The organism is Acinetobacter geminorum, assembly GCF_013009345.1.
Classification (GTDB): Bacteria; Pseudomonadota; Gammaproteobacteria; order Pseudomonadales; family Moraxellaceae; genus Acinetobacter; species Acinetobacter geminorum.
Genome location: NZ_JABELE010000011.1, coordinates 54,187 through 111,857 on the forward strand (window position 1 = coordinate 54,187; position 57,671 = coordinate 111,857).

45 protein-coding genes and 9 pseudogenes (1 of these 54 running past the window's edge) are annotated in these 57,671 nt (G+C 39.2%); 34 read left to right on the forward strand and 20 right to left on the reverse strand.

The window, feature by feature from the left end; translation table 11 throughout:
* The first annotated feature begins 2 nt into the window (after window positions 1-2).
* Window positions 3-501, forward strand: a pseudogene (locus HJG58_RS11740) (GNAT family N-acetyltransferase).
* 256 nt (window positions 502-757) lie between these two features.
* On the opposite strand, the gene HJG58_RS11745 reads toward HJG58_RS11740, so the two are convergent.
* The 3 genes from HJG58_RS11745 to HJG58_RS11755 all read right to left on the reverse strand — a co-directional run bounded on the left by HJG58_RS11745 (window position 758) and on the right by HJG58_RS11755 (window position 2,956).
* Window positions 758-1,099: a hypothetical protein gene (locus HJG58_RS11745; RefSeq protein ID WP_170249008.1), complete on the reverse strand. Its 342-nt coding sequence runs from the start codon at window positions 1,097-1,099 to the stop codon at window positions 758-760.
* A 220-nt stretch (window positions 1,100-1,319) separates the two neighbouring features.
* Window positions 1,320-1,604: a hypothetical protein gene (locus HJG58_RS11750; protein WP_170249010.1), complete on the reverse strand. Its 285-nt coding sequence runs from the start codon at window positions 1,602-1,604 to the stop codon at window positions 1,320-1,322.
* 659 nt (window positions 1,605-2,263) lie between these two features.
* The gene (locus tag HJG58_RS11755; protein WP_170249011.1) at window positions 2,264-2,956 is read right to left on the reverse strand and encodes a tetratricopeptide repeat protein; all 693 of its coding nucleotides are present in this window, start codon (window positions 2,954-2,956) and stop codon (window positions 2,264-2,266) included.
* A gap of 261 nt (window positions 2,957-3,217) precedes the next feature.
* Between HJG58_RS11755 and HJG58_RS11760 the strand changes: the two genes are divergently transcribed.
* The 4 genes from HJG58_RS11760 to HJG58_RS11775 all read left to right on the forward strand — a co-directional run bounded on the left by HJG58_RS11760 (window position 3,218) and on the right by HJG58_RS11775 (window position 8,942).
* Window positions 3,218-6,016 (forward strand): type VI secretion system Vgr family protein, encoded by a 2,799-nt coding sequence (locus HJG58_RS11760; RefSeq protein WP_170249013.1) that lies wholly within the window; start codon window positions 3,218-3,220, stop codon window positions 6,014-6,016.
* Window positions 6,013-7,416: a hypothetical protein gene (locus HJG58_RS11765; protein ID WP_170249016.1), complete on the forward strand. Its 1,404-nt coding sequence runs from the start codon at window positions 6,013-6,015 to the stop codon at window positions 7,414-7,416. Before HJG58_RS11760 ends, HJG58_RS11765 begins: the two co-directional genes overlap by 4 nt.
* A complete protein-coding gene (locus HJG58_RS11770; protein ID WP_170249018.1) occupies window positions 7,413-7,844 on the forward strand; it encodes a hypothetical protein in 432 nt (143 codons plus the stop codon). Before HJG58_RS11765 ends, HJG58_RS11770 begins: the two co-directional genes overlap by 4 nt.
* 210 nt (window positions 7,845-8,054) lie before the next feature.
* Entirely contained in the window at window positions 8,055-8,942 is an 888-nt protein-coding gene (locus tag HJG58_RS11775; protein WP_170249020.1) for a hypothetical protein, read from the forward strand.
* Between the two features lie 48 nt (window positions 8,943-8,990).
* Here HJG58_RS11775 and HJG58_RS11780 read toward each other — a convergent pair.
* Window positions 8,991-9,331, reverse strand: a pseudogene (locus HJG58_RS11780) (SDR family NAD(P)-dependent oxidoreductase); the annotation flags it as partial.
* A gap of 36 nt (window positions 9,332-9,367) precedes the next feature.
* On the opposite strand from HJG58_RS11780, the gene HJG58_RS11785 reads away from it, so the two are divergent.
* Window positions 9,368-9,811 carry a hypothetical protein gene (locus HJG58_RS11785; RefSeq protein ID WP_069035894.1) on the forward strand — a complete coding sequence of 148 codons (444 nt, stop codon included), beginning with the start codon at window positions 9,368-9,370 and terminating at the stop codon, window positions 9,809-9,811.
* A gap of 137 nt (window positions 9,812-9,948) precedes the next feature.
* On the opposite strand, the gene HJG58_RS11790 is transcribed toward HJG58_RS11785, so the two are convergent.
* Window positions 9,949-10,650 carry an SDR family NAD(P)-dependent oxidoreductase gene (locus HJG58_RS11790; protein WP_170249021.1) on the reverse strand — a complete coding sequence of 234 codons (702 nt, stop codon included), beginning with the start codon at window positions 10,648-10,650 and terminating at the stop codon, window positions 9,949-9,951.
* A gap of 608 nt (window positions 10,651-11,258) precedes the next feature.
* Between HJG58_RS11790 and HJG58_RS11795 the strand changes: the two genes are divergently transcribed.
* The 5 genes and pseudogenes from HJG58_RS11795 (at window position 11,259) to HJG58_RS11815 (ending at window position 13,669) form a co-directional block, all read left to right on the forward strand.
* On the forward strand, window positions 11,259-11,762 hold the full coding sequence (locus tag HJG58_RS11795) for a DUF2867 domain-containing protein (RefSeq protein ID WP_170249023.1): 504 nt from the start codon (window positions 11,259-11,261) through the stop codon (window positions 11,760-11,762).
* A gap of 42 nt (window positions 11,763-11,804) precedes the next feature.
* A pseudogene (locus HJG58_RS11800) lies at window positions 11,805-11,981 on the forward strand (DUF1003 domain-containing protein); the annotation flags it as partial.
* A gap of 111 nt (window positions 11,982-12,092) precedes the next feature.
* Window positions 12,093-12,758: an RluA family pseudouridine synthase gene (locus tag HJG58_RS11805; protein WP_086376389.1), complete on the forward strand. Its 666-nt coding sequence runs from the start codon at window positions 12,093-12,095 to the stop codon at window positions 12,756-12,758.
* A 127-nt stretch (window positions 12,759-12,885) separates the two neighbouring features.
* The gene (locus tag HJG58_RS11810; RefSeq protein ID WP_069035888.1) at window positions 12,886-13,263 is read left to right on the forward strand and encodes a ribonuclease E inhibitor RraB; all 378 of its coding nucleotides are present in this window, start codon (window positions 12,886-12,888) and stop codon (window positions 13,261-13,263) included.
* Between the two features lie 28 nt (window positions 13,264-13,291).
* Window positions 13,292-13,669 (forward strand): annotated as a pseudogene (locus tag HJG58_RS11815) (nuclear transport factor 2 family protein).
* A gap of 42 nt (window positions 13,670-13,711) precedes the next feature.
* Here HJG58_RS11815 and HJG58_RS11820 read toward each other — a convergent pair.
* A complete protein-coding gene (locus HJG58_RS11820) occupies window positions 13,712-15,802 on the reverse strand; it encodes a TonB-dependent receptor (protein WP_171545278.1) in 2,091 nt (696 codons plus the stop codon).
* Window positions 15,803-15,876: 74 nt separating this feature from the next.
* On the opposite strand from HJG58_RS11820, the gene HJG58_RS11825 reads away from it, so the two are divergent.
* Window positions 15,877-17,022 (forward strand): acetyltransferase domain-containing protein, encoded by a 1,146-nt coding sequence (locus HJG58_RS11825; protein ID WP_170249025.1) that lies wholly within the window; start codon window positions 15,877-15,879, stop codon window positions 17,020-17,022.
* Between the two features lie 42 nt (window positions 17,023-17,064).
* On the opposite strand, the gene HJG58_RS11830 is transcribed toward HJG58_RS11825, so the two are convergent.
* Complete coding sequence (locus tag HJG58_RS11830; protein WP_001247568.1) at window positions 17,065-17,532, reverse strand: Lrp/AsnC ligand binding domain-containing protein; 468 nt, start codon at window positions 17,530-17,532, stop codon at window positions 17,065-17,067.
* Window positions 17,533-17,668: 136 nt separating this feature from the next.
* Here HJG58_RS11830 and HJG58_RS11835 point away from each other — a divergent pair, with 136 nt between their 5' ends.
* From HJG58_RS11835 to HJG58_RS11855, 5 genes are all read left to right on the forward strand, one after another.
* On the forward strand, window positions 17,669-18,934 hold the full coding sequence (locus tag HJG58_RS11835; RefSeq protein WP_171545279.1) for a D-amino acid dehydrogenase: 1,266 nt from the start codon (window positions 17,669-17,671) through the stop codon (window positions 18,932-18,934).
* 20 nt (window positions 18,935-18,954) lie between these two features.
* Window positions 18,955-20,058: an alanine racemase gene (gene alr / locus HJG58_RS11840; protein ID WP_170249029.1), complete on the forward strand. Its 1,104-nt coding sequence runs from the start codon at window positions 18,955-18,957 to the stop codon at window positions 20,056-20,058.
* A 10-nt stretch (window positions 20,059-20,068) separates the two neighbouring features.
* Entirely contained in the window at window positions 20,069-20,428 is a 360-nt protein-coding gene (locus HJG58_RS11845; protein ID WP_069035884.1) for a RidA family protein, read from the forward strand.
* 162 nt (window positions 20,429-20,590) lie between these two features.
* The gene (locus HJG58_RS11850) at window positions 20,591-22,030 is read left to right on the forward strand and encodes an amino acid permease (RefSeq protein WP_170249031.1); all 1,440 of its coding nucleotides are present in this window, start codon (window positions 20,591-20,593) and stop codon (window positions 22,028-22,030) included.
* Window positions 22,031-22,400: 370 nt separating this feature from the next.
* Window positions 22,401-23,831 carry an amino acid permease gene (locus HJG58_RS11855; RefSeq protein WP_170249033.1) on the forward strand — a complete coding sequence of 477 codons (1,431 nt, stop codon included), beginning with the start codon at window positions 22,401-22,403 and terminating at the stop codon, window positions 23,829-23,831.
* A gap of 63 nt (window positions 23,832-23,894) precedes the next feature.
* On the opposite strand, the gene HJG58_RS11860 is transcribed toward HJG58_RS11855, so the two are convergent.
* Entirely contained in the window at window positions 23,895-24,776 is an 882-nt protein-coding gene (locus tag HJG58_RS11860; protein WP_069035881.1) for a LysR family transcriptional regulator, read from the reverse strand.
* A 166-nt stretch (window positions 24,777-24,942) separates the two neighbouring features.
* Between HJG58_RS11860 and HJG58_RS11865 the strand changes: the two genes are divergently transcribed.
* From HJG58_RS11865 to HJG58_RS11895, 7 genes are all read left to right on the forward strand, one after another.
* Window positions 24,943-26,460, forward strand: coding sequence for a CoA-acylating methylmalonate-semialdehyde dehydrogenase (locus HJG58_RS11865; RefSeq protein ID WP_069035880.1), 1,518 nt, complete (start codon window positions 24,943-24,945; stop codon window positions 26,458-26,460).
* 11 nt (window positions 26,461-26,471) lie between these two features.
* On the forward strand, window positions 26,472-27,362 hold the full coding sequence (mmsB, locus tag HJG58_RS11870; RefSeq protein ID WP_069035879.1) for a 3-hydroxyisobutyrate dehydrogenase: 891 nt from the start codon (window positions 26,472-26,474) through the stop codon (window positions 27,360-27,362).
* 77 nt (window positions 27,363-27,439) lie between these two features.
* Window positions 27,440-29,089, forward strand: coding sequence for an AMP-binding protein (locus HJG58_RS11875; protein WP_170249035.1), 1,650 nt, complete (start codon window positions 27,440-27,442; stop codon window positions 29,087-29,089).
* An 11-nt stretch (window positions 29,090-29,100) separates the two neighbouring features.
* Window positions 29,101-30,228, forward strand: a complete 1,128-nt coding sequence (locus HJG58_RS11880) for an acyl-CoA dehydrogenase family protein (protein ID WP_170249038.1) — start codon at window positions 29,101-29,103, stop codon at window positions 30,226-30,228.
* A 21-nt stretch (window positions 30,229-30,249) separates the two neighbouring features.
* Entirely contained in the window at window positions 30,250-31,023 is a 774-nt protein-coding gene (locus tag HJG58_RS11885) for an enoyl-CoA hydratase (protein WP_170249040.1), read from the forward strand.
* 12 nt (window positions 31,024-31,035) lie between these two features.
* Window positions 31,036-32,061 (forward strand): enoyl-CoA hydratase/isomerase family protein, encoded by a 1,026-nt coding sequence (locus HJG58_RS11890; protein ID WP_170249042.1) that lies wholly within the window; start codon window positions 31,036-31,038, stop codon window positions 32,059-32,061.
* 120 nt (window positions 32,062-32,181) lie between these two features.
* Window positions 32,182-33,543 (forward strand): MFS transporter, encoded by a 1,362-nt coding sequence (locus tag HJG58_RS11895; protein WP_170249043.1) that lies wholly within the window; start codon window positions 32,182-32,184, stop codon window positions 33,541-33,543.
* A gap of 123 nt (window positions 33,544-33,666) precedes the next feature.
* Here HJG58_RS11895 and HJG58_RS11900 read toward each other — a convergent pair whose 3' ends face one another.
* The 4 genes from HJG58_RS11900 to HJG58_RS11915 all read right to left on the reverse strand — a co-directional run bounded on the left by HJG58_RS11900 (window position 33,667) and on the right by HJG58_RS11915 (window position 37,969).
* A complete protein-coding gene (locus HJG58_RS11900) occupies window positions 33,667-34,563 on the reverse strand; it encodes an EamA family transporter (protein ID WP_170249045.1) in 897 nt (298 codons plus the stop codon).
* Window positions 34,564-34,627: 64 nt separating this feature from the next.
* Window positions 34,628-36,067: an amino acid permease gene (locus HJG58_RS11905; RefSeq protein ID WP_170249047.1), complete on the reverse strand. Its 1,440-nt coding sequence runs from the start codon at window positions 36,065-36,067 to the stop codon at window positions 34,628-34,630.
* Window positions 36,068-36,125: 58 nt separating this feature from the next.
* Entirely contained in the window at window positions 36,126-37,562 is a 1,437-nt protein-coding gene (locus HJG58_RS11910) for an NAD(P)/FAD-dependent oxidoreductase (protein WP_069035874.1), read from the reverse strand.
* An 11-nt stretch (window positions 37,563-37,573) separates the two neighbouring features.
* Window positions 37,574-37,969: a nuclear transport factor 2 family protein gene (locus HJG58_RS11915; RefSeq protein ID WP_005804779.1), complete on the reverse strand. Its 396-nt coding sequence runs from the start codon at window positions 37,967-37,969 to the stop codon at window positions 37,574-37,576.
* 272 nt (window positions 37,970-38,241) lie between these two features.
* On the opposite strand from HJG58_RS11915, the gene pdxR reads away from it, so the two are divergent.
* Window positions 38,242-39,753, forward strand: coding sequence for a MocR-like pyridoxine biosynthesis transcription factor PdxR (gene pdxR, locus HJG58_RS11920; RefSeq protein WP_069035873.1), 1,512 nt, complete (start codon window positions 38,242-38,244; stop codon window positions 39,751-39,753).
* Window positions 39,754-39,876: 123 nt separating this feature from the next.
* On the opposite strand, the gene abaI is transcribed toward pdxR, so the two are convergent.
* Together abaI and HJG58_RS11930 are read right to left on the reverse strand one after the other, a co-directional pair.
* Window positions 39,877-40,443: an acyl-homoserine-lactone synthase AbaI gene (abaI, locus tag HJG58_RS11925; RefSeq protein WP_081313726.1), complete on the reverse strand. Its 567-nt coding sequence runs from the start codon at window positions 40,441-40,443 to the stop codon at window positions 39,877-39,879.
* A gap of 84 nt (window positions 40,444-40,527) precedes the next feature.
* Entirely contained in the window at window positions 40,528-40,923 is a 396-nt protein-coding gene (locus HJG58_RS11930; protein ID WP_069035871.1) for a DUF4902 domain-containing protein, read from the reverse strand.
* Between the two features lie 755 nt (window positions 40,924-41,678).
* Between HJG58_RS11930 and abaR the strand changes: the two genes are divergently transcribed.
* Entirely contained in the window at window positions 41,679-42,395 is a 717-nt protein-coding gene (gene abaR, locus HJG58_RS11935) for a LuxR family transcriptional regulator AbaR (protein WP_069036521.1), read from the forward strand.
* A gap of 363 nt (window positions 42,396-42,758) precedes the next feature.
* Here abaR and HJG58_RS11940 read toward each other — a convergent pair whose 3' ends face one another.
* From HJG58_RS11940 to HJG58_RS11960, 5 genes are all read right to left on the reverse strand, one after another.
* Complete coding sequence (locus HJG58_RS11940) at window positions 42,759-44,018, reverse strand: type II toxin-antitoxin system HipA family toxin (RefSeq protein ID WP_057089991.1); 1,260 nt, start codon at window positions 44,016-44,018, stop codon at window positions 42,759-42,761.
* A 4-nt stretch (window positions 44,019-44,022) separates the two neighbouring features.
* On the reverse strand, window positions 44,023-44,325 hold the full coding sequence (locus HJG58_RS11945; RefSeq protein WP_000364388.1) for a helix-turn-helix transcriptional regulator: 303 nt from the start codon (window positions 44,323-44,325) through the stop codon (window positions 44,023-44,025).
* Between the two features lie 599 nt (window positions 44,326-44,924).
* Complete coding sequence (locus HJG58_RS11950) at window positions 44,925-47,882, reverse strand: site-specific integrase (RefSeq protein ID WP_025468541.1); 2,958 nt, start codon at window positions 47,880-47,882, stop codon at window positions 44,925-44,927.
* A complete protein-coding gene (locus HJG58_RS11955; RefSeq protein WP_170249049.1) occupies window positions 47,879-50,059 on the reverse strand; it encodes a hypothetical protein in 2,181 nt (726 codons plus the stop codon). Before HJG58_RS11955 ends, HJG58_RS11950 begins: the two co-directional genes overlap by 4 nt.
* Window positions 50,056-50,688 carry a hypothetical protein gene (locus HJG58_RS11960; protein ID WP_227518639.1) on the reverse strand — a complete coding sequence of 211 codons (633 nt, stop codon included), beginning with the start codon at window positions 50,686-50,688 and terminating at the stop codon, window positions 50,056-50,058. The genes HJG58_RS11955 and HJG58_RS11960 overlap by 4 nt, the downstream gene beginning before the upstream one ends.
* A 146-nt stretch (window positions 50,689-50,834) precedes the next feature.
* On the opposite strand from HJG58_RS11960, the pseudogene HJG58_RS11965 reads away from it, so the two are divergent.
* The 8 genes and pseudogenes from HJG58_RS11965 (at window position 50,835) to HJG58_RS12000 (ending at window position 56,854) form a co-directional block, all read left to right on the forward strand.
* A pseudogene (locus HJG58_RS11965) lies at window positions 50,835-51,775 on the forward strand (IS5 family transposase).
* Window positions 51,776-51,943: 168 nt separating this feature from the next.
* Window positions 51,944-52,645, forward strand: coding sequence for an IS1 family transposase (locus HJG58_RS11970; protein ID WP_004282345.1), 702 nt, complete (start codon window positions 51,944-51,946; stop codon window positions 52,643-52,645).
* A gap of 30 nt (window positions 52,646-52,675) precedes the next feature.
* Window positions 52,676-53,041, forward strand: a pseudogene (locus HJG58_RS11975) (helix-turn-helix domain-containing protein); the annotation flags it as partial.
* Between the two features lie 84 nt (window positions 53,042-53,125).
* Window positions 53,126-54,147: pseudogene (gene istA, locus HJG58_RS11980) on the forward strand (IS21 family transposase).
* Window positions 54,147-54,539 (forward strand): annotated as a pseudogene (locus tag HJG58_RS11985) (ATP-binding protein); the annotation flags it as partial. The pseudogenes istA and HJG58_RS11985, both read left to right, overlap by 1 nt.
* 42 nt (window positions 54,540-54,581) lie before the next feature.
* A pseudogene (locus HJG58_RS11990) lies at window positions 54,582-55,511 on the forward strand (IS5-like element ISAba10 family transposase).
* A 39-nt stretch (window positions 55,512-55,550) separates the two neighbouring features.
* Window positions 55,551-56,459 carry a hypothetical protein gene (locus tag HJG58_RS11995; protein WP_017482445.1) on the forward strand — a complete coding sequence of 303 codons (909 nt, stop codon included), beginning with the start codon at window positions 55,551-55,553 and terminating at the stop codon, window positions 56,457-56,459.
* A 29-nt stretch (window positions 56,460-56,488) separates the two neighbouring features.
* Window positions 56,489-56,854: a hypothetical protein gene (locus tag HJG58_RS12000; RefSeq protein ID WP_017482446.1), complete on the forward strand. Its 366-nt coding sequence runs from the start codon at window positions 56,489-56,491 to the stop codon at window positions 56,852-56,854.
* Window positions 56,855-56,887: 33 nt separating this feature from the next.
* Here the strand turns inward: HJG58_RS12000 and HJG58_RS12005 are convergent, their stop codons facing one another.
* Window positions 56,888-57,671, reverse strand: the 3' portion of a protein-coding gene (locus HJG58_RS12005; protein WP_005249581.1) for a L,D-transpeptidase family protein. The gene runs 254 nt beyond the window's last position; the window shows 784 of its 1,038 coding nt (coding positions 255-1,038); the start codon falls outside the window, past its right edge; the stop codon is at window positions 56,888-56,890.

Below are 57,671 nucleotides of genomic sequence, written 5' to 3' on the forward strand. Positions count from 1 at the left end.
TGTTGGTAAAACCTCATTTAAGGTTTAAAGAGAGCTATAACAACTATATTAATGAATTAGCTGATGAAGAACGTTACCCCTTTGACAATGGAGTTTGACCATACAAATTTTGAATCATTTTTGAATAAACTGAGAGATTATGAAAAAGGGAAATCCCTAGAAGAAGGGCATGTTCCCAACATTACATATTGGTTAGTAGAAGGTAATGAAATTATTGGCGCGTCTAACTTGCGACTTAAACTCAATGAACAGATTGAATATTGCGGTGGGCATATTGGTTTAGGTATTCGTCCTTCTAAACGCGGACAGAATTTTGGCTCGAAATTGTTAGAGCTTACAATTCTGGAGGCATGGAAGTTAGGCCTAACGGAGTTACATATACATTGTTATAAATCTAATTTAGCTTCTGCAAAAACTATTCAAGCAAACAATGGTCGTCTTGATTCCGAAATTACTCTCAACCAAGTAGTTCAAAGGTATGTTGTGAATAAAACAGTATAAGAATTTTCTTTTAGATTATTTTTAAATGGCAATAAAAAAAGCCCGACATCCTGTCGAGCTTTTTCGTATTTGGTTGCTAGATATGACTCCTGTCGTATCTCACGCTCCTGGTGCTTGAACCTATTATTGTTGTTTTATGTTCCGGAACATCCTGTTCCTGTATGAGTTCATATTAGGAAAAAAGCAGGGTGTCGCCAATCCGCAAAATCCCTAAAAGTTTGTAGGCTAAAGCGTACAAAAATGGGTATGGTTATCCTTATATAAACGGATTTTCAGTTTCCCAAGGCTTGCTGCTAAAAATAATCTGGCCATTTTCAACACAGAGGATCCATGTATAGAAATACTCTTCTCCTAATCCTCGGCATTCAAAATTTGCATTTGGAAATAGAGCGGTAATTTTTTCTATGAGTTGTAAGCAATAAACTGGATCGACATTAAGGCCTGCCTGACCATTAGAAAAGGCATGTACTAAATCACCATAAACATCTTCGTGGATTGAATCCTCCGTTAATATTTCTAGGATATTCTGCTTTTCAGTAGATAAATCAATCGTGTCAAAATCTGTATAACGGACTTGTAGTTCTGTATAAAAACTCATTTTTATTAGCTCTATGATATTAGTGATGAGAAATACTACTTATTAAACATGACTTTATCGTTAAAAACGAGCTGAGTATAGAAATATCTAAACTATAAGAATTCAAATTTCTTAAAAATATTCTTCTTTAGGCCTCTGCGCCGCAACAGACCTTAATCTTTTGCGCTGATTTAAAGTAATAAACTATTGCGGCACAGAGATAAAGAGCTAAGCCAAACGCTTAGCCCATACTACTTTTGTCACACCGCTGCATGACGCTAAAGAAAGTAGGGGCAAAGTCCCGTGGGAGAACAGGACTTTGCAAACTGACATGTTCTAGGCGCTGCATCAGCTTAGGTGAGTAAGCTTGCTCAAGTCGCTGGTAAATACATTCGCAACTGGTTTTGGTGTGTCTACCTGACAGGCAAATTTTTTCAAACTCCTGCTGAGTGTGTAGGTTACAACCCGAAATACCCAAACTACCTAGAACGAAACTTAAAGCCAAAATAGGTTTATAAATTGTCATATTATTCTCATAATGATTTATATCTATGTGTAGAATAAAAATATAATTAGTTTGAAGTTTAAAATAATTTTTAGGTAATAATTAACCCTCCCATGTATATAGGAAAATAAAATAATTAAATTTTTAAAATAAAAGTAATTTATAAATTTAAAAAATAGACAATAGAAAACCTAAATTTCAAATAAATAAAATGATTAAGCAGGAGAGGGAATAAGTTTGAAAAATATCATGGTCAACTCCTTATAATTTATGGAGTCCTACTACCAGATTACCGCGAATTAATTTATGGTGGTAGAACGGAAAGGGGTTGACAGACTGGGATCCATAGAACCAGCACGCACGGGGCGTCCCCCAACCGTCCTACCGCAAAGAAGGGGGACGCAAGGGTCCAGCGAATTATAGCAGAACTATAATCCGTGGTGGATCAGCGGTCTGTCAAAACCGACTGGCAATGTAGGCCAGCAACGAGATAATAATCGGTGATTTTAATTACGTCAATTTAATATTTAAAATATTTTTGATTTAATAATAAAACTAAATTTGTTTTTAAAATAATAGAATTAATATTTAAATTTAATTAGAAAAAATAAATAATAAAATAATCTTATTAATAATAGGGTTTAGTATCTTATAAATAGAACTATTATAGGGGTGGCTGCCTATTCTAAACTTTTAAGCATTTCTTTAGCATCTACATCGCCTGCATCGGCAGCTTGCTGAAACCATTTCTTTGCCAGTTGTGGGTTTTTCGGCGTGCCTTCACCATTTAAATACATCTGGGCCAAGTTGTACTGAGCATCACTTTCATTGTGCTCAGCCGCTTTGGTGTACCATTTAAGTGCCTGCTCATTGCTTTGTGAGACGCCGTGACCTTTTTTATATAGATGAGCTAAATTATATTCTGCGGGTGGGTAGCCTTGCTTGGCAGCACGACTGAACCACTCAAACGCCTTTCCATAATCTTGCGCGGTTCCTTCACCTCTGTCATATAGCACCCCTAAGTTATATTGCGCTTTCGCATGGTCCTTGGCCGCAGCCTTAGTAAAATAATCAAAAGCGCGCTTGGCATCTTTTTCGACGCCCGTGCCTGTGTAATACATCATCCCTAAACTATATTTTGCCCCCATACTTCCATTTTGATCAGCCACAGTTAGCCATTTAAACGCTTGTTCATAGTTTTTAACAACGCCTTGTTCGCCACTTAAAAGCATCATCCCTAAATGATATTGAGCAACGGATTGCCCTTGTTCTGCACGATATTGAATATCGGCCACGCTCGGTTCAGCAAATGCTGAAGAATGAATAGAGAAAATCATCGTAAATATATAAAAAGCAGACTTTTTTATTTTCATATCCCATCCTGAATTTTATTAATTTGAGTAGTTGATTTCTTTAATATCTATTTGAATATAAAAGAAAAATATTAAATATATTTGGCTGATTTATAGTGCTTTAAAATGATCTGATTTTACGGTTTAAATACCTATTTAATAAGAAATTAACCTAAAACTGCATATTTAGACTAGTTACATTTTGAAAATGAGTATAGATAGACAGATTAGTCTTTTTTTAATTAAAATGCGGCCTAAATATAAGTTTGATTGATAATAAAAATGCAGATGAGTGTGTCGAGTATATTGGAGCGTTTAGGCCTTGTTTCACAAAATCGCGCTGTTCATATCCAATTCTCAAATCAGTCTTTAAATCAGCAAGTCTTCTTACAACGTATTGAGGGCGAGCATACGCTCAACCAAGGTAGCGTTGCTGAATTACTGTGTCTGTCGACAAACGCACATATTGCATTAAAACAATTTATTGGCTGTCAGGTTGCTGTCGATCAGGTGACAGATACAGGCCAATTCTTTAGAACCACGGGCATTATTACAGAAGCAAGCCAAGGTCAAAGTGACGGCTCACTCACCATTTATAACCTCACCTTAAAAGACCCAACTGCACTCTGGCATAAACGCCGTAATAGCCGCGTGTTTATGAACAAAAGCGTGCGGGACATTAGCGAAATTTTATTTAAAGAATGGCAAGGTAAAAGCCCGTTATTTGCCTCAAGCTTAACGCTCGACACGGCAGGCTTAACGAAAGACTACGATGTGCGTCCATTTGTGATGCAGTCAAACGAAAGCGATTATGACTTTTTAACCCGTTTGTGGCGTAGCGAAGGCATTAACTGGTTAGTCGATGAATCGCAACTTTTGGTCGCTGACCCGAATGCTTCCATTCAGCCACAAGTGTTACGTTTAATTGATGATAACCAAAACTATCAGGCGCTTGAACGCCGTAGCCTACGTTACCAACGCAGCAGTGCCACAGAACAGTTTGATACCATTACCCAAGTCAAGGCAGAGCGCCGCTTACAACCAACTTCGGTACATGTGCAACGTTGGCAAGCCGATGCTTTGCAACAAGAAGAAGGCAGTGGCAGTGTACAAGGCACGCAAAAGCACAGCGAACACTATGACAATGCGAGCTTGAATCTTGAAGATGCATGGCACGTTAGCCCCGCTTGGATGCAGGACTTAAACGGTGAAGACCAAGCCACAGCTTCAGGTAATAGCCAGATTGAACAGCTTAACCAGCACATGAATGCTTACCATCACCTGAGTTCGAAACAGTTTACCGTTTCAGGTAACGTCCGTGATGCACAGGTCGGTTACTGGTTTGAGCTGAATGACCACCCTGAACTTGAACGACACGACAGTGCTGATAAAGAATTCTTAATCTTAAGCAAGCACTACTATAACCAAAATAATTTACCGAAAGAATTACAACAGCAACTTGAGCGACTATTACCAAAAGACAAGCTCAAGGCAGCCGAACTCGACAACCAAAACCCTGAGCAGCGCCACTTTGCTGAGCTGAACGTGGTTCGTCGCAATATTAAAGCTGTCCCTGAATATAGCCCGTTAGAACACCGACCAGCAGCTTACCCACAGCGTGCTAAAGTGGTGGGATTAGAGGGCGAAAGCATTCATGTCGATCAATGGGGACGCATTAAAGTCCGTTTCTTGTTTACCAGAACAGATGATCATAGCCATGACGGTGGAGTAGGAAGTAACGACAATGACACTGACTCGGCTTGGGTCGATGTACTCACCCCTTGGGCGGGCGCAGGTTATGGCGCACGCTTCTTACCACGTGTGGGTGAGATCGTGGTCATCGACTTCTTTGACGGCAATATTGACCGCCCGTTTGTGGTGGGCCGTATTCATGAAGCCGAACGCCACCCAACTCAGTTTGACCAGAAAGGCCAGCTACCTGACACTAAAAAACTCAGCGGCATCCGCTCCGAAGAAGTCGATGGTAAAGGCTTTAACCAGCTACGCTTTGATGACACCACGGGACAAATCAGTGCCCAGCTACAAAGTAGCCATGCAGCCAGCCAATTAAACTTAGGTAACTTAAGCCATCCAAAAGACAAGGCAGAAAGTGATGGACGAGGTGAAGGTTTTGAACTTAGAACAGACCAGTGGGGAGCGGTGCGAGCTGGCAGTGGTTTACTCGTTAGTACCCACAAACAGGATCAAGCTCAAGGTGTACACTTAGACGCAGCTGAGGCTAAACAACAAATCGAAGGTGGTCTCAACAATGCCAAGGCACTCAGTGAAGTTGCTAAAAATCAGCAAACTGACCCGTTAGAAAATTTAGAAAACTTAAAATCTTTTATTGAAAAACTTGAGCAGCAAGACAACGCAAAAGCTAAAACGTTTAAAGAAGCGATTATGCTGCTGGCGAGCCCAAATAGCGTCGCGCTGAGCAGTAATGAAGATATTCACCTCAGCGCAGATGGGCAGCTCAACCAAACTGCTGGAGACAGCATTAATCTGTCTACACAAAAGAACTTGATTGCACATGCTCAAAATAAAATTAGCCTTTTTGCGGCTCAAGAAGGGGCAAGACTCTATGCAGGTAAAGGCAAAGTTGAGATACAGGCTCAAGGTGACGGAGCAGATTTAATTGCCCGTAAAGCTGTGCAGGTGATTTCGACTGAAGACAAAATTGAAGCGACTGCAGCCAAAGAAATTGTACTCACCGCAGGCGGCTCTCAAGTCAAAATTACCGGTTCAGGTATTTTTATGACCACAGGTGGTAAGTTTGAGGTGAAGGCTGGGCAGCATTTGTTTATGGGAGGCGGGAGTGTGAATAGTTCATTGCCGCAATTACCTGAAACTGATAATCCTTTTGTGCTTCAGTATTTAGTCAAGAATAAAGAAAATCAGGTAATGTCTGGAAAGCCTTATATCTTCTTGGATGAAGAGGGAAATGTTCATAGAGGAATAACAGATAAAGATGGATTTATGAAGCTAAAAACAACATCAGCTTCACAGAACATTACTACAAGAGTCATGATGAATGAAATTGAACAGGCAGATGAAGAAGAGGCTGGGACAGAGGAATGAGTGCATATTTCAGTCGTTTAAAGCTTAATGTTCAAGCTCCATTAAAGTTAAAAGATTTAACTTATAAATTTGTTGTAACGACCAATGGTAATAAGACAAAAATAGTTTTCGATGGTCGTTTTAATGAGCAGGGTTTAACAAGTTGGACTCAAATTAATAATTTAAACACCACTTTAATTTATGAAATTTATCTACGTGGAGAACTTTTGCAGAAAGTTTCTGTAAAAGCATACCCAGATAGGAAAACACATAGTATTTATACGATTAAAACAACGACTGAAATTACAAAGAAAGTTAAAGAAAATATTAAAGAAATCTATCTCAATGATGGAGAAGTGGCTTGGTATCTGATTAAAAAAACTGAAACGATGGCTGATTGGTCGAAACGTGTATATAAAAAACCGTTGTCAGCATCTGATTGGGATGTTCTTCGTGCAAATAATCCGCATATTAAAAATATGGCGCCTATTCGTATCTTAACTCCTGGGCAAGTTATTATTTTATCAAACTCTACAACAGCTAAAGAATTGCAAAAATATAAAAAGGAAGCACAAGAGGCCCAAAAGAAATTAGATGAAATGAAAAGGGACAAAAATTTTGATGAGCAATTTTTTGCTCAAAATTATGAGTTTCTTTATGATGCTATGGCGGACAACCGAACTCAACTAACAAATAAAAATATCTTTGAAAACAACGATCACCCTCTGGTTAAAAAATTTGATAAGGATGCTAATGATAGTGAAAGTGCTTGGGGAGCAATTGCTAAAGGTGGAATTGATGCAACTTTAGCATTCCATGAAGGTACAGTGACTAAAATGAATAAAATTCATGGTGAATTAGCACTAAAAATGGCTGAAGAAAGAGCAAAAGGTTTAGGTTTAGCTAATCCAAAGAACTTTAAAGCGTTTAGAAATAAATATAAAGATTTATACAGACAGCTAGATCAGGTGTATGCAAAAGGGGTTTTTAAATGGGATCAGTCTATTAAAACCAATAATATGCGACGTATTATTAATCAATCTTCATTAGCTAGGGGGACTACTTACAAAGGTGGAATGAAAGAATATGTCGAGAAAATGACTGAATTAGGAAAAATGAGTAAAGTAATAAAAGGTGGAGGATACTTATTTTTAGCCCTAGATATTTATAATGCTGGTGATGCTATTGCCAGTGCAAAACCTGAGGAAAAAACTAAAACAACTGTAGTCGAAACCTCTAAACTTGCTGGAGGGTTAGCTGGTGGTGCACTTGGGGCTTTTATTGTATTAACTGTTGCTAGTGGAGGTACATCTTTGATTGTTTTAGGTGTGGCTGCTGGAGTTTCGGCAGGAGTTGGTTGGGCAGGAGGTGAAGGTGCAGGGCTAATTACAGAATATATATATGATAGAGTGAATAAATGAGTAATTTTATTAATTTAATTATAGAAGATAATAAGTTTTTCTATGCTGCTGTTTCATTTTTATTTCTGTTTCTATTTTTCTTTTTTTATTTGTTGCAATATATTTATATATCTTATAATTTAAAAGGAATCTGTAAAATTATTTTTGGCGATGAAAGTCACTTTACGCTTCCATTAGAACCTTTTAATTGTTTTTTTATTAGTGTCTTGCCTATAGTTTTTTGGCGTGAAATATTAAATATAAAAAAAGAAATAAATTTTAAAAAACTTTATGGAAAAGAATTTTATTATCCAATGAGTAAGTCTCAACTCAATAAAATGTTAAATCAATATCCTAAATTTTTTCTTATTCAATACATAATATATTTATCAGTAATACTTTGGGCTATATTTATGATAATAGCATGTATTTTGATAAAATTTTTTTAAATTAAATATTTGGTATTTGAATACTTAAAGAAAAGGTCAGAAAAGCAGCTGAAAAATATCACCGTTTAATGCCTGATGAAAAAGGTCGGCTATTTTTACAACAAGAATTGAAAACTATTTCTTCATCGGGAAATAGTAAAGCCGATTTTAAAATACATTCAAGTAGTAATGAAGGGAAGGTGTGATGCTAGACAAGGCTGGAAACTTATTATGAAAAACTATTTATCTTTATTTATCTGCATTATTACATGCATCTTTTTAACTTCTTGTAAGCCCGCAAATAATACTACCCAAGGAAATAAGTTGATGAACCAAAATCAAGATGTAATAGCCCTTCATTTTGGTGAACAAGGCATGCAGGATTTTAGTAAGAATAGTACTACACCAGTTGATCATCAGCCTGCAGGGATGAATTTTTTATCATTAGATTGGACTCCACCAAAACTAGGTCGAGTACGTGTATTTAGTGAAAAGAGTAATTTAGAAATAGAAAATGTGATCAGTGTGCTAGGTACACTAGTAGCTCGACGAAGCAATGATGGTATTCAAATCATGGACATTAATGCTAGCTTGCATCCAAATGAATATACCACGAGCCAAGAAGCCTATACTGCTTATACTAAATTAGTACATCAGATTAATGACAAACAATGGAAGCAATATTTTTTACCTTTTAGTGCTCGAATTGATAAGCAAGATAATTTTAAGCATATGAATGAAACAATGGGTAAGGTTATCGATCCGACTTATGTATTAAGTTTTAAAGAATGGCAGGACATTTTATCGAAAACGAATAGACTCGTATTTAACTTATACAATGGTGATGCAGAATTAAGTATTAGCCTTCAACAAACTTATCAAGATGATAAAAAAGAACAGTATATGGTGAGGTATAGCTTTGAGAACTTTAAATATGCAGGGCGAAATGCTATATCTGATACAGATAAGATGAATTCAGAGCAGTTAAAGCAAGCATTTGAAACTGAAGTTGCCAATAATAAGAAAGCCCGTAAAACTGAAGAAAATAATATGAAAAAAGAGGGTTATCATATAGATGAGAGCTATATAGACCCAGACATTTGGCCTTATGTAAAATAAACTGTAAGAAGCGTAATTGATTACGCTTCTTCTCTCATAAAAAATAATTTAAGCAGCTTGAATGGCTTCTCCATAAAGAGAAACAGTTTCTTGTTTATGTTGATGTACGTACCAGAACTGCTCCGCAACCGTTTCTGGATGGATCGTATAAGTTTTATCTTTAGCTTCAGGTGTTTCATCTACAAAACCATTTACAATCCTTAGCTCACATAAACATTTGAGTCAGCAAGACTATGAGCAAGTAAGTTGGTGGCTTTGTATTGAGCGGCAGCCGTAGTTGCTAATGATGAATATTCTTTTGCAACTAAATCGATGCCCACTGCATCGAAAGCAAAAATTCCGTTTGTCGATAAAATACTGCCATGATTCTTTTCTAAATCACCAGAGCAAATATTGCAAGCCGAATTAAAAAAGGTTCAAGTAAAATGAAATTTTTATCATGTATATGGATATTTTTATTATTTGGTTGTACTTCTAAAAACATAGATTCTCAATCTACCGATATTAATTTTGGAAAATTTAAATATTTCCAATCTATGTATAGTGGAGAAAAAACATACCAAGGTTTTGTTACAAGCTCTTCTTCTTTAAAAGAAATTTCTGAAAAAAATGTATTTCCTATTTCTAAGCTAAATTGTTTGGAAAATCAGCTTATGGTAAGAGGTGGGGTAGACTTAGATTCAGAAGAAATTAATAATCAATTATATAAATATATGGCACATGTCGAAATATGTAAAAATGATGATTGTTCAGTCGATATTAAAAAAGCAAAAATTGATACTGAATGCAGAATTGAATTAAGAAAAAATTACTCAAATGATGCTTATCAATCAAATAAAGCAAAGTTGACGAATGCTAATTTTGAATAAAATCAATTTGTTGGTGCCAAATTTGATCTATAATTTATTAAGTTGAGAACTAGAAATAAATAAACCCGCCAAAGCGGGTTTATTTATTTATCAGAGAAGCGTAATTTATTACGCTTCTTCTGCCATAAGAAATAATTTTAAGCAGCTTGAATTGCTTCACCACAAAAGGAAACAGTTTCTTGTTTATGCTGGTGTAAATACCAGAACTGCTCCGCAATGGTTTCTGGATGTACCGTGTAGGTCTTATCTTGTGCTCCAGAAGTCCCATCAACGAAACCATTCACAATTACTTGGCTCACGTAAACATTTGAGTCCGCTAGACTATGAGCAAGTAAGTTGGTGGTTTTATATTGGGCGGCAGCAGTAATTGCTAAGGATGAGTACTCTTTAGCAACTAAATCGATACCCACTGCATCGAAAGCAAAAATTCCGTTTGTCGATAAAATACTACCGTGGTTCTTCTCTAAATCACCTAAGCAAGCTTGTACCGTCGCAATATAGCTCGAAACACGAATATGAAAGCTTTTGGTAAGCTCTAGTGGAGGGGCTTCTAAGATATTTCCTTCAATATCATGGAAAGCATTCCAATGAATATTTTTAATCTCTCCTAATTGATCTTTAATGCGTTTAATAAGATTTGGTATATCTTCAAGAACAGCTAAATCACATGCAAAAGCGTAAGCTTCAATGCCTTGTGCTTTAAGTTCTAGAATAGCCTTTTCAAGTTTTTGAGCGTTTCGTGCCACTAAACCGATTTTATAGCCTTCTTTACCAAATTTATGTGCTACGGCTTGGGAAATACCCGTTCCATAACCAAAAATTATAATATTGTTGTTCATTATAAAGTTCCAAAAAACCAATCATTTGGTTAGAAATAATTTATAATATGTTTTTGTAATGTATTCAAGCGCAAAAGCTATCTCTAAGAATAGTACCCAAAGAATAAAAATGCTTAAAAGCGAGGATTAGGGAGTCAGCTTTACATGAGTTATTCGGCTAAACATAGGCTGTTGAAAGAACTTCCAATTTAGCTTATAAATTTTTATTGGTAAAATAAACCGAAAAATACAAATAAAGTGGAATTTAAATTTAATTAATTATTGGTAAATGGCAATAAATTCTTTTAAATTCATCTAATGACGTAAAAATTCCCAAAAAAATTAAAAATTCGCTTTTCTTAGAAAAACAATCCCGCAGGGTGCTGGCTAAACTATATCTCAAGGGTGTGATAGGGATCGAAAAGAGTAGCATGCACCAAAACGTATAACGTTAGTGTGTACTCACCCAAAAGGTCTCGATTCGGCTTAGGACGCTATAGATCAAAAGTTTATAGGCACAAGGTTATAACTTACAAAGTTATGATTGTTGAAGTAAACCATAGATGTTTTCCCTTGACACCCTAAAAAATTCTCTATAATAAAAACGATACTTTACAAGAATATAATTTATGAATAAGCCTTATCTTTCTGCTTTACCTACCGATAGTCAAATCTCATCTCAATTAAATAATGCTTACTTCCACGACTCGTGGAGCATTGTGCTGGGTCAACCTGACCTGAATGTATTTGAGCAGCTTATTAAACTGTTCCAGCACACTCCGCAGTGGGTAGAGTGGAGCATGAATATGCGTAATAAAATTACTTCAAAGATTGGGCTTAAAGATTTAGGAAGTTTTAAGCAGATTGATACTCATAAAAAAGAAAATGAGTATGTCGCAGGTGACCGGATTGGAATTTTTACCTTGTTGCAGCGTACAGAAAATGAATTAGTGATTGGAGACGATGACAAGCACCTAAATGTGAATTTATCTATATACAAGAATGAAAAGACCAAAGTGCTTACCGTAACCACAGTGGTACATATTAAAAATTGGCTAGGACGACTTTATATGGTGCCTGTGATTCCTGCCCATCGAAAAATAGTACCAGCGACTTTACAGATTTTAGGTTAGAATATTATTTTTATTTACGATGCGATCAACCAAAACCGCTAAGAAGCCAAAGACCGCTTACGTTCTCAACATGATTATCAAATTAATTTAAAAGCTGAGCTTGAGATTCGTCATTTGCATGAAAAAATGGACCATCTTTTATCGCCTCAATGGGAAAGGCTTGCGCATATTCAAGAAATTCAGCTAGATCTTTTGGCTGAAATGAATAAAAAACGATAAAGATTTTCTGAGTTTCACGTGGAACATGAGTAGAGCGTTATAGATTATTTTGCGGTAGGTTCGAAATTTCTTTATGATTTGCCGCCATGCTCCATTGCTGCTTCTACGACCATGCCTTTAAACGACAATTTTGTTTACGCTCCGCCACAAGATCCGCTTTCAATTTTATTTGAAGACGATGATTTGATTGTGGTTGATAAACCTGCGGGCTTGTTGTCAGTGATGGGGCGTTTACCTGAGCATCATGACAGCGCTTATTTACGGGTGCTAGAAAAGTTTCCTTTAGCAAAGGTCACGCATCGTTTAGATATGGCGACTTCGGGCCTACTTATGTTTGCCAAACATCGCGATGCAGAAGTTGCGGTAAGTAAAATGTTTCAGGCCAGAACAGTCAAAAAACATTATATTGCTTTGGTACAAGGCCAAGTCGCACAAGAGGGCAGCGTTGAAGTTCCACTCATTACCGACTGGGAAAATCGCCCAAGACAAATTGTACATTTTGAACTAGGCAAACATGCTAAAACGTTGTTTCAACCGTTGGTTTATGATGAAACAACAGATCAAAGTCGAGTGTTACTTGAACCAGTAACAGGGCGTTCGCATCAGTTACGTGTGCACATGATGCATATAGGACATCCGATTATGGGGGACAAGTTATATCACCCTGAGCCTAAACGTTTTCACTTAAACCGCATGGCCTTACATGCCGCATATTTGGCTTTCCAACATCCCTTAAATGGAACGGATGTGGTGATTGAGTCACAAGTGCCTTTTTAAAATTTATATACTTAAAAAAATTAATTTGATGCAATTGGGAACTGAATATATACCCAAACTGCAATAAAAGTCGGGTATTCTTGATGTCGAATAATATTAATACCGCAACAACAACAAGGATCACTTTATGACTCGTGACTACGAACAATTTCCAGATGATGATAACGGCAATGTACTTTGGCAAATGGCTGAAGACGGGGATGATTTAACCGAACTGCATGAAATTGAATTTTCTATTGCTTTTCATGATCAGAAAAATGCAGAGCAGTGTGCACTCTATTTGCTTTACCAAGAACAAAAAGTTTCACTTTTTCAAGATGATTCTGTTGAGCCAAATGAATGGGTGATTACCATCTTCGTTAACATGGAACCTGAGTATTCAGATATTGTTGACTTGGAACAATGGTTTGCCAGCATCGCTGAGAAATTTCAGGGCGAATATGATGGATGGGGCTGTATGGCTTATGTCTTTGAGGAAGACGACGAAGAAGATCTGTTGCAGTAAGGTCTAAAATAAAAAGTAGGAGATAAATATGAACTTATCTCAAAAACAAATTGCAGTACGGTTTTTAGAGCTTGCCGCAGCTGGTGAAGTCGATGAAGCTTACAGCAATTACACTGCGCCGAACTTCAAGCATCACAACCCTTATTATGCGAGTGATGCAACTTCTTTGAAGGAAGGGATGCGTGAAAGCACGGCTTAAACTCCAAACAAAGTCTTTGATGTTCAACATGTCATTGAAGAGGGCGATTTGGTTGCTGTGCATTCAAAACTTGAAATGCAAATGAATGGGTTAACCATCTTGGCTGTGGTTCATATTTGCCGTTTTGAAAAGGGTAAAATTGTTGAGTTTTGGGATATTGGGCAAGTACAGCCCGACCCACTCGTCAATGAAAATGGTATGTTCTAATAAAAAGCCCGAAAGTTTTCGGGCTTTTTATTTATGGAAGAATTAAAATTTCCACTGTGCCGAAATTGAGGCGTTCAGGGGTTCACCTGGTTGAACCCATAAATCGTTATAGCTTGAGACATAGTAGGTTTTATCAAACAGGTTATTTACATTGAGCTGATAGCGTAAGCGGTCAGATGGGGCATAGTAGCCATTTAAATTGACCAACGTATAGCTTGGTAAATTAAATCCATTATCAAGATTATGTCCGCTGCGCTCGCCTACATAAGTAAGGTTAGCGCCTACACCTGCTTTTTTTGCGCCGTCTTGTAGAAACTCATAATTGGTGTTTACGGAGCCTTGGTGTTTTGGAACATTGCTCAGACGTGCACCCTTTGCCAAGTCTTGGTCTTTTTCAATTTGAGCATCAGTATAACTATAGTTGGCATTGACAAACCAACGGTCAGTGATTTGGCTATTTAAGTCAAACTCAATCCCTTTACTACTTACTTCACCTGCTGCGGTTTGAAAATTACTGTCGATTGGATCGGTTGTCAGTACATTATGTTTTTTCATTTTAAACAGAGCGAGACTCAGCACACTTTGGTCGTTTATTTTATATTTGGTGCCGACTTCATAGCTTTCTCCTTTTTCAGGAGCAAAAGTCTGACCATTTCGGTTCATACCGCTGTTCATGGCAAATGAGCGGCCATAGTTCGTATAAAAAGCCCATTGGTCAGAGGCTTTAAAATTTACTCCGAAACGTGGACTATTCTGGTGAAGCGTTTGGTTGCTTTCAGTCTGAGTCAAATGATTTTTAAAGTCTTGTTCGACCTGATCAAAACGGTTGCCAAATAGTACACTCCATTGGTCATTAAAAAAGATCTGGTCTTGAATATTGAGTGCAAAATAGCGTTGGCGCTCTTTGGTGTCGGTAAACGGAGCTAAGTTCGGTAAATATTTGCCGTATTCAGGTTGGTAGATATCAATTGTGTTTGTTGAGCTTGTGCTGTGATTGCGACGAAGCTGGTTTTGCTTATAGTCGAGTTGACCAAGCTCGGTTGAAAGTAGAATTTCATGACGAGCCCAAGACGTATCAATCTTGCCAAGTAACTCTGTCTGAGCCAGAACATCTTCACTTGTATAATCACGATAGCGACGTTGACGCTCTAAAGTACGACCATCGGCTTGCATACGTCGTGGTTCGGTTGCAAAGCCGACCATTTGTGCATCTTTATAACTGACTGCACTATTTAGCTTCCAGTCAGGGTTAAATTCGTGACTCAGACGTAATTGGTAAAAGTAATCTTTTATTTTTAAATCGCCATCGTCAGGTTCACCTGTAAAGGTTTTCGGGTCCATCACAAACTGGTGATTGACTGTACTTACACCACGGTCAAAGGTTCCTTTGTGCTCTGTAAATTCACTGTCAAAGTCGAGTTGCGTTTGGTCTGAAATTTTCCATGTAAGCTGTGGTGAAAAGAACCAGCGTTCACTGCTGACATGGTCACGGAAGCTTTGATTATCTTCATGAGCTACTGCTACACGATAGGCCAGTTCATCATTTATAGGCGCGGTATGTTCCAGACTTATGCGATATTGTTCTTGGGTATTGGCACGTAAGTTAAGTTCACTTTCGCTTTCCCACTGTGGTTTTTTACTGTTGAGGTTAAGCAAGCCACCTGTTTCGCCGCGGCCATATAGCGCCGCCATTGGCCCTTTTAAAAACTCTAAAGATTCAATATTTACTACATCTTTTGGAGCACTAATCCCTCGGTTAACACTCAGACCATTTCGAATCATAGAGACACCTAAATTTGGGTCGCCACTAAAACCTCGGAAAGAGTAGTTATCCCAAAAGCCGCCCCCATAATTGTTTTGATGAAAAACTCCGCTCACTAAAGTTAATGCATCATCAATCCGTTGAACGTCTTGTTGTTCTATCATTTGTTTAGAGAGAAAAGCACGATTAAACGGTACATCTAAAACATCGTGAGAAAACTTGGTTGCCGAGCTATTTTGGCTCACATTTTCCCGGGCGCTTTCAGCCTGAACACGTATGGTCTCAAGTACCGTTGACGTTTCTTCTGCCCAAGTGAGAGTCGATATAAACGAGAGTCCTAACGAAGACAACAAACCTAATTTGTGTTGCATAAATGAACAGCCATAAAAGACAAAAGGAATTAAATGTAATAGTATAACGTTACATTATTTTGTTGATTATCGCTATGCCTTTAGAAAAAAATATTGAGCGTTTACAGTCGATTGATGCCTTACGCGGTTTAGTTATCTTGATTATGCTACTTGACCATGTAAGAGAAACTTTCTATCTGCATAAGCAGGTCATAGATCCAATGGATGTGACCGCGACTGAACCCGCCTTATTTGGTAGTCGTTTATTGGCCCATATTTGTGCTCCGGTTTTTGTACTTTTAACCGGTATTTCTGCTTTTTTATTTCAGTCAAAAAAACAAGACTTACAGCAAACACGTGCTTTTTTATTAAAACGTGGCTTATTTTTGATTGTACTAGAGCTCACGCTGGTGAACTTTGCATGGACAGCAACTTTTCCACCCGAAGTCATTTATTTACAAGTGATCTGGGCGATTGGTATTAGCATGGTGGTGCTAGCGTGCTGTGTAAGTTTGCCTTTGCCTGTTCTTGCGGGCGCAGGTTTGGCTATTGTTTTTGGGCACAACTTATTAGATTCAGTACATTTCTCTCAAGGCGTCTTACAAAATATATGGTTGGTTTTACATGACCGTGGTTGGCTTGAGATTGCAGGCATCAAGCTTCGCACAAGCTATCCTGTTTTACCTTGGATTGGCGTGATTTTATTGGGCTATGCGTTAGGCCAGTTCTTTAGTTCAAAATATTCAGCAAAGCAAAGAAGCCGTGTTTTACTCAGCCTTGGTTTAGTAAGTATTGGATTGTTTGTTTTACTGCGTTTTATCAACGTCTATGGCGACCAGCCGTGGCAACATTTTGAGTCATTACAACTGAGTCTCATGAGCTTTTTTAACCTCACTAAGTATCCGCCGTCCTTATTATTTATTTTGCTGAATGTTGGAATTGGATTGATTGTGCTGGTGGCTTTTGAACGTATGCAGCAATATTCATTTTTAAAACCATTGGTGGTGTTTGGTTCGGTTCCTATGTTCTTTTATTTACTGCATTTATATGTGTTGAAACTGATGTATGTGTTTGCAATAAGTGTATGGGGAGCCAACCATGGCAATTATTTGTCGGTTAATCATGTGTGGATGCTGTGGTTAATCACGATTGTGTTGTCTTTTGCGCTTTATCCTGCTGTTAAATGGTTCTCGAAATTCAAACATCAAAACAAACATATTTCGATTTTAAAATATTTCTAATGTTCAAAATGTGGGTAAAGCGAGTTCAATAGTGGCCTCGCTTTACTTGCTCACATCTAGATATAGAGTTTCTTTGACTTCTTCCATGACCACATAACTATGTGAAGATGCTGAAGCGGGGAGTTTCTTTAACAGATCTCCTAATAAGCGGCGATATGCGCTCATTTCCTTTAAGCGAGCTTTTACAAGGTAGTCAAACTCACCTGAAATGAGATGACATTCGAGTACTTCAGGAATCTCGACCAAGTCTCTGGCAACCTGATCAAATACATCGCCTGATTTGGCTGATAGTTTAATTTCTAAAAAAACGAGCAGATTACGATCTACATAAGCTGGGTTTAGCCGTGCGTAATAACCCATGATAATGCCGTCGCGTTCAAGTCGTTTGACACGCTCTGAACAGGGGGTGGTCGACAGGTTGACTCTTGATGCCAATTCACTAATCGCAATTCGTCCTTCACGCTGCAAAATGTCCAGAATCATGCGATCTATACGATCTAAGGGGCGCATAGATATTTCCTCTTTTTTTTAAATTCTCGCGAGAAAAACATAAATTTACCTAGATTATAGCCTGAAAAACAGTGAAATAAACTATTTAAGCAGAAATATACTAGTTAAATAAACTGGTGTGCGTGAGGGAATGGAAATGCGCGTAATTGTTTTAGGTAGCGGCGTTATTGGAGTGGCAAGTGCCTATTATCTAGCTCAACAAGGAGCTGAGGTTACTGTTCTCGATCGCCAGTCAGGTCCTGCTGAAGAAACAAGCTTTGGTAATGCAGGTCAAATTTCGCCTGGGTATTCTACCCCTTGGGCAGCACCAGGAATCCCTTTTAAAGCTGTGAAGTGGATGTTCCAACATCACGCACCGCTTGCGATTAATTTAGATGGCAGCATGTGGCAGTTACAGTGGATGGCGCAAATGCTAAAAAACTGTAATCCACAAAGTTATGCGGTGAACAAAGAACGTATGATGCGCGTGGCTGAATACAGCCGTGACTGCTTACGTGAACTCAGAAAAGATACAGGAATTAATTACGAAAACCGTGCAAAAGGCACGTTGCAGTTATTCCGTAAAGAAGCACAAATGGAAGCGGTTCAACGCGACATTAGCGTGCTTGAAGAGTGCGGCGTAAGCTACGAATTATTAAATGGCAACGAACTTGGTCGTGTAGAACCAGCGTTGGCAAATGCGCAAGATAAATTGGTTGGTGGTTTACATTTACCAAATGACGAAACAGGTGACTGTTATTTATTTACCAATGCTTTAGCTCAAATTGCTAAAGAGTTGGGCGTTAACTTCCAGTTCAACCAGAACGTAGAAAAGTTGATTGTTGAAGGCGATGAAATTAAGGGTGTTTTGGTCAATGGTAAGGTCTTAACCGCAGATCGTTATGTACTAGCGTTTGGTAGCTATTCACGTGATTTCTTGAAACCACTTAATCTACAGTTGCCTGTATATCCTGTGAAAGGTTACTCGTTGACGATTCCAATTGTTGACCCTGCTTTTGCTCCGCAATCTACAGTGCTTGATGAAACCTACAAAATTGCGATTACTCGTTTTGACCAACGTATTCGCGTAGGTGGTATGGCAGAGTTAAGTGGCTTTAACTTAGGTCTGAACGAAGACCGCCGTGCAACCTTGCAAATGGTGACTCAGGACTTGTTCCCGGGCGGTGATATGGCACAGGCGTCTTTCTGGACTGGTTTACGTCCAATGACACCAGACAGTACACCGATTATTGGCGCAACTCGCTTTAAAAATCTGTTCTTGAATACAGGTCACGGTACTCTAGGCTGGACGATGGCGTGTGGTTCAGGAAAATTAATCAGTGACATCGTATTGAATCACAAGACTGATATCAGTACCGATGGCCTTTCAATTCAGCGTTATTCACACGCGCATGCTGCATAACGGACGTTAGGAAAGTAATCATGCCTCGTCCTATTACCGCAGTCATCCACCGTCAAGCCTTACAAAATAACTTGGCGGTGGTACGCAAGGCTATGCCAAACAGTAAGGTCTTTGCCGTTGTAAAAGCCAATGCTTATGGACACGGAATTGAACGTGTTTATGAAGCGTTTAAAGCAGCAGATGGCTTTGCCTTACTTGATCTTGATGAAGCAAAACGCATTCGTGCTTTAGGTTGGACAGGTCCAATTTTATTGCTCGAAGGAATTTTCTCTCCTCAAGATTTATTTGATTGTGTGCAATATCAACTCAGTTTCACCATTCATAGTGAAGCGCAAATCGAGTGGGTAGAAAAGCATCCTTATCCTGCTCAATTTGATGTTTGCCTAAAAATGAACAGTGGTATGAACCGTCTTGGTTTTAAACCACAACACTATGTTCAGGCTTGGGAACGTTTAAATAACTTGGCAAATGTGTCCAAGATTACCCACATGATGCATTTTTCAGATGCAGATGGCGATCGTTTCGGTCAGCAAGGCATTGATTATCAAATCACTGCATTTGAAGAAATCGTTAAGGATTTACCGGGCGAAAGATCGGTAAGTAATAGTGCGGCAATTCTGCGTTATCAACACCAGCTCAAATCAGATTATGCACGTAGCGGCATCATGCTCTATGGCAGCTCGCCAGACTACCCGACGCATAGTATTGCGGACTGGGGCTTACAACCGACCATGAGCTTACGCACTGAAATTATTTCTGTTCAGCATTTAGAGCCGAATGAAAGCGTAGGTTATGGCTCAAACTTTGTCGCAGAGCAGCCCATGACGATTGGGATTGTTGCTTGCGGCTATGCCGATGGTTATCAGCGTATTTCACCAACAGGTACGCCTGTTTTAGTGGACTCTGTCCTCACTCGTACAATTGGCCGTGTCAGCATGGATATGTTGGCAGTCGATTTAACAAATATTGACAGTGCCAAAGTCGGCAGTGAAGTCGTGCTTTGGGGCCAATCAAGTACAGGCGTCGTTTTACCTATTGATGATGTCGCAATTTCATCCGGTACGGTGGGCTATGAACTGATGTGTGCTGTCACCTCCCGTGTTCAATTTATTAATCAGGTATAAGGAAATCCGAATGTCTAATTCAGATATACAAAAGATTAACACTAACGAAGTCATGAGCGCCGTGACTGTTTTTAACAAAGTGGTTTATTTGTCAGGTCAGGTACCTAAAAATACCGAGCAAGACGTGGCAGGCCAAACTCGTGAAATTCTTGCAACGATTGATGAACTTTTGGCAATAGCCAATACCGACAAATCTCGCTTGCTCTCTGCACAGCTCTATTTAAAAAATCTTTCTGACTTTTCAACCGTAAATGCAATTTGGGTTGACTGGTTAAAAGGGTGTGTTGCTCCATCGCGTGCCACAATTCAGGCCGATTTGGTTAATCCAGACTGGCTCATTGAAATTGCCGTGACGGCAGCACAAAAGTAATTCGTTTTTACTCCAAAAATGATGATGTATCTAACAGAAGGAAGATAGATACGGTTTATCCAGTCATTTTTTGGTGAACAGATTAAGTGACCTATGGCATACGGTTCGATTTTCGCCATAGGTTGCTGATCTTAACAAAGGAATTCAAAAAGGAATTTTAATATGACAACGGCTCGTCATTCAGATACGGAAAATTCTCCTGATCATCTGCAACGAAAACTGTCTAACCGTCATTTACAACTGATTGCTATTGGCGGTGCAATTGGAACCGGCCTATTTATGGGCTCGGGCAAAACTATCTCCCTCGCAGGTCCTTCAATCCTTTTGATCTATATGATTATTGGAGGCATGTTCTTTTTCTTGATGCGTGCAATGGGCGAGTTGCTCCTTGCAAATCTGCATTACAAATCTTTTGTTGATATGGCTCATGACCTGATTGGTCCTTGGGCTGGTTATTATTTGGGCTGGACTTATTGGTTAGGTTGGGTGCTGGTGGGTATTGCGGACCTTTCAGCGGTCATTAACTATTTAGGTTTCTGGCTACCCGATGGTGCAAGCTTCTCTCCGATACAGCAAGCCATGATTAGTGCAGGCTGTGTATTGTTTGTGATGGGCCTTAACCTACTGACAGTACGCCTATTTGGTGAAATCGAATTCTGGTTTGCTCTCATTAAGATCTTGGCGATTATTGATCTGATCGGAGTGGGTGGTTATATGATTTTCAGTCATTTCCAAGCTCCGCAAGGCGCTGTTGCAAGCATTAGTAATGTCTGGTCACATGGCGGTTTATTCCCGAAAGGTACTGAAGGCTTCTTGGCAGGATTCCAGATTGCTGTATTTGCTTTTGTCGGGGTGGAACTTGTAGGTACAACGGCTGCTGAAACCAAAGATCCAGAGAAGAATTTACCGAAAGCAATTAATGCGATTCCAGTACGTATTATTTTATTCTATGTGTTGGCACTGTTTATTGTGATGTCGGTAACGCCTTGGGATCACATTCGTGCAGATAAGAGCCCGTTTGTTGAGTTGTTCTTAAATGCGGGTATTCCGGTTTCTGCGATCATCATGAATTTGGTGGTGCTATCTTCGGTCATGTCTTCAATGAACAGCGGCGTGTTTTCAACCAGCCGTATGTTGTTTGGTTTATCAAAAGATGGTCAGGCACCCGGTGCATTTGGACGCTTATCAAAACGCGCAGTTCCTTCAAATGGTTTGATTTTCTCTTGTACGTTTATCATGGGCGGAGCGGTACTTCAGTACTTTGTTCCAAACACCATGGAGGCATTTACTTTGGCAAGTTCACTCTGTGTAATTCTATTCATTAGTGTCTGGAGTCTCATCATGGTGTGCTATTTACGCTACCGTAAATTGCGTCCTGAATTACATGAAAAGTCAACATTCAAAATGCCAGGTGGCGTTTGGATGAGTTATATTGTTTTGGCATTCATGCTTTTCACTTTAGTCATCTTGGCATTAGAGCCAGATACATTGAAAGCTTTATATGTCAGTCCAGTATGGCTAGTCATTTTAGGTGTTACCTATCATGTGCTCTATAAACCACGCATGAAAAAACTAGGACGTGAACTCGTCAACGATCATTAAGTTTTATTAAAAAGCCAATCAATCATGATTGGCTTTTTTATTTTTATTGGTTTTTTTATCGGAATAATATTGTTTATTTTTGGACCAATAGAGCAGTTTGGAGGGTATTGGAAAAGTACATATAGCAGGATCACATGCTACACTTTGGCTAATCTGGAGACCCAGATTGATTAATTAAAATTGCCGTGAAGGCAGTACATAAATAATGTGACTTAAAAAAAATCAGGACAAACGATTTATCAATTAAGGAAAAAATATACTTGAACATCTTGTCCTGAGGTATAGACTCAGCAACCCACGATATACGGTTCGTTTTTCTCCCTATAGGTTGCTGATTTAAGTTAAGCAAAATATAAAAAGGACTTCTAATATGACAATGGTTCATCATTCTGATGAGGCAAGCTCCCCTGATCATTTACAACGGAAATTAAATAATCGCCATCTACAAATGATTGCAATTGGCGGTGCAATTGGAACCGGCTTATTTATGGGCTCGGGTAAAACCATCTCCCTCGCAGGTCCTTCAATTCTCGTGATTTACATGTTAATTGGTGGCATGTTCTTTTTTCTGATGCGTGCATTGGGTGAACTACTACTTGCTAATTTACATTACAAATCATTTGTCGATATGGCTTATGACTTGATTGGCCCATGGGCTGGTTATTATATCGGTTGGACTTATTGGTTAGGCTGGGTACTGGTCGGTATTGCCGATCTTTCTGCGGTCATTAATTATTTAAGTTTCTGGCTGCCCGAAGGCACCAGTTTCTCACCAATGCAACAGGCCATGATTAGTGCAGGCTGTGTACTATTCATTTTAGGGCTTAACCTTCTTACGGTGAAGTTATTTGGTGAAGTTGAATTTTGGTTCGCACTCATTAAGATTTTAGCCATTATTGGCCTAATCGGAGTAGGTGGCTACATGATTTTTACTCATTTCCAAGCTCCGCATGGTGAGGTTGTGAGTGTAAGTAACGTGTGGTCGCATGGTGGCATATTTCCAAAAGGTGTAAGTGGATTTTTGGCAGGTTTTCAGATTGCCGTGTTTGCCTTTATTGGCGTTGAGCTGATTGGTACAACTGCTGCTGAGACAAAAGATCCACAAACGAATCTACCTAAAGCGATTAATGCTATTCCGTTACGTATTATCCTGTTCTACGTTTTGTCGCTCTTTATCGTTATGTCAGTTACCCCTTGGGATCACATTCGTGCAGATAAAAGTCCATTTGTTGAGTTGTTCCTAAATGCGGGTATTCCTGTTTCAGCCATCATCATGAACTTGGTCGTACTGTCTTCAGTGATGTCTTCAATGAACAGCGGTGTGTTTTCAACCAGTCGGATGCTGTTCGGTTTATCGAAAGATGGTCAGGCGCCAAGTGCATTGGGACGTTTATCAAAACGTGCCGTACCTTCAAATGGTTTAATCTTCTCATGTATTTTCATTATGGGTGGGGCAGTGTTGCAGTACTTTGTTCCAAACACCATGGAAGCATTTACTTTGGCAAGCTCACTCTGTGTGATTCTCTTTATTAGTGTATGGCTTCTGATCATGGCATGCTATTTACGTTACCGTAAGTTGAGTCCGGAGTTACATGCTAAATCGACCTTTAAAATGCCGGGCGGGGTGTTGATGGCGTATGTTGTCATTGCATTTTTCTTGTTTACTTTAGTGATTTTGGCACTAGAGCCAGATACTTTGAAAGCACTCTATGTTAGTCCATTATGGCTGGTTGTTTTAGGCGTGACATATTTTGTGTTTTATAAGCCACGTATCAAAAAGTTAGACCAAGAACTCGTTTAATGAACTATAAATGATTTCAAAAAAAGCCAATCGATCATGATTGGCTTTTTTATTTTAGATTTTTTAATCCACCAACAAATGCTGATATTTATCGGCTTGTTTACGTAGATAATCCCAGACCAATTTAATGCGCGGTTCATGTTGTAAATCAACAAAGGTCAGCATCCAAAACGTGTGGGTAAAGCGAACTTGTTGCTCTAACACTTCTTCAAGTTCCGGTTTATCATCTGCCAAAAACTTGGGCAAAATCGCAAGTCCTGCGCCAGCACTCACGGCAATTTGTTGGGCCAAAATACTGCTGCTACGGAAGTTAGCATTCAGCTTTAAAGGTAAACGTTCTAGACAATACAACTCAGGGCTATACACCAGATCATCAATATAGTTCACAAAGCGATGTTGGATTAAATCTTCTAAGGCTCGGATAGGCGGGTTTTGGGCCAGATAGTTTTTGCTACCATAAATTTTTAAACAATAATCTGATAATCGCGTAATGATGTAAGGGCCAGACGTTGGGCGATCAATTGACACCACAATATCTGCCTCACGGTGTGAAAGCTTAATCATTTTTGGCACTGGAATTAGGTCGATGGTGAGCAGTGGGTATTGAATCGAGAACTCAGCCAGTAAGCGTGCTAAAAACGCAGTACCAAAACCTTCCGGTGTGCCAATTCGCACACGACCTTGCAAAGGTTGATGTGGTTTTTCAATTTGTAAGAAAGCTTGTTCCATTTGCTCAACTCGAGGAACCAGTGCCATCCCTTCGAGTGTCAGCTCATAACCCGTCGCTTCACGCTTAAACAGCGTTGTACCCAAAGCAAGTTCTAGGGCCTGAATCCGTCTTGCAACCGTACTGTGCTCGACACCAATAATACGCGCAGCATTGGTTAGAGTTTTAGTGCGAGCTAAAACCAGAAAAAAATGTAGATGATCCCAATCCACTTTCATTTTTATTGTAATCCCTGTGCATATTTGCACATCAATCGTGCATGAATTTGCGTTGGTGGTCAAAGATTTCTTTGTTAGTCTCAATTGAAACTGAAATAAAGAAAATACGATCAAAAAGTATTTTCTAATAATTGAACACAATAAAAATATGGCCTACGGAGAGGTTATGAACACAATCCAAAAAATCGAATTGGAAACCGCTAAATTACTCATTAACGGACAATTTATCGAGTCTGAAACACAGGAATGGCAAGACATTATTAACCCTGCAACTCAGGAAGTGATTGGTCGTGTACCATTTGCAACGGTTCAAGAAGTCGATGCTGCTATTCAAGCTGCACAAGATGCTTTCGCTTCTTGGCGTCAAACTCCAATTCAGGCACGTATGCGCATCATGCTTAAGTTGCAAGACTTAATCCGTGCCAACATGAAGGAAATTGCGCAAGTATTGACGGCTGAACAAGGCAAAACCTTGGCAGATGCTGAAGGCGATATTCAACGTGGTTTAGAAGTGGTTGAGCATGCTTGTTCAATCGGTACTCTACAAATGGGTGAATATGTAGAGGGTGTGGCACGTGGTGTAGACACGTATACCTTGCAGCAACCTTTGGGTGTGTGTGCTGGCATTACGCCGTTTAATTTTCCAGCCATGATTCCCCTGTGGATGTTCCCAATGGCAATCGTTTGTGGCAATACGTTTGTTTTAAAACCATCAGAACAAGATCCGTTATCAACCATGATGCTCGTTGAACTTGCGATTCAAGCAGGTATTCCAGCAGGTGTGCTGAACGTTGTGCATGGTGGTAAAGAAGTTGTTGACCGTTTGTGTACGCATAAAGACATTAAAGCCATTTCATTTGTTGGCTCAACTGCGGTGGGAACGCATGTTTATAACCTTGCTGGGCAACATGGCAAACGTGTGCAGTCGATGATGGGTGCAAAAAACCATGTGGTTGTGATGCCAGATGCCAATAAAGAGCAAACCTTAAATGCCTTAGTGGGTGCAGCGTTTGGTGCAGCAGGGCAACGTTGTATGGCATTGTCGGTTGCAGTCATGGTGGGTGAAAGCAAACAGTGGATTCAAGAGTTAGTCGAAAAAGCGAAAACTTTAAAAGTGAATGCAGGCCATGAGCCAAATACTGACATTGGCCCAGTCATTTCAAAACGTGCTAAAGCGCGTGTGCTTGATTTAATTAATAGCGGTGTTGAGCAAGGTGCAGAGTTGTTACTCGATGGGCGTGATGTTCAAGTTCAAGGCTATGAGTCGGGCAACTTTGTCGGCGCAACGATTTTTAGTGGCGTAAATACCGACATGCGTATTTATAAAGAAGAAATCTTTGGTCCAGTACTTTCGATTATTTGTGTAGACACCCTTGAGGAAGCGATTGCGCTTATCAACGCCAACCCATTTGGTAATGGTGTGGGCTTATTTACGCAAAGTGGTGCGATTGCACGTACTTTCCAAAACTTGATTGATATTGGTCAAGTTGGTATCAATATTCCAATTCCTGTACCAGTGCCTTTCTTTAGTTTTACGGGTTCAAGAGGTTCAAAACTGGGTGATTTGGGGCCATACGGCAAACAGGCTGTGCAGTTCTATACCCAAACTAAAACCATTACCAGTCGCTGGTTCGAAGATAGCCATGAAGTTGGCGGTGTAAATACAACAATTAATTTACGTTAAGGGGATCACGGATGAATATCGCCTTTATCGGTCTAGGGAATATGGGCGGCAAAATGGCCCATAACCTACTGAAAGCCGGAATCAAAGTTTATGGTTATGACCTCAGTGAAGTTGCGATTCAGCACTTTGCCGAGGCAGGTGGGGTAGTGTGTGATAGTCCACAGGATGCAGCTAAACAAGCAGATGTCGTTATTAGCATGTTGCCTGCGGCAAAGCATGTTAAGGAAGTTTACTTAGGTGAAAATGGTGTATTGGAGGTGCTAAAAGCAGGTAGCTTATGCATTGATAGCAGTACCATTGACCCACAAACCATTAAAGACATTGCCACTGTTGCACATAGCAAAAATATTAAAATCTGTGATGCACCCGTCTCTGGTGGAACCATTGGTGCTCAAGCAGGAACCTTAACCTTTATGGTGGGTGCCGATGATCAAACCTTTAACGAAGTAAAACCTGTGCTTAGCCACATGGGCAAAAACATAGTTCATTGTGGTGATGTCGGTGCAGGCCAAATTGCCAAAATCTGCAATAACCTGATTTTGGGTATTTCAATGGCAGCGGTGGCCGAAGGTATGGCGCTGGGCGTGAAACTCGGCATTGATCCACAAGCATTGGCCGGCGTCATTAACACTTCAAGCGGTCGTTGCTGGAGCTCGGATGTGTGTAACCCATGGCCGCATATTAATGAAAATGCCCCAGCATCTCGAGGCTATCAAGACGGCTTTGCAACTCAGCTGATGCTAAAAGATTTGGGTCTTGCAGTAGAAGCGGCAGGCCAAGTCAAACAGCCAGTCGTATTAGGTGGCATGGTGCAACAGCTTTATCAGCAAATGTGCATGCGCGGTAATGCTAATCTCGATTTTTCGAGCATTATTCAGCAATACCTGCCTCAAGAGGCATAATGGCAAAGCCAAAGGATGGCTTTAACTCAATTAAACCCTGTCGTGAATAACAACAAATCCGGACTGAGGGAAAAGATATGATGGATTATCAAAATGCTGCACAGGCTTTCGATTTGGAAAGTACTGCAAAAAAAATGTTATCAGGTTCAGTTGATGCTTTAAATGCTTGTTATGAATGCTGTGATCGACACGCAGATGGCGACAAAATTGCGCTGTATTGGCAAGGAAAAGACGGCCGAAAAGAGCAATACACCTTCCGTGAACTAAAAGAATGGTCAAGTCAGTTTGCCAACTTTTTAAAATCACAAGGTGTGAAAGCAGGCGACCGTATTTCCGGTCTATTACCAAGAACACCTGAATTGATCGTGACTATTTTTGCAGCTTGGCGAATTGGTGCAGTTTATCAACCACTATTTACTGCATTTGGCCCAAAAGCGATTGAGCACCGTATTCAGCTTGCACAAAGTAAGCTAGTGGTGACCGATATGGGTAACCGTAGCAAGCTTGATGAAATTGAAAATTGCCCTGCAATTGTGACTGTCGCCGATGCACAAGGTACTCCGCTTAAAACAGGTGATTTTAATTTTTGGAATGAAGTGAAGCAGCAGTCCGAGCAATGCGATCTGGTTATGCGTAGCATTCAAGATCCTTTCTTGCTCATGTTTACTTCAGGCACTACAGGTCCTGCTAAACCATTGGAAGTGCCTTTAAAAGCATTGATTGCCTTTGGTCGATATATGCAAGATGCCATTGGTTTAACCGAAGAAGATTCGTTTTGGAACATTGCCGATCCGGGTTGGGCGTATGGTCTTTACTATGCGATTACTGGGCCATTATTCTTGGGTTACGCTACTTTGTTCTATGACGGTGGTTTCAGCACAGATAGCCTATGCCAAATTGTGAAAGATTATAAAGTTAACAACTTGGCAGGTGCACCAACGGCTTACCGTATGATGATGGCGGCTGATCCAGCACAAATGGCGCCCTTAAAAGGGCAGTTCCGTGTAGTGAGCAGTGCAGGTGAGCCGCTGAATCCAGAAGTGATTCGCTGGTTTAAACAAGTGCTTGATGCTCCAATTTATGACCATTATGGGCAAACTGAAGTGGGCATGGTGGTGTGTAATCATCATGGTTTAAAACATGAAATTCATGCTGGTTCAGCAGGTTTCCCAAGTCCGGGCTATCGCGTTGCGATTGTCAATGAACAAGGTGAAGAACTTCCGCCAGACACACCGGGAATTTTAGCGGTCGATATTAGCCAGTCTCCAATGATGTGGTTTGGTGGCTATAAAGAAAGCCGTAAATCGCCATTTGTTGGTCATTACTATTTAACTGGCGACACTGCCGAACTTCATGCCGATGGCAGCATGAGCTTTGTCGGTCGCAGTGATGATGTAATCACTACATCGGGCTATCGTATTGGGCCTTTCGATGTAGAAAGCGCTTTACTCGAACATGATGCAGTGATTGAAGCAGCAGTGATTGGTGTGCCTGACCCAGACCGTACCGAAGTGGTTAAGGCCTTCGTAATTTTAGCTGCGGATGCTCAACCTTCCGATACACTTGCTGAACAACTCAGCCAGTTTGTTAAAAGACGACTTTCTGCACATGCTTACCCACGTTTAGTTGAATTTGTGAGTGAATTACCTAAAACTCCAAGTGGCAAAATTCAGCGCTTTTTATTGCGTAATCAAGAAATTGCTAAACAACAAGCTAAAGCAGGGTAAAGGAAATAATAATGCAATTTACCGAAGAACAATTACTCATTCGTGATATGGCGAAAAGTTTCGCCCAAGAACAAATTAAGCCTAATGCCAGCGATTGGGACCGAGATGGGACATTCCCGAAAGAAACCTTGGCTCAAATGGGGCAACTCGGTTTTATGGGTATGCTTGTTTCAGAGCAATGGGGCGGTTCAGACACAGGTAACTTAGCCTATGTACTGGCTCTTGAAGAAGTTGCGGCAGCAGATGGCGCAACCTCAACCATCATGAGCGTACACAACTCGGTTGGTTGTGTGCCTATTTTAAAATTTGGTAACGACGAGCAAAAAGAGCGCTTTTTAAAACCTCTGGCGCAAGGTGAAATGATCGGCGCTTTTGCTTTAACTGAACCACATACTGGATCAGATGCGGGAGCCATAAAAACCCGAGCAGTGAAAGATGGTGACGATTACATCTTAAATGGTGCCAAGCAGTTTATTACCTCTGGTGATAATGCTGGTGTCATTATTGTGTTTGCCGTGACCGATCCGAGCGCAGGTAAAAAGGGCATTAGTGCCTTTTTAGTTCCACGCGAAACTCCAGGCTATGAAGTGATTCGTGTTGAAGAAAAACTAGGTCTGCATGCGTCGGATACCTGCCAAATTGCGCTGACAGATGTACGTATCCATAAAAGCTTAATGCTGGGTAAAGAAGGCGAAGGCCTGAAAATTGCTCTCGCCAATTTAGAAGGTGGACGTATTGGTATTGCTGCACAAGCAGTCGGTCTAGCACGTGCGGCGCTCGAAGAAGCGACTCGCTATGCCAAAGAGCGCATTACTTTTGGAAAACCAATTTTTGAGCATCAAACCATCGCGTTTCGCCTTGCCAGCATGGCAACTGAAATTGAAGCAGCGAGACAACTGGTTCACTACGCTGCGCGTTTAAAAGAAGCAGGTCAACCGTGTCTCAACGAAGCTTCAATGGCCAAGTTATTTGCTTCAGAAATGACGGAGCGCGTGTGTTCGAGCGCCTTACAAGTGTTTGGTGGCTATGGTTATCTCAGAGACTTCCCAATTGAGCGCATCTATCGTGATGCGCGTATTTGTCAAATTTACGAAGGCACGAGTGATATCCAGCGTTTAGTGATTGCACGTAGTCTATAAAATCAGAACAAGGAATAAGTAATGCAGTGGCAAAGTATTTTATTAGAAAAGCGTAATGGGGTTGGACTGATTACATTAAATCGCCCTCAATCGCTCAATGCTTTAAACAGTGAATTAATTAGTGAAATTAATCAGGCATTAGATCAGCTCGAAAAAGACCGCGAAATTGGTTGCATCGTATTGGCAGGTTCTGAAAAGGCTTTTGCCGCAGGTGCCGATATTAAAGAAATGGCTGATTTGGCATTTCCCGATATTTATTTAGATGATTTTTTTCATCTTGCAGACCGTATTGCGCAGCGCCGTAAACCTTTAATTGCTGCGGTGAGTGGCTATGCATTGGGTGGTGGCTGTGAGTTAGCGCTGATGTGTGATTTTATTTATTGTGCTGATAACGCCAAGTTTGGTTTACCCGAAGTCACTTTAGGTGTGATTCCGGGTATTGGTGGCACACAACGCTTAACCCATGCCATTGGTAAAGCTAAAGCAATGGAAATGTGCCTTACTGCTCGTCAAATGGACGCTGTAGAAGCAGAACAAAGTGGTTTAGTTGCACGTGTGTTTAGTAAAGAAGAATTACTTGAACAAACCTTGCAAGCCGCTGAAAAAATTGCGGCACGCTCTTTAACTGCAAACATGATGCTCAAAGAAACCATTAACCGTGCTTTTGAAGTGAATCTGACTGAAGGCTTACGTTTTGAAAGACGCATGTTCCATTCAATATTTGCAACATTTGACCAAAAAGAAGGAATGCAGGCTTTTGTTGAAAAACGAAAGGCAAATTTTAAAAATCAATAAGAGATCAATAAAATGAATACAGAAAATCACTTAATGATTGAGCAACAAGGTAAGTTGGGCATTATTACCTTAGACCGTGTGACTCATCTCAATGCATTGTCGCTAGATATGATTAAAAGTATTGGTGCCCAATTGGAACTGTGGCGAAATGATGCTGCTGTTCAGGCAGTATTAATTAAGTCAAATAGCCCAAAAGCCTTCTGTGCAGGTGGAGATATCCGCTATCTCTATGACAGTTATAAAAATGGCACGGCCGATTACAAAGGCTACTTTAGTGCCGAATATAAAATGCTAAATATACTGCGTGAATATGAAAAGCCAATCATTGCTGTGCTTGATGGCTATGTATTAGGTGGCGGTTTTGGCTTGGCTCAGGCTTGTCACATTGTGGTGAGCAGCGAAAAGTCCAGATTTGCCATGCCTGAAACAGCGATTGGTTTTTTCCCAGATGTGGGTGCAACACACTTCCTGTCTCGCCTTGATGATATTGGTGTTTATATGGCAATTACGGGTGAACAGATCAGCAGTAGCGATGCACTTTACCTCGATTTAATTGACTACCATGTGCCAAGCGAGCAGTTACAAGCGTTGCAAGATGCTCTCGTTGAAGCACCAAGTTTAAGCAAAGAGGGAATTGAACGCATCATTACCCGATTTATTACTCGCCCTGCCGAAAGCGAATTAAAACAATTGGCTGAAGGTATTCGTAAACACTTTGGATATCAGCATTTAGATGAAATCGAGCAAAGTCTTGAAAATGAACAAGATGAAAGCTTAAAAACTTGGGCAAGTAAGATGCTCAGCATTTTGCAGCAGCGCTCATTTATTGCCAAACAAACCAGTTTAAAACTGCAACATTTAGGTCGAGGTCTCTCCTTACTTCAGTGCATGCAGCTTGAACGTGATTTACAAGATATCTGGTTTGAGCATGGTGACTTTATTGAAGGTGTTCGTGCTCTCATTGTCGATAAAGACAAACAACCACAGTGGCAAGAACGTAATTCGAGATTTGAGCCAATTTTAGAAAAATTGAGCTAAACCGAATTACAAAAACATAAAAAGCTTAAGGAGATAAAGCGAGACCTGAAAATGCTTATGGTCAGGGCTGGTCATAAGTATAAAAAAGATAAAACAAGAAAATCTAAAAAGGATATTACGATGCAATCAATACATGGAAACGGTTCAAATACTAAAAAGTCGTCACATCGATTAGCAGGCATCTCAAGCATGGTCGGCACCACCATTGAGTGGTATGACTTTTTTATTTACGGTGCGGCGGCAGCGCTCATTTTTAATAAGCTATTTTTCCCAAATCTGGACGCACTTACCGGCGTGCTTGCTGCATTTGCAACCTATGCCGTTGGATTTATTGGGCGACCATTAGGAGGCCTAGTCTTTGGTCACTTTGGTGACAAAATTGGCCGTAAATCGATGTTGCTACTGACCTTGATGCTCATGGGGATCCCAACCGTACTGATTGGCTTATTACCGACTTATGAATCAATTGGATATTGGGCTGCGATTGGCTTGGTTGTCTTACGATTTATTCAGGGTATGGCAATGGGCGGTGAATGGGGCGGTGCTGTACTCATGGCCGTTGAACACGCACCCGAAGGCGGTAAAGGGTTCTGGGGAAGCTTGCCTCAAGCCAGTACAGGTGGTGGCTTAATGCTAGCCTCAATCGCGTTGGGTCTGGTGTCGTTATTACCTGAAGAAGCACTGTTTAGCTGGGGTTGGCGTTTACCATTTCTTGCCAGCATTATTTTGCTGGCAGTAGGTTGGTACATTCGGGTGAAAGTACCAGAGTCACCAGATTTCGAAAAAGTAAAACAACAGTCTGAAGACGTCAAAGTTCCTGCTTTACAGGTTTTTAAAAACCATCCAAAGCAACTCATCACCATTATTTTGGCTCGCGCAGCTGAGAATGCGTGGTTTTATATTGCCTCAACATTTACATTGGCTTATACCACTGCACAACTTGGAATCCCACGCCAAGACATTTTATTTGCGACCATTTGCGGTGCAGCCGTCATTTTATTTATGACACCGTTATGTGGACATTTGTCGGATAAAGTCGGCCAACGCAATATGTTTATGTTTGGTCTATGCATATTGGCGCTTTACTGCTATCCATTTTTTACCATGCTCAACACAAAAGATCCGGTATTAGTGTGGACAGCAATTGTTTTGGCAATTGGTGTGGTTTTCCCGATTATGTATGCACCCCAAGCTCAGCTTTTTGCACGTCAATTTCCTGCGGAAATTCGTTATAGCGGAATTTCAATTTCGGTGCAGTTGGCTGGCGTATTAGGTGGTGGTTTAGCACCAATGATTGCTACTAAATTGTTGAGTGTCGGGCAGGGTAATCCATATTTAATTATGCTTTATATTGTAAGTATGGCTGTGGTTGCAATTATATCGACGACATTTATGCCACGTGATCAAAGCTTTGTAGTAGATAAGCATCAAACAAAACCTAAAAATTTAAATCTTAATACGAATGCTTCAGATCATTCTTGAGCTATTTGGAGGATAGAGGCCTAAGTTTTTCTTAGGTCTCTACTAGGGTAAGCTTATAAAATTAAGATAATGACGATATAGCTGTTGTAGAAATGAGATTGGTTTTTATACAAATATATTGTGTTAGGGGTGAAGTGGCTTTTTTCCAATCAAATGCGTTTTGATTTTTTGCCCAAGTAGATGAACCATTAAACCTAGCATCACAACAATAGAACCAAACCATTGCCAGTTGTTTAAATGTTCATCTAAAAAAATAGTAGCAAAAATCATACTAATGACAGGAACCCATAACGAAAGTGGACTAATCTTGGCTGCTGGATAACGTGTCAGCAAATAAATCCATAACCCATATCCAATAATGGTTGCGAAATAAGCTAAGAAAGCAGCAGCTCCCAGACCACGCCATGTTAAGGCTTGCCAGTCTACAACGACACCTTGCCAACCTGTATCTTGGATAGCGAATAATAAAAACCAAAGAGGAGTAAGAATATTTCCCCAAACGACTAACCCGATTGGATTAATGGAACCTATTCGTTTTATAACAATATTTCCACATGCCCAAGAGAATGCTGAACATAAAACGAGTATCAAACCTAATAAAGGGATATGACTATGCTGTTGACCTAATGCAATCAGTAATAGTCCTAATGATGCGATAACGATTGCTAACCATTGATTCCAAGATGCTTGCTCCTTGAGAAGAAATACAGCAATCATCACTGTAAAAAAGGCTTGTGATTGAACAACTAAAGCAACTAGCCCAGTAGGCATACCTGTGGCAATAGCAGTAAACATAAAGGCAAATTGAGAAAAGTTGCTAATAAACCCATATGCCAAGAGCCATTTCCATCCGACTTGTGGAATACGAATAAAAAGTAGAGCGGGGAGTAGAACTAAAATATAACGTAAACATCCCAACATCATGGGGCTAATTTCACTCACACCAACTTTCATAAAATAAAAGTTAATACCCCAGATGAACACCACTGCAAAAGCAGCGAGTTTATCTTTCAACAACATGTGCTTATTCCTGAAAAGAGATTTACGACCTATCTAAAAGATAGGTCGTGTAAACGAGAGGAGGTTAGATTTTGTTATTCTTCGCAGGAACGAGAGTATCTAACTTGGGATGTTGATTACGTAGTTTAAGTAGTTCCACATAGTCACGAATCATAAAAATGCAGAATAAAATCGCAGCACTAGCAATACCGAACCAGAACGCTTTTTGTAAACTTGGAATGAGGGACATTGCGGCAAAGATACAAACCATACCAATAATGGCAACATAACTGAGGTATGGGAAACACCACATACGAACTTTAATTCGTTCAGGGGCAACACGTTCTAGGTGACGACGTAAACGGATTTGAGAAAGGGCAATGATGATATAAACAAATAAAGCTACCGTACCATAGGACTCGACCAAGAAAGGAAAGATACCCTCAGGTGAAAAATACGAAGCTAAAATGGAAATATAACCAAATAGTGTGCTGAATAAGATGGCACGAACAGGGACACCATTTTTAGACAATTTAGTTAAGGCACGAGGGGCATCACCATTTTTGGTTAAAGCAAACAACATACGGCTTGCAGCATAAACTCCTGAATTTAGACAACTCAGAACCGCAACTAAAATGACAGCATTCATAATATCTGCAACAAAAGGGATATTGAGTACTTTAAGTGCACTTACATAAGGTGTTGCGATATCGGGGCTGTTCCACGGCACAAGGCATACGACTAAAAAGATTGAGCAAACATAAAAGAGCAATACACGAGTGATGACAGATTGAGTTGCCTTAGCAACAGATTGCTCTGGATTTTTTGTTTCTGCTGCAGCAATTGTGACGATTTCAGCACCAAAATAAAAACCAGTAGCCGCAACTGCACCTGATAATACAGGAACCCAACCATTTGGCATAAAGCCACCATGGTTTAATAATTCACCTAGTCCTGAAGCTTGATGGTTTGGCCAGAAACCAAATAAATATAATGAACAAAGGAAAATAAATACCCCAATTGCTGCAACCTTGATAGATGAAAACCAAAATTCAAATTCACCAAAAGATTTGACAGAGAACAAATTGGTTGCGGTTAATAGAACGAGCAGAACCAGACTCACGATCCATTGGGGAATATCAGGTAACCAGTAAGCGAGAAGTTTAGCCCCAACAATTGCCTCAAGGGCAATCACGATCACCCAAAAATACCAATACATCCAGCCTGTCATAAATCCAGCGAGGCGAGATAAAAATGGTGAATCTTGAAAAGCGTAGCGAGCATAAGCATAAAAGGAACCTGTTACCGGTGAAGTAGTGGCTAACTCCCCCAGCATACGCATCACTAAAATGATTAAGGTACCTGTGATGAGAAATGAAAGAATGGCTGCAGGACCGGCAGATTGAATCACTACTGAGCTACCGACAAATAGCCCCATACCAATGACACCACCAAGTGCCATCATCTGGACATGGCGTGGCTTTAAGCTACTTTTTAAATCTTGGTTTGAATCTGAATCATACATGGCTAACTCCCCTCATAATTTTTATAACCGTATCGTTAGGCTGATCGTTGAATAACACTTAAAGCATTTCGTCTTTTAAGTAATACCAGCGGTACAACAAGGCTTGCCCCAACCGTCTAAAAGGTCGAAATAAATGTGAAGGTAATGGTGACTGATAAATAGGTAGATCAAATTGTGGGCGTTGAATGCCCATTACTCGTTCTGCAAGACGACGTCCTGCCATTGCTGAAAAAGATACGCCATTGCCGCCATAGCCAATTGCATAATAGATAGTTTCATCAGGATTAGGCTGTACAATTCGTGGCATCATGTCATGACTGACATCGACCCAACCCCACCATGAATATGCAATTGGTATACCACGCAAGCTTGGGAATTTGCGATAGAGTCCTTCTTTTAAACGCTCTAGATGTACAGGGTTATTTGCATCGGCTCCTGTTAAAGCACTTCGGCTGCCACACTGTACTGAACCATCAGGCAATAAGCGGTAATAATGGCGTAAAGTGCGAGTATCTGTAATGAACGTTGTACTATGTAAGCCTGCTTCTTTAAGCTCAGCAGTTGTTAACGGACGGGTGACAATAGAATTAGATAAAATTGGCATGATTTTGCCGGACAAGCTTGGATGCAAACCATTAGGTGTATAACCACCTGTTGCTACAGCCACTCGTTTAGCTTTGACCGTGCCATGGGGGGTACGTAGATAGTGAATACCATTACGTGTTTCCCAATCTAATACAGGACTTGAGGTATGTACTTTCGCCCCAGCAGCACGCGCTCTTTTTAAATATCCAAAAGCCAATTTTAATGGATGTACACCAATACCATCAGGTTCGAGTAACGCACCGGCAGCTTCTTGGTCTCCAACAAACTCTTCGTGAAGTTGTTCGCGGCTTAGCATACGAGTGTTATAACCAAACACATCTTTCATGACTTTGCCTTCGTTTTCTAAAAACGCCAGTTTTTTTGCACGATGAGCAATATATAAATGCCCACCATCTTGTGCATCACATTCAATACCAGTTACCAGATGTTTAAAATAATCAAAACCTTCGCGAATTTCTGCATCTAAACGTTTGGCTATATCTAGTCCCCATTTTTCGATCCACTGTGAACGATATAACCGACCAGAAGCATTTTGACCTTGTCCGCCATTTCGGCTTGTACAACCCCATGCACTACGATTTGCTTCAAGAACTAATGGCGCAGTACCAAATTGTTCTGCAAGAGTTAACGCAGTTGAAAGACCAGTAAAACCGCCACCAATAATGACAATGTCGGCCTCTGTATCACCTGGTAATGGGCCATCATCATCGGGAGGTGTTCCAGCCGTTGCAACCCAGTAGGTTGGTGCGTATTGTTCGTTGCCAGTTACGATCTTATCTGTCAACGGATCAAATTTAGCGTTGTAGGTTTTAAAGCCACGATGAATGGGTTCAGATATTGGATCAACTATTTTGTCTAGAGAAGTTAATTGTTGTACTGATTGATTCATGGGCAGGCTCCTTAAGCGGCTGCTTGCACGGGGCGATTTTTACGGAATGCATTTTTGACTAAAATTTTTCCATCTTTAAAGGTGAAAACATCAACCATGTTGGCTTCAATCTTTCCACCTTCAGGGGTTGATGCTGTAAATGTTGTTTCAGAAATTCCGTATAGCGCATCTTCGCTCAACCAGTGTTTACCATTAAGCCACTGTGCATCAGGAAAACTTTTAAAAGTATTTTCAAATGCTTGACGAACAGCCTCATGCCCTTGAATACGTGTACCGTATACCTCATCACCTGCAACTGTTTCAAAACAACAATCAGGATGCATACAGTCCATGAGTTGCTCTACATCGTGTTTATTCCATGCTGTAGAAAAGTCAGTGATTAGTTGCAAAAGTTGAGCTTGGTTCATCTTTTTAACTCCAAATACATACGAATCCTTTTTGATGATTAAACTGTACGGAAATAGAGCAATTAGCCGTAGTACCAGATTTAAGGTTTTGATGGAGCCAGACTTAAATTAATTTAAATATTTAAAATTTATTAATTTTTTATTTTTTTTATATGTTGGAATAGGTCTTGCATTTGTATTTATGATGCCAGATTTCGGTAAATCATAGGTCTTCAGAGGCAAAATGCACCATGTTAAGCATTTGGGCTTCAAAATAGGTCGAGAAATGCACTATGGAAAGAGATCAGTTTGTAACAAATCCAGAAGCACCAGGTATATGGAACGTATTATTTGCAGAGACTGAGCAAAGTGGACTCAATTTGCAGGGAAGAATTTGCCGTATGATGTTTACTGCATTAGTACAAGGTTATCTCAAGCCAGGTATGGCTGTTCCATCAAGTCGTTATTTGGCAGATCAACTTGGAGTTGGTCGTAATACTGTGACTATTGCATATCAACAACTCGTAGCTGAACGTATTTTAGAGTCTAGGCAACGTAGTGGACATTTTGTGCATCCCAGCTTCCAAATTGATAGTAGTGAAAGCAAAACGATAAAAACGACATCAAAATCTACAGAATGGGTTTCACGCTTTCGTCTTCGCCCATCAGCACAAAGGCATATTAATAAACCTGCGGATTGGATGAGTTACCCATACCCGTTTATATATGGTCAGCCTGACTTTGAAAGTTTTCCGGCCTCATCTTGGCGTGAGTGTGCTGTTAAAGCTTTATCAGCTAAAGATGCATCGATATGGTCAAGGGATATTACACAACAAGGTGATGATACTTTTCTTATAAATGCAATACGGCAACATATTTTACCGACCCGTGGAATTATGGCCAAAGAAAATGAAATATTACTTACGGTAGGAAGCCAGCATGCACTGTATATGTTGGCAGCACTACTACTTAAAGAACAACAAAGTGTTGGTATAGAAGACCCTGGCTATCCTGATGCACGAAATATTTTTATGTTGCATACACCAAATATTGTGCCATTAGCGGTTGATCATGAAGGCGTTACCCTAACAAATGCTGTGGGCTGTGATTATTTTTATGTGACACCAGGACGACAATGCCCAACAGGCATAACCATGTCTCCTTCACGCCGTAAAAAGCTTTTACAACTGGCGGAGCAGCAAGACAGTATCATTATAGAAGATGAATACGATGCACAGGTTCTAGTTCAAAATACTACGATCCCTGCATTAAAAAGTTTAGATCGGCATGGGAGAGTAGTTTATATTGGGAGTTTATCTAAGCCTCTAGCACCAGGTTTACGCTTAGGGTACATCGTAGCAGCTCCAGAACTCATTAATGAGTTGCGTCATTTGCGTCGTCTAATGCTTCGGCACCCCAATGTTTTTAATCAAAGAGTATTTGCCTTTTTTATTGATCAAGGTTATTACCACGGCATGTTACGTCGTCAGTTTCAACTCCATAAATATCGTGGTGAGCAGTTAATATCAGCATTACACCATCACTTTCCCACATGGAATGTTTATGCATTAAATGGTGGCTCGGCATGTTGGATTGATACCCAAAGTGATATCGATTGTACTGTTCTAGCTCAATACGCAGCTAATGTAGGGGTTTTTATAGAGGCCGGTCAGCCATTTTTTCTAAATACAGATCAACATCAACATTTTTTAAGGTTAGGTATTGGATCTATTATTGCCGATAAAATTGATGAAGGAATTCAGGCTTTAGATCAGGCAGTTAATGATTATAAGAAATACAATTAAAAAATTTTTTATGAGTCAAACTAATCTTTCGGGTAGTGCTTTTAGTATTTGAAGCGAAAAAAGAGGTACAAGCGCTACTTTTTCACGCTCCAGCCGTTCAATATGTAGCTAATTGGTTATGAACTACACTTCAATCAAGCAGGCAAACATCGCATATCCATCAATAACCATAGGTGGGCCCGCGCGATGGGCCCGAAAACCCGCAGCACGTAATAAACGTTCTACACCAAGAGGAGAGGTCGTAATGAGTTGTTTGGCGCCTTGTTCTCTTGCAAAGTTAATAGCTTCTTGCAGAATGGCAATTGAGACCGGTGATGACACAGCCTGACTGCTAGAGGAAGGCGGATTTGAAAAATCTACAGCTGAAAACCTTGAGAGTTCCCAAATTTCTGGCGAGCAGGGAATAGGCATTCCATTGAGTAATTGGGGAAATATTTCACCCAGTAAATAGGGTTGAGTCGTGGGTAGTAATCTGGCACAACCAATAATATTAGATTCTCTATCTTGAGCGACTACATAAGCTGTGTCGACTTTATCAAATTGATCTAGTTCTTCATTGTTTGGACAGTTCAACTCCCATCCCAAATGCTCAACAAATACCCTGTAACGGTAACTTTTAAATTTGGTATACAAGCCTTCTGAAAAATTGTTTTGAAATCCAGCAATAATATTCATTACAAGTGCTTCCACTTATTTTTCAAGCGACTTTACTGAACAGCTGGAAAGGCGGTAACTGTAAGAATTTACAGGTTTCTAAGAGATGATTTGTCTTAATTAAGACTGGATTAATGACGTATTGATTTGGGCATAAATAAACGGTTCCCAGAATAAAGTATCTATTTTCTTCTTGAGGAATGTTTCATTGGTATCAAACCCGATATCTATACCAGATATATCAACAATCATGATATTGCTTCGAGGCAAACCTACTCGTTTTACGGTAGTGATGCCATTGTACTCAATAAATTCCCAATCCCATCCGGTACTTAAAGCTGGAGTTTTTAACGTTGCCCATTCGGTAAAACCATAATAGAGAATTTTAGAATCTTCAATTTGTGTTGATTCAACAATAGAGATGATGTGTTGGAGAGGATAAATCATAAGTTGGTTTTCGTTCATTCGAATAAAACCATCTGTTGAGATAGAGAAATGAGGGAGTATGCTAACCATGCTACCTGTTCAAGTGACTTGAATTGGGGTTCAATGGATAAATAGCATAAATTATTGCCAATAAAATACTGTTATGTTTAACAGGTTAACTATAATTTGATGGTGCACCTTTAAGCTATTCTTATCAGAGATGTTTTTGGGTAAAAACTCTTTTTTTAAAGAGACTAGCTCGATAGAATCTATTAGATAGTCAATAATTTTAATACTAAAATAATAATTACAAGTATGGGGGTGCTGTAATTGTTTGGTTTTTAAAATATTATAATTATTTTTAGTTTTTTTATATAAAAAACAGGGGGATTAGAGGTATTGAATAATTGAAAGGCAATATTATTTAATTAAATTAATAAAAACATGCTCTCAAGATTAAGTGATTGAGTTCTCTATAAATTAAAAAAATATATATTTTGGAATAAAATGCATCCTGTAAATTTTAATTTTTAAAGCATAATCTGCGCATGAAATATAACAACCTTGAAAGCGTTCAGACATATAGTTTATCTGAATAATTTGCAATCATTCCGGGCTTAAAAGTGTTGTTAATTGGATAATGAATTCAAAATCTGTAATTGAGGGCTCTAATAGAAGAGCAGGTGCGAAAAATATATTTAGTAACCTAAGAGTGTTTTAGATTATTGATGATCTTTATTGAAATTACGGTAAAAGATTAGGCCTACACTTCAATTTGATTACTTTGGATTCACAATATGCAACCGAACAAAAAATAGTTTGTGAATGGAGTCTAATGAGCGCAAATGGAAAGTTGGCAAGAGGATTTATTATCAGCATTTTTGGTGGTAAAAAATGAATACCAGTTGTTTGAGATCGTTAAATCTACAGCATTAAAGCTTGGATTTGACTATTGCGCTTATGGTATGCAATCGCCCTTATCTATTGCTGAACCAAAAACGATTATGTTGAATAATTATCCAGAAGCATGGCAGAAACGTTATGTGGAACGGCAATATGTGAAGATAGATCCGACGGTGCAGCATTGTATGATATCACTTCAACCTCTTGTTTGGTCGAGTCAATCTGCGAAGACACAGGCTGAAAAAGATTTTTGGGAGGAAGCGCGTTCTTATGGTTTAAATGTCGGTTGGGCTCAGTCAAGTCGTGATTTTATTGGGACCAGAGGAATGCTAACACTAGCAAGATCCAACGACCAATTATCAGAAAAAGAGCAAAAAGCACAATACACGAATATGTACTGGTTGACTCAAACAGTGCATTCTAGCATTGCTAAAATGGTGAATGATGCAGAATTTGCTCAATTCAATCTTTATTTAACGAACAGGGAAAAAGAGGCGCTACGCTGGACTGCTGAAGGTAAAACGTCAGCTGAAATAGCTCAAATTCTTGGAGTAACTGAAAGAACCGTAAATTTCCATCTCAGTAACTCCATGCAAAAGTTAAATGTAAATAATAAAATTTCAGCAGCTATTCGGGCTGTAATGCTGGGGCTTTTATAGAGATTATAGATAATAGAGGAATTTAATATTAGAATTAAGAAAAAATAAATATTTTAATATTTATATGTCCAGTTTAAGGGAACTAAATTTTATTATTAAAACGACCCCAACCTTGGCAAGGTCACCGAGATTTATGCCATTAAATGATGTTAACTATAAGTATATGATTTAATTGATTGTGTGTAGTTTTTAGTGGGTTGAAATTTTTAGCAATTTAGATCATTTAAGGGTATTTTGGTCACTTCATATTGGAAATTTTAGTCTATAAAAGTCACCTGTATTTTGGTGCGAATTTTCATGAGAAACAACAACATTATATAATTTAATATAATGATTCTTGATCCTCATGAAATTTTTTTATATTCAATTCAATAAATGAATATTATGCTCAATCCTATTTTGGATCATCTGGAGAGTCTCTGTTTGAATTTGTCCAGGTAATAGATCATGAGCGATATTGCTGAATCGGATTGCAACCTTACAAATCGAGCCAATAATTTCATCGACTTCTTGGGCAGAAAGTTCCGCTTCCTGAGTACCAAGTTTTACAAGAGCTTGTCGAGGAATATCCAGTGCCTCACCCATGATATCCATTTGATGATATCCACCTGGCCCCTCACAGAAAGTAACATCATAAGCAGGGGAGAGTTTCCATTGCCCATTTTGGGACATCAGAAATGAAAAGTTTTTGCAATGATCATCTCGATTATTGAAGACTACATTGAAAACAGCTCGCTTGAATGCAATTGCTTTTTCGCGAACATCATTGGTGCAAAAGTGTGCAGCGCGAAGAAAGTTACTGTAGTCTAAACTCCCTGGTGATTTAAAATCAGCTCCGGTGAAGGCCGCTAAACTTTGCATAGGGATACGCATGCCATCGTGGCGGTCAAATCTCTTTGATGCAAATGCGGTTAATCCATTCGGAAGAGTAAAATATTGAGTGTCAGGGGTATCAATATGACAATGACGCAAACATTCTGCATAAACAGCTTCAATTGCACAAACTTCAGGATGCTCTTGCTGAGCGGGAAATTTGATCAGCCAAGCTTCATGTTGATGTGAGCTAACTGTTGAGAATTCGTTGGTGACAGGATCACGATAGACGAGTGCTTTTGGCCTTGCACCTTGTGGAGATCCACCCATAATTAATAAATGCTGTAAAAATTCTGCACCTTCTCCTTTGAGAACTTGCTGAACTTCTTGAGCGAGTTTAATCAGTGGAGTATTTTCAGTTAATGCTAACTCAGGTGCTGAAGGTTCAAAGGATAATGCCCCCATTGCATGTGTATTAATATACGTGAGTCGTTCTAATGGCCCAATCCGTGCTGGATTGAGTCCATTTTTTTTAAATAAGCGATCCATAAGAAGCATGCCCCAACCATCGGGTAGGGCATCATATATAGGACCTGGCAATCCCATTTGATGTGTAGGAAAGTTCGTTCTTAATGAGTCACCTTTTAATGGAAGTAGGTAAGAGGAAAGTTCTAAACCTTTACTGATCGCTTCTGCACTGTATTCAAAGGCAATTAATGGCCGACCTGTGATTGCGGTTGAGGAGACCAGTGTACCCCAAAGCCAATATTCACCCCATCCATTGTAGTAAACATTAAGTTTTTTGAGCATGGACTTATTTCCTTTTGATACGTTGGCGAGCCGTATTGCTCTCATAGCGGAGAATGTCATTTACACTGTTTAAATGAGGTTTGAAGAGTTCCTCTAATTCTTTTAATCGGCCCAATACCATGGCAACGCGTACTAAATTTTCAAATGAAACATTTCGACCGGCTTCCAGATTAGATACTGTATTCACACTAATACCAGCACGTGTAGCGACGTCTGCCTGAGTCATTTCCAGATAAAGTCGTTCTTTGCGAAGCCTTTCACATAATAACGTGACAACCTCTTCAGGCTTTTTGAATTTTAAATCCATAATATTGGGCCTTATATCTATATATATCTATTAAAACACAAAATAATGGATTTATAGAAATAAACCATTTGATGTAAGGAGGGTGCTTAATTGGCCTGATTAGATCTAATTAGACTAAAAAAGTCTAATTAGACATTTACAATTTAATAGAGTCTAACAACCTGCTTTAAGCTTAATCAGTTTCGCCTGATGTCGCGAGGAACCAGTATTTGCTATCAGGTTAATCTGGAATATTTGGCACAAGTGGTTTGGAGCAATGAGGTTGGGCAGGGTTTTATCTTTTCTGATAACTTATTGGGTACCGATTCACAACTTATTCATCATATTCTGGAAATATTTCTTCAATTTCATTGTGCTGCGGCAATTTATGCTTTTTATTCACTTCGAATTGTAAACTAATACTGCAAATTCTTGTTTAAATGATCATTAAATTTTGTGCTAACTTGGACAGACATTATTTGGCTAGTGGGACAAACAGTTATTGCTCTTTAAGATGATTAATTTTACCACTCACGCTTGGAAGTCTATATTAAATCATTACAGGAATGACTGGTAAACCACGAATAAGAATGCGTGGCAAACTTATCCAATAATTTGCATTAAAGATGAGAAACTATCATCAGATACATCAGTAACTTGAATACCCCAAGTGCTTTTGCATCTTTATCCTTGAAGCAGAACTTAATTCGCCTTTCATTTTCAGTCAGGCTGAAGTTTTCTGCCCGTAATGTTAAATCCTGTAATGTCTTTTTGAGCTCTGTTTTGCTCTGCTGAGAGAGTTCTAAATGAAGATATTTTTTGGGAAATAAGCTATGAATAAAAGAAAGAAGTTTCTTCAGTTGCCGTTTTTCATTGAGTTCAAAAATTAACTGGGCTGAATTGGGCTGAGCTTTTTCAAGATAAATTGAGTAGATTGTATGAAGCTGTTTTTTGTATTTACTTTGTACATTTGCATAACGCTCCTGAACATGTTGAATGACCTTTTTTTCCTCCTGATTGGTTGGCAACATGGTGACCAATGCATTCGGAGTTTTCCTTAAAAAATCTGTGGTAAATAACCTCGATGATTTTTTTTGGTTTACACAGGAGGTTTTCAAATGCTGGGCTTTAGCACGTAATTTTTGCGCGATTTGCAAAGGAATAGTTTCAGGTAACATAAGGTCTTGTTCTTTTTCTACTGCAAGAATGTGATGCAATAATTCAAAAGTCATCTCTGAGTCATGAGCTCCTAGCATCAGTGAATCAGGCGATTTCTGTTGACCTAGTTGAAATTGATGATCATGTTGCCTGTAACGGTCTTTAGTGAGTTGATGAAATAAAAACTGTTTGATCGCCCGCTGCTGAACAGGATATTTAATGGCATCATCATGTTTCAGAATGTTAAAATAGGCTTCTTTAGGAAGCGGGCTGTGCATTTGATTCAGCTGGTAGCTAATTGCTAGATGCATTAAATGCAGATAGCTTGAACAGGTCGTGTCAGGGGTTAGGTGCCCGGCAAAATGAGAAAGTGCATACCAGGTTTGCTGAGTATTTCTGTTTCGCAACAATGCATAACGGATACGTAATTGCTCATGTGGGCTATAGTCAGTAAATGCATCTGAAAGTGTTGAGTTTTTTAAAATCAGGTAAAGATGATTAAATGCAGAATGGCGCAGACTATGGTAAGTAAAATTGTGTTCTCCAAAAACTGGCTGGATCAATTGTTTCAATAGGGAATTCACTTCATTTTCATGAGTTTCTTCTAAGGACTGTTTTAAAAACAGCGGGTGTGCAACTGATTTTCCTTGTTCTTTTAGCAGACGTTTTCTATTCTGACTGTATGTTTTAAATGCATGTAATTCGTCGGCTTTAAGTAGATGATGCAGGGGAATCTTGCGGTAAGCTGAGTAGCTTTTTTGATTTTTATTGCGATTGTTGCGAATGGTGAGTATCACAGCATCTTCACTAATAAATAGATCACGTACGAAGATATTCAATGTTTCATTGATCCGTAGTCCGACTCTGAATCCTAGAATAAAAATCAGTTTAAATATATTTTTATCCTGAATCGAAATATCTTGAGTATTTTCGAGCTGCTCTAGCATGTGGTGAAAAATATGGGGCGAGATCAATGCGGTTCTGCAGATTTTTACCTGGATTAAATTATCTAGATCGATAGTGGGTGCGTTAAAGAATAAGGTCTGTTTGTGATGAAACTCCTGTAGACGTTTTTGTAAAGTCGCTCTAGTTGTTTCTTTCTTTAATAAAAGCATTTCTCCATACAGATCTTCAAAATCAGCATCTGAAAATGATGAAATATCTTTGTCTTGCGTTGCCTGCAGCCAATGGACTGCAAACTGTGAAAACATGGTCTTCAGAGAACTTTGCTTGAGCGGCTGAAAATCTGCACGTATAAGCTTGCGCTTAAATCGTTGCTGCTGCTGAATAATATGATTGAGAAGGTCCAGTTGAGGTTCCGTTAATTTTGAGCGTAGAATGCTCCACAGCAGCAAACGTTCCAAGGCTGAAGATTGTTCTCTGGCATATAATTCTATGAGTTGATCGCTATAGTTTTTTGCACGAATAGCTTGACGTATTTCTACTAAAATATCGGCAACATCTAATGCAATAGTGACTTTAGACTGGTCTTGAGGGTTTTCATAAACTTCCTGAATCGTATGGGTAGGCGTGGGTTCAGGCTGAATAAAATAAGCTGCTAATTGTTTTTCGAGAGGACTGGAACTGTAAATTTCATTTTTTAAGATACAAATGGACATTTGATCCAGTCCACTGTTTTTTAGGAACTGTGTGTAGTAAAAACCATATTTTAACAGGTCTTTATAACGTACCTTTTCCTCAGGAAAGCATTCGATGATGCAAGTGTTGATCACTTGTTCTGCGTCATCAATATCTGAAAATAAATCAAATTTTTGATGTTTTAGTCTGTAGATCCAGCATTTCACAATATCGTTTAACACAAACGTTTTTGTATAGCTCACTGAAAAATTCAGGTTATTTATACGCTGATTACCGAAATGCCGGTTCGGGATCTCAAGTGAAACAATATGATTTAGGTTTGAAAAGCTTTGAAATTTCTTAGTTTTTAAAATGATTTTTAAAAACTTTTGTAGTTCGTTCTCATTATAAATGCCATTAAATAATATTGTGCTGATCAAACAAAAAGCGAGGGATTGAGTTGGACTGAAGTCATTATGTTCTGTCCAGTGAGCAATCAAATTTTTGGCAAATTGAGTCACCCTTTTACCATGTTTTAAAGTCTCAATATTTTGTTGGGGTGGGGGGCTTTCATGACGAACAGGTGTTGCAGGAATAGGGTAGTTTTGATTTGATAAACGATTAAAACGCTTGATATATTTCGCGAATTCTAAGCGTGCCATTTTATGACTACGAGTATTAGATTTGTACTTTTCCAAAAGTTGATTATCGACTTGTCTATATACATCGGAATAGTTTTCAGGTGTAAGCTCTAGGCATTTCTCACTAAATAATTTAAGAAGAAATTCCTTATTTTTTATAAGTTTTTTTTGTCGTTTTAGGGAGTGTGGATGTCTGCTCATTTAATCATGATCCCGTTGAATGTCGACATACTTTTAAGCTCTAATATTTCAATTAGCTTATCTTGTGCTGTTCTGATTTGATCGTAATCAGTCGCCTGAAAAGCTGAATAGCGGTCAAACAGTCCCTGCATTGCTTCGTCATGACCAAAGATGCCTTTAACTACATCTTCATTGCAGTCTTGTGCAAAAAAATAACGAGCAAAGTGGCGGGTCCAATTGCGCTGAAGGGCTATTTCTGTACAGTATTTTTGAATATCAGAAAGTTCTAAATTTCGGATATATCCTTGTGGATCGTAAAATAATAGAAAGGGGCGTTCACCCTCGAAGACCTCATGGATTGCTTGTACTTGTTCATTGGACAGATAGGCTTTTGTGAGGTAGAGAAAGTGTTTTAAATATTTTAGGTAATGCTGTATTTCATCACGAAGATAATCGTTAAACGGTAGATATCGTCCAATGGTGCCCGAATAACGCTGCTCTTTATCTGCAACAGCCATCAATTGATTGTCGAGGTCAATATAATCTAGATTGGGCGGGAAGGACTCACTTGGTCGTGCTGACGTTATCAGCATGCAAATATGCCATAGCCAGATTGAATAATATTTTAAAGTCTCAAAAGGATTCGGATGTTCCCTCACTCGTTGGTCAAGCTGGTGAAAAAATGATTTAACAAATGGTAGATTAGGTGTCTGCTGACTACCAAAAGAATGCGGGTTACTGAATTCTTCAAGATATTCAGTTTCCAGCTGAGGAACAGTCAAAGTTAGAATTTGAGTATAAATATTAATAATATCCACGATTTGTGTTGAAGAGTAATGGCATGGAATATAGTGCTGAACACTTTCTCCATTAAGCAATTTGCTTTCCAGTTCATACTCAAGTTCATTCAATGCAATATCACTGAGTAAGCGCGGAAGATTTTGTGTTGTTAACTGGAAGGTCAGCCCTTTATTAATTTTTTGTAAATACTCCTGTATCTTGGAATCAATCTCAACACCATCCATTTTTTTCAACTGACTTAGATTTTCCAGATAATATTGAGGCAGAGGAATCGTAAAAGAATTCACGGTATTCAACCGATGTTTTCTTAAAACAAAATCCTTGAGTTTAGAGACTTCAAAGCTTTGCTTAAAGAAACATTTTTGGGGTTGCAGTGATACTTCTTTGTTTTTTGTACTGACTCGTAAATTTTTTTGAAATACCGGCAGATCTTTATAATGAGTAAGACTGAGGACTGAAAATAAAAGCAGGGTATGAATTGGAGAATTTTCTGCCTGTTCTAATAAAATTTGCATAATGTACTGTGCGGTAGGCAAATCGAAGACCCGAGGATTCGGCTTGCTCATTAGCTCATTCTTGTTTTGATGCAGAATTTGATTTTTGAGATTATTGATCTGAGCTGTGATAGAACATTGCTCTAGTGAGTTAAATTCAAAATTATGATCTTCAACTTTTTCTATAGTTTTATCTTCGCGTGGTTGTTTAGCTGTACCTTGTTCAAAATGAGTCTGATACGTTTGTTCATCATCGAGAGATATTCTTGATATCTTTTGAACATCAGTTTGAGGAGCTTCTTTGGCACCTGAACTGCTTTGGCGATTTCGTTTTAAACGTTCAGACTGAGTAAAGACATATTGATAGATGACACGTAGATTTGCCAGCTGGCCAATTTGTTTTTCATCTAAATTTGGTGTGGAGCGGTTAAGTAACTCTCTATTCTCTGTTTCAGCTTTATTTAAAAACTTAAGAAGATCCTCCAACTCAATAGGGAGAGGTGGTAATAAGTTATAAAGCCAATGGTATTCCTGTTTTTTGCTGGCTAAACGAAAACGTCTACAGAGGTTAGCTACAGTGGCTGCATGTTCTTTGCTATCAAGCAATTCAATACATCGAGTATTAAAAATGGCCCATTTCAGGGCATTAGCTTGATATGCTGAAGGCGTATTAATGACTGCAATAAGATAATGAACGAGAGGATATTCACTGATTGATTGTTCTACAAGTTTTTGATTTATAATATTGTTAAGTTCAATAATTTTAGTAGGTTTAATGAACTCATTGAGTTTGATAGAATCCTGATAATTTTCCAGCTTTGCTTCTGCTAGTGTTTGATAGAATTCTCGAAACGGCTCAAGCTTTAATTCTTGAGTATCTTCTAAGTAACTATATCCGTTCATGATGATATTCCAGCCAGAATTTTTTCTAATGAAAGTGGACCAGCATAATTTGAAATAGGACTTACTGGACTTTTGGATTTAGACAGCCCTGATAATTCTCGTAGATGATTGATAGTTAGAACTTCCTGACCGAAAACTTCCTGAAGATGTGCGGCTAAGTATTGTTCATTTAGCCAATGTGCGATGATATCTAAGCCATGAATTGAGTGATGTAATCCGGAACATAGTAATGCCTTTACTTCGCTTAAAGCCATGATAGTGAATTCGTAGGAATTATTTTTTTCATAAGCTCTAAACGTAAATTCAGTTTTATACTTATTGTAAAAATAAGCATAGATCCAGCTGAAATGACTACTAAAAAAATAGTGATCAGCTTTGTCTGTTGTCAGAAGAGGAATTTCGATATTCTGTTTAAAAGTTAAATTCAAGTGATAGTTTTGCTGTTTCTCATTAAGCTGAAAAAATAGAGCAATCCAGATTTGGTAGGCATGCATACATTTTGGATAACACATTAATTGTAAGTTTTTTGAAGATACACGATGACTTTTAATAGCTTTTTTTTTATAGACATATGCTGATGTCTCCCCATATTTATGCCAAGTGGCTGAAAAATAAGCTATAATATTCACGTATTTTTTATAGGAGAGTCAAGGGTTGCGCACCCTATATTGTGTTAATAAATTGTAAATTTCACTATATATAGTGTTTTTAATCTTTTTAGGGCTTTGTTGCACAAACCTATCTGTAAAGGCTTTTTCAGCGATATAATTTTCAAATGAAGAAGCCTACACACAAAATCTACCGCACAACCAATTGGCCCGCATATAACCGAGCACTCATGAGTCGCGGAAATATTGCCATTTGGTTTGATCCTGCTACGCAATGGTATGCGCCATCAAAAGGCAAACAAGGGCGAAATCAAATCTACTCCGACGCAGCTATCCAATGCTGCTTAATGATTAAATCCTTATTCCGTCTGTCTTTACGTATGGTTACTGGCTTTGTGCAAAGTCTGATTAAACTTTGCGGATGAGCAGCCCCGAATATCAGTGATATTCTTACACCACGCTTTGTAGAAGACAAAAGCATATTGATATTGTAATCAGCTACCAAAAAAGTAGCGATGGGCTGCATCTACTCATGGACTCTACAGGGATGAAGTTTCTAGGTGAGGGCGAATGGAAACGCAAGAAACATGGACCTGAATATCGTCGCCAATGGCGTAAACTACATATTGGTATAGATGCCAAAACCCTACAAATACGCGCTATTCAGCTCACAACCAATAATGTCAGTGATTCACAGGTGCTTGGTGATTTACTTAATCAGATTCCACAAGATGAGCGGATTGATTCTGTTTATACCGATGGAGCTTATGACACCAAGCAATGCCGTCAGGTCATTGCAGATCGGCAAGCGCATGCGGTGATTCCACCTAGAAAAAATGCGAAACCATGGAAAGATACAAAGAGTAGCTCGCTAGAGCGAAACGAATGACTTCGAACAGTTACACGTTTAGGCAGGACACTCTGGAAAAAATGGTCAGGCTATCATCGGCGAAGTTTGGTTGAAACTAAGATGCATTGCATCAAATTATTAGGAGATAAGCTCAGTGCAAGGAGTTTTGATAGCCAAGTGAATGAGATCCATGCACGTGTAGCCGTCCTTAACAGATTTACGGAATTAGGTCGACCACTTACCCAAGTTACGCCTTAAATTTGGCTCAATTAGGGGCGCTTTGCATTTCAAATCTTTGTGCAACAAAGCCACCTTAATAACGGATTTGTTTAACGCCAGCATACTTTTTGAAACACCACCCAACTTGGGGTGGTGTTTCAAAAAGTATGCTGAAAAAAACAATATGGCTTTTGATAAAATAGAGGTATGAAAATAACGCTACAAATCAAATGTCCTACCTGTCTAAGTAACAATATAAAGAGAAATGGCATCAAAGTAGATGGGAAACAAAACCATCAATGCAAAGATTGCAAACGTCAGTTTATTGGTGATCATGCATTAAGCTATCAAGGATGTAACTCAGGTATTACCGGCAAGATATTACATTTAATGGTCAGAGGAAGCGGTGTAAGAGATATTGCTGAAGTCGAGCGTATCAGCATTGGCAAGGTATTACGAACCTTAAGTGAATCGATCTATCAGATTCAGCCTAAACAAAGCCACTACGAATGTCTTGAAGTCGATGAACTTTGGACTTTTGTAGGGAATAAGAAAAATAAACAATGGCTTATTTATGCCTACCATCGAGAATCTGGAGAAATTGTTGCTTATGTTTGGGGTAAGCGGGATTTAGCAACGGTTCAACGTCTTAAAGCTAGACTTAAAAAGCTTGGGGTTCAATATGCTCGAATTGCGAGTGATCATTGGGATAGTTTTATTACAGCATTTCAATGTTGCAAGCAAGTGATCGGTAAGTTTTTTACCGTCGGTATTGAAGGTAACAATTGTAGAATTCGTCATCGAATCAGGCGTGGATTTAGGAGAAGTTGCAACTTTTCTAAAAAGCTCGAAAATCATTTTAAAGCCTTTGATTTGACTTTCTTTTACCTTAATAACGGATTTGTTTAACGCCAGCATACTTTTTGAGACACCACCCAAAATGTTTCTAGAGCATGCAAAGTGATGGGTGTCTCTAGAGATACTTTTCATCGCTATCAGGAGCTAGTACAGTCTGGTGACATGGATGCATTGATCAATAAATCCCGTCGAGTACCTAATCTAAAAAATCGTGTAGATGATGCTACAGAACTAGCAGTCATTGATTTCGCAACTCAGTATCCAGCTTATGGGCAGCATCGTACTAGTAACGAATTACGCAAGAAGGGTGTATTTGTTTCAGGTAGCGGTGTTCGCTCTATTTGGTTACGCTATGATTTAGAGAACTTTAAGAAGCGTTTGAAAGCACTCGCAGCTAAAGTGGCACAGGATGGTATCGAATTAAATGATCATCAGATTGCTGCTGTTAGCGACAGTGTAAAAATGACCCCCTAACGGCATTTAAAAACTGACCCCCTTGGTTAATATAGCGGTCATTTTGGACTGCTCAACATGTTAACTTTGGAGCAAGCAGTGACAATACAAATTCTTCATCAACAGGGTAAATCTATTAAAGCCATTAGTCGTGAACTGAGGGTGTCTCGAAATACCGTGCGTAAATATTTACGGCAGAAGGAAACACCTCAGTATCGGCGTACACAACCTAGAACAAGTATTCTTAATCCATATAAACCCTATTTACTCCAACGTGTAAATGCAGCACATCCTGAATGGATTCCTGCCGCTGTGCTCTATCAGGAAATTTTAGGGTTGGGATATCCAGGAAAGATCAGGATCTTGAGGGAATATCTTGCAACATTAAAACCAGTTGCCAAACTGGAAAACCAGTCATTCGTTTTGAAACCCAACCTGGCCAACAAATACAGGTGGATTTCACCACGATTCGACGCAACAACACGACTTTAAAAGCCTTTGTTGCAACATTAGGGTATTCCAGAGCGACTTTCGTGAAATTTTATGATCATGAACGTACGGATGTATGGATCGATGGTCTAGAAAATGCATTTCAGTTCTTTGCAGTAGTACCTCAAGAAATCCTGTTTAATAACGCTAAAACGATCATGATTGAACGGGATGCCTATCAGGAGGGGCAGCATAAATGGAACACCAAACTGCTCGACTGTGCCAAGAAGTACAGCTTTCGTCCTCGCGTATGTAAGCCCTACCGCGCACAGACCAAAGGCAAAGTTGAACGCTTTAATGGATACCTCAAATCAAGCTTTATTGTGCCATTGAAAGCAAGCCTGAAGACTTCGGGTTTACTGTTAGATGTTGATATCGCCAATGCCCACATTGGCTGGTGACTGCATGAAACCGCCAATCAGCGGATTCATGCCACCATGCAAGAAAAACCGGCTGTTCGACTACAACAGGAGCAGCAAAAATTTACGCCATTACCGCAATCAGATACAGGTTCTGGCACTGTACCTGTTGCAACAGCACAGCATGTCATGCCCTACGAGAGTTTGCAGCATCCGTTATCGGTATATGACCAGTTGCTAGGGGTTTCTTGATGAATCTGCAATACGAACGTATAGAGCAGCTTTGCCAAAAGCTCAGTCTACATACAATTGCGTCACAATAGTCTCATCATGCGCAACAAACATTAGGTCAGGATAGAAGTTATGCCGACTTTGTTGAAGCCATGCTGATGCATGAATATGCTGCTAGGCAACAGCGCAGCCAGCAGGTCCTGATGAAACTCTCAGGCCTGCCTCAAGTGAAAACGCTGGAAGGTTACGATTTTAATTATGCACTAGGTGCTCCGAAATCCCAGATGGTCGGGTTGTTCAACCTGAGCTTTATCTCGAGAGCAGAAAATGTGGTGTTTCTTGGTGCTAGTGGTGTAGGGAAAACGCATTTATCCATGGCATTAGGCTATAAGGCCATCATGAACAATGTCAAAAGTCTTTGTTGCATAAATAAATTTCATCCCCATACATGTTAGATGAATACAGAATCAAAAAGCCGATACAAAACAACGAACTGGTCTGAGTACAATCAGGCTTTACGTCAACGGGGTGCTTTCACCATTTGGTTTGATCCCCAAATGCAATGGTCTGCAACACCTACTGGAAAAAAAGGATGTCAACCTATCTAGACTGATATAGCAATTCAATTTGCCCTGACGATACGAAACCTGTTCCAACTGGCTTTACGCCAAACACAAGGTTTCATTCAAAGCCTTTTTCAAATGGCTCACCTCGACTGGAATGTTCCAGACTTCTCAACATTGAGTCGGCGAGCAGATAAGCTCCAGCCACTTCTACATAAATCAGCAAAAAATCCACAGGAAGACTTGCATATTTTAGTTGATAGCACAGGGATCAAAGTTACAGGTGATGGGGAATGGGTGCGTAAAAAACATGGCGTAAACCAACATCGTCAATGGCTGAAATTACATCTTGCGACAGATGCAAACAGTGGAGAAATACAAGCGGTTGAAGTCACGACCTGCCAATATGGTGATGCTGAAATGCTCCAACCTCTTTTAGATCAAATTGATGAACCCATTGCATCTGTCACGGCTGATGGTGCTTATGACACAGTGAATTGTTATGATGCGATTTTGAAACGGCAAGCAAATGTAATTATCCCTCCTCGTTCCAATGCTGCTTTATGGGCAGAAAATGAAATTGGTAAAGCAAGGAATCATGCAGTACAAGGCTGTTGGGACAGGGGTCAAAAGCAGTGGAAACGAGATATTGGTTATCATCGACGATCCCGAATAGAGGCTAAAATGTTTGCCTTGAAACGACTTGGACAAGGTGTATCTAGTCGATGCTTTAATCGTCAGGTGGTTGACTTGCAAATAAGAGTCGATATTTTGAATAAATTTACTCAACTTGGTACAGCTAAAACGGTGGCTGTTGCATAAATATCTGAAGATTAGAACAACTCTACCTTTCGTCTATTTGTGCAACAAAGCCAAGGACAATATGAACTTGTGATGAATCCTGAATATGAAGATTTTAATTTAGAATTATTACAAGACTATTGGCAATTTAATGAAATTGAAAAGCACCAGTTCACTTATTCTGTAAAAAAATTAGTGGAAAAATATGATATTAGTTCATCTGCAAAATTGGAAAGAATCGTTAAACACAGTGGACATTTAAAATATACGGGAATAAAAAACTGCAAAAAGTGCTATTTCGATTATGAAATTTTTATACGTAAAGACATAGGCTTTAAAGATTGGAAGAATTACAAGAGAGAATTAGAATGCTATGACTGCCGTAGACGCTCTGTACAAAATTACATGAACAAATATCTCAATGAGTTTAAATTGTGTATTCCAACATTGTCAGATGAGCCAATAGATTCACCGAAGCAGCAGCTCAGTTACTTAGAAAAAATAGTTCTGTATGTTATGCTCAGCAAAATTAAGATTGGCACAGACAATGTTTTGCCACAACATGAGTGGCGTTCATTTGTTGAACTTGAAGCCAATGGTGCTGGTGATCTTGTAAAAAGAATATTTGAAAAAGGCTATCTTTTTAAAACAAATGAATTTGACGAATTTATACAAAAACAAGCTGATTTGCGCCAGCTACATTCAGATTGTAGACAATATTTGAATGAAAATATAACGCATGAAATTCAAACTTACTTAGCCTTAAATTTTAAGGCAGACATAAATCTTGTGATTCCTGAATGCTACGATTACCTAGAGCAGTGGACCTTTGGGCTGTATGAGGAAATTATGGGTTCAAAAGTTTATATCAAAGACTTCAAGGAAATTGAAAAATATATAAAAAATAAAAGATTAAATGAAGTGTATGCCTTGCTTGATTTTGTTCGCCAATACAAAAAATCCCTGTAAAGAAAAATAATGCTTTGGAATTGGATTTAATGCGGATGCTTCTTAAATATGATTTACAGCATATTTTGAGCTTGTTTTGGTATCAGTCGAAATTTGTAGGTGATCGGTTACGCACCTTAGAGCTATCGGGTGATGAAAACGCTAGGTTTATTAAAGATACTGTTTTTGCTAAGAAAATATCGACTTATTTAGATTATTTAGACCATAAAGATGAAAAACCTAAGTATCCGAGGAATCTTCCTGGAAATTGGACGTATTCCGAGATTGAGCTGTTTGTTAGTGCCCAATTATTGGCAACTATGAAAAGTGGGAAAAGTATACGCCTAGCGAAATCTTGGCTTTGTGGGAAGAGACAAGAGGAATTGAGCTTGAGAACGCAAGCGCTTGATTGCTAAATTTTGATTTTTCAAATAGCGAGGTAAATTTTTTCATTCCAAGAAAATTACAGTTAACCCCTTATGGAGGACTTTAGCTAAGTTATTAGCATCCCAATTAGTCAATCGGATACAACCATGCGATGCTGTTTTAGAAATTAAGGCGGGATTTGGCGTACCATGAATCCCAAAAGAAGGTCGAGATAAACCAATCCAAATATTTCCTACAGGGTTGTTGGGTCCTGGGGGGAGGCTTAAGGGCTTAAGATTTTTGCCTTGAATAAAATTCTTAGGGTTATAACTATAATGTGGATTGAACACGATACTGCCGATGGCATGCGTGCCAGTGGGTGAGGGATTATCTTCGCTCCCGATCGTTGCAGGAAAAGATGCAATGATCTTATTTTGTCGATTAAGCAAATATAATTGTTTAGAACCTTTGTGTGCAATAATGCTTTGCACATTATTTGGCAAAACATTTATTACATTTGCGACAATAATCTTTTCACCGACTTTATTAAAATTTGCGCCTGAATTAATTTTTTGTAGAAACAATTCATCCATATGGAATTTTTCACCGAGCATTTCGGTCACACGAGTGTAATACAAGCCCTTCATTCTTGATTGTTCAGCATAATCTACAGGGATCGATTGAGCATAAGGAACTTTTAAGTCTTGTGTGGTAATGGTGTACTTAATAAACGTCGGTTGAGTTGTATCTTCATTTAAAAGCTGCCAAGTATTTGCGTCTAAGATTCCGTCACCACTTAAACCCTTCATAATCTGAAAAGCGGAAATGGCTTTCACAGTATTTAGGCCCAATATGCCATCAATTGCA

Excerpts from the sequence above, each read along its gene's own strand:
- HJG58_RS11905 (WP_170249047.1), bottom strand. The coding sequence starts at position 36,067 with ATGTATGATTCAGATTCAAACCAAGATTTAAAAAGTAGCTTAAAGCCA.
- HJG58_RS11755 (WP_170249011.1), bottom strand. The coding sequence starts at position 2,956 with ATGAAAATAAAAAAGTCTGCTTTTTATATATTTACGATGATTTTCTCT.
- HJG58_RS11860 (WP_069035881.1), bottom strand. The coding sequence starts at position 24,776 with ATGAAAGTGGATTGGGATCATCTACATTTTTTTCTGGTTTTAGCTCGC.
- HJG58_RS11825 (WP_170249025.1), top strand. The coding sequence starts at position 15,877 with ATGCCTTTAGAAAAAAATATTGAGCGTTTACAGTCGATTGATGCCTTA.
- abaR (WP_069036521.1), top strand. The coding sequence starts at position 41,679 with ATGGAAAGTTGGCAAGAGGATTTATTATCAGCATTTTTGGTGGTAAAA.
- HJG58_RS11940 (WP_057089991.1), bottom strand. The coding sequence starts at position 44,018 with ATGCTCAAAAAACTTAATGTTTACTACAATGGATGGGGTGAATATTGG.
- HJG58_RS11890 (WP_170249042.1), top strand. The coding sequence starts at position 31,036 with ATGAATACAGAAAATCACTTAATGATTGAGCAACAAGGTAAGTTGGGC.
- HJG58_RS12000 (WP_017482446.1), top strand. The coding sequence starts at position 56,489 with ATGCGGATGCTTCTTAAATATGATTTACAGCATATTTTGAGCTTGTTT.
- HJG58_RS11745 (WP_170249008.1), bottom strand. The coding sequence starts at position 1,099 with ATGAGTTTTTATACAGAACTACAAGTCCGTTATACAGATTTTGACACG.
- HJG58_RS11810 (WP_069035888.1), top strand. The coding sequence starts at position 12,886 with ATGACTCGTGACTACGAACAATTTCCAGATGATGATAACGGCAATGTA.
- HJG58_RS11915 (WP_005804779.1), bottom strand. The coding sequence starts at position 37,969 with ATGAACCAAGCTCAACTTTTGCAACTAATCACTGACTTTTCTACAGCA.
- HJG58_RS11970 (WP_004282345.1), top strand. The coding sequence starts at position 51,944 with ATGAAAATAACGCTACAAATCAAATGTCCTACCTGTCTAAGTAACAAT.
- pdxR (WP_069035873.1), top strand. The coding sequence starts at position 38,242 with ATGGAAAGAGATCAGTTTGTAACAAATCCAGAAGCACCAGGTATATGG.
- HJG58_RS11845 (WP_069035884.1), top strand. The coding sequence starts at position 20,069 with ATGTCTAATTCAGATATACAAAAGATTAACACTAACGAAGTCATGAGC.
- HJG58_RS11835 (WP_171545279.1), top strand. The coding sequence starts at position 17,669 with ATGCGCGTAATTGTTTTAGGTAGCGGCGTTATTGGAGTGGCAAGTGCC.
- HJG58_RS11760 (WP_170249013.1), top strand. The coding sequence starts at position 3,218 with ATGCAGATGAGTGTGTCGAGTATATTGGAGCGTTTAGGCCTTGTTTCA.
- HJG58_RS11955 (WP_170249049.1), bottom strand. The coding sequence starts at position 50,059 with ATGAACGGATATAGTTACTTAGAAGATACTCAAGAATTAAAGCTTGAG.
- HJG58_RS11885 (WP_170249040.1), top strand. The coding sequence starts at position 30,250 with ATGCAGTGGCAAAGTATTTTATTAGAAAAGCGTAATGGGGTTGGACTG.
- HJG58_RS11795 (WP_170249023.1), top strand. The coding sequence starts at position 11,259 with ATGAATAAGCCTTATCTTTCTGCTTTACCTACCGATAGTCAAATCTCA.
- HJG58_RS11875 (WP_170249035.1), top strand. The coding sequence starts at position 27,440 with ATGATGGATTATCAAAATGCTGCACAGGCTTTCGATTTGGAAAGTACT.
- HJG58_RS11805 (WP_086376389.1), top strand. The coding sequence starts at position 12,093 with ATGCCTTTAAACGACAATTTTGTTTACGCTCCGCCACAAGATCCGCTT.
- alr (WP_170249029.1), top strand. The coding sequence starts at position 18,955 with ATGCCTCGTCCTATTACCGCAGTCATCCACCGTCAAGCCTTACAAAAT.
- HJG58_RS11765 (WP_170249016.1), top strand. The coding sequence starts at position 6,013 with ATGAGTGCATATTTCAGTCGTTTAAAGCTTAATGTTCAAGCTCCATTA.
- HJG58_RS11790 (WP_170249021.1), bottom strand. The coding sequence starts at position 10,650 with ATGAACAACAATATTATAATTTTTGGTTATGGAACGGGTATTTCCCAA.
- HJG58_RS11855 (WP_170249033.1), top strand. The coding sequence starts at position 22,401 with ATGACAATGGTTCATCATTCTGATGAGGCAAGCTCCCCTGATCATTTA.
- HJG58_RS11830 (WP_001247568.1), bottom strand. The coding sequence starts at position 17,532 with ATGCGCCCCTTAGATCGTATAGATCGCATGATTCTGGACATTTTGCAG.
- HJG58_RS11850 (WP_170249031.1), top strand. The coding sequence starts at position 20,591 with ATGACAACGGCTCGTCATTCAGATACGGAAAATTCTCCTGATCATCTG.
- mmsB (WP_069035879.1), top strand. The coding sequence starts at position 26,472 with ATGAATATCGCCTTTATCGGTCTAGGGAATATGGGCGGCAAAATGGCC.
- HJG58_RS11775 (WP_170249020.1), top strand. The coding sequence starts at position 8,055 with ATGAAAAACTATTTATCTTTATTTATCTGCATTATTACATGCATCTTT.
- HJG58_RS11770 (WP_170249018.1), top strand. The coding sequence starts at position 7,413 with ATGAGTAATTTTATTAATTTAATTATAGAAGATAATAAGTTTTTCTAT.
- HJG58_RS11865 (WP_069035880.1), top strand. The coding sequence starts at position 24,943 with ATGAACACAATCCAAAAAATCGAATTGGAAACCGCTAAATTACTCATT.
- HJG58_RS11950 (WP_025468541.1), bottom strand. The coding sequence starts at position 47,882 with ATGAGCAGACATCCACACTCCCTAAAACGACAAAAAAAACTTATAAAA.
- HJG58_RS11785 (WP_069035894.1), top strand. The coding sequence starts at position 9,368 with ATGAAATTTTTATCATGTATATGGATATTTTTATTATTTGGTTGTACT.
- HJG58_RS11900 (WP_170249045.1), bottom strand. The coding sequence starts at position 34,563 with ATGTTGTTGAAAGATAAACTCGCTGCTTTTGCAGTGGTGTTCATCTGG.
- HJG58_RS11930 (WP_069035871.1), bottom strand. The coding sequence starts at position 40,923 with ATGGTTAGCATACTCCCTCATTTCTCTATCTCAACAGATGGTTTTATT.
- HJG58_RS11820 (WP_171545278.1), bottom strand. The coding sequence starts at position 15,802 with ATGCAACACAAATTAGGTTTGTTGTCTTCGTTAGGACTCTCGTTTATA.
- HJG58_RS11880 (WP_170249038.1), top strand. The coding sequence starts at position 29,101 with ATGCAATTTACCGAAGAACAATTACTCATTCGTGATATGGCGAAAAGT.
- HJG58_RS11895 (WP_170249043.1), top strand. The coding sequence starts at position 32,182 with ATGCAATCAATACATGGAAACGGTTCAAATACTAAAAAGTCGTCACAT.
- HJG58_RS11750 (WP_170249010.1), bottom strand. The coding sequence starts at position 1,604 with ATGACAATTTATAAACCTATTTTGGCTTTAAGTTTCGTTCTAGGTAGT.
- HJG58_RS11910 (WP_069035874.1), bottom strand. The coding sequence starts at position 37,562 with ATGAATCAATCAGTACAACAATTAACTTCTCTAGACAAAATAGTTGAT.
- HJG58_RS11945 (WP_000364388.1), bottom strand. The coding sequence starts at position 44,325 with ATGGATTTAAAATTCAAAAAGCCTGAAGAGGTTGTCACGTTATTATGT.